General features: G+C 40.1%; 55 protein-coding genes (2 of these 55 running past the window's edge). 30 read left to right on the forward strand and 25 right to left on the reverse strand.

Annotated features, from left to right (window positions below):
• The 8 genes from B3E92_RS16430 to B3E92_RS16465 all read left to right on the forward strand — a co-directional run.
• On the forward strand, positions 1 to 361 hold the end of the coding sequence (locus B3E92_RS16430) for a RagB/SusD family nutrient uptake outer membrane protein (protein ID WP_145329866.1). It extends 1,127 nt beyond the left edge of the window; the window shows 361 of its 1,488 coding nt (coding positions 1,128–1,488); the start codon falls outside the window, past its left edge; its stop codon occupies positions 359 to 361.
• Positions 362 to 366: 5 nt separating this feature from the next.
• Positions 367 to 1,758, forward strand: coding sequence for a substrate import-associated zinc metallohydrolase lipoprotein (locus B3E92_RS16435; protein WP_145329868.1), 1,392 nt, complete (start codon positions 367 to 369; stop codon positions 1,756 to 1,758).
• A gap of 3 nt (positions 1,759 to 1,761) precedes the next feature.
• Positions 1,762 to 3,081: a DUF4302 domain-containing protein gene (locus tag B3E92_RS16440; protein ID WP_145329870.1), complete on the forward strand. Its 1,320-nt coding sequence runs from the start codon at positions 1,762 to 1,764 to the stop codon at positions 3,079 to 3,081.
• 93 nt (positions 3,082 to 3,174) lie between these two features.
• The gene (locus B3E92_RS16445) at positions 3,175 to 3,615 is read left to right on the forward strand and encodes a hypothetical protein (RefSeq protein ID WP_145329872.1); all 441 of its coding nucleotides are present in this window, start codon (positions 3,175 to 3,177) and stop codon (positions 3,613 to 3,615) included.
• A 306-nt stretch (positions 3,616 to 3,921) separates the two neighbouring features.
• On the forward strand, positions 3,922 to 4,431 hold the full coding sequence (locus B3E92_RS16450; RefSeq protein ID WP_286774696.1) for a hypothetical protein: 510 nt from the start codon (positions 3,922 to 3,924) through the stop codon (positions 4,429 to 4,431).
• A 126-nt stretch (positions 4,432 to 4,557) separates the two neighbouring features.
• Positions 4,558 to 4,812, forward strand: coding sequence for a type II toxin-antitoxin system Phd/YefM family antitoxin (locus tag B3E92_RS16455; RefSeq protein WP_145329876.1), 255 nt, complete (start codon positions 4,558 to 4,560; stop codon positions 4,810 to 4,812).
• A gap of 1 nt (position 4,813) precedes the next feature.
• Positions 4,814 to 5,071 (forward strand): Txe/YoeB family addiction module toxin, encoded by a 258-nt coding sequence (locus B3E92_RS16460; RefSeq protein ID WP_145329878.1) that lies wholly within the window; start codon positions 4,814 to 4,816, stop codon positions 5,069 to 5,071.
• A 441-nt stretch (positions 5,072 to 5,512) separates the two neighbouring features.
• On the forward strand, positions 5,513 to 5,743 hold the full coding sequence (locus B3E92_RS16465) for a hypothetical protein (RefSeq protein WP_286897550.1): 231 nt from the start codon (positions 5,513 to 5,515) through the stop codon (positions 5,741 to 5,743).
• A gap of 111 nt (positions 5,744 to 5,854) precedes the next feature.
• On the opposite strand, the gene B3E92_RS16470 is transcribed toward B3E92_RS16465, so the two are convergent.
• Positions 5,855 to 6,100 (reverse strand): helix-turn-helix domain-containing protein, encoded by a 246-nt coding sequence (locus B3E92_RS16470; RefSeq protein ID WP_286897552.1) that lies wholly within the window; start codon positions 6,098 to 6,100, stop codon positions 5,855 to 5,857.
• A gap of 623 nt (positions 6,101 to 6,723) precedes the next feature.
• Between B3E92_RS16470 and B3E92_RS16475 the strand changes: the two genes are divergently transcribed.
• The 4 genes from B3E92_RS16475 to B3E92_RS16490 are packed head-to-tail and all read left to right on the forward strand — an operon-like array spanning position 6,724 to position 12,382.
• The gene (locus B3E92_RS16475) at positions 6,724 to 7,110 is read left to right on the forward strand and encodes a hypothetical protein (RefSeq protein WP_286897554.1); all 387 of its coding nucleotides are present in this window, start codon (positions 6,724 to 6,726) and stop codon (positions 7,108 to 7,110) included.
• Positions 7,070 to 7,825: a TlpA family protein disulfide reductase gene (locus B3E92_RS16480; RefSeq protein WP_286897556.1), complete on the forward strand. Its 756-nt coding sequence runs from the start codon at positions 7,070 to 7,072 to the stop codon at positions 7,823 to 7,825. The genes B3E92_RS16475 and B3E92_RS16480 overlap by 41 nt, the downstream gene beginning before the upstream one ends.
• A gap of 1 nt (position 7,826) precedes the next feature.
• The gene (locus B3E92_RS16485) at positions 7,827 to 11,000 is read left to right on the forward strand and encodes a SusC/RagA family TonB-linked outer membrane protein (RefSeq protein WP_286897558.1); all 3,174 of its coding nucleotides are present in this window, start codon (positions 7,827 to 7,829) and stop codon (positions 10,998 to 11,000) included.
• An 11-nt stretch (positions 11,001 to 11,011) separates the two neighbouring features.
• Complete coding sequence (locus B3E92_RS16490) at positions 11,012 to 12,382, forward strand: RagB/SusD family nutrient uptake outer membrane protein (RefSeq protein ID WP_145329888.1); 1,371 nt, start codon at positions 11,012 to 11,014, stop codon at positions 12,380 to 12,382.
• Between the two features lie 71 nt (positions 12,383 to 12,453).
• Here the strand turns inward: B3E92_RS16490 and B3E92_RS16495 are convergent, their stop codons facing one another.
• From B3E92_RS16495 to B3E92_RS16505, 3 genes are all read right to left on the reverse strand, one after another.
• Entirely contained in the window at positions 12,454 to 12,795 is a 342-nt protein-coding gene (locus tag B3E92_RS16495; RefSeq protein ID WP_145329890.1) for a hypothetical protein, read from the reverse strand.
• 81 nt (positions 12,796 to 12,876) lie between these two features.
• Positions 12,877 to 13,152: a hypothetical protein gene (locus B3E92_RS16500; protein WP_145329892.1), complete on the reverse strand. Its 276-nt coding sequence runs from the start codon at positions 13,150 to 13,152 to the stop codon at positions 12,877 to 12,879.
• A 15-nt stretch (positions 13,153 to 13,167) separates the two neighbouring features.
• Positions 13,168 to 13,389: a hypothetical protein gene (locus tag B3E92_RS16505; protein ID WP_145329894.1), complete on the reverse strand. Its 222-nt coding sequence runs from the start codon at positions 13,387 to 13,389 to the stop codon at positions 13,168 to 13,170.
• Between the two features lie 248 nt (positions 13,390 to 13,637).
• Here B3E92_RS16505 and B3E92_RS16510 point away from each other — a divergent pair, with 248 nt between their 5' ends.
• The 4 genes from B3E92_RS16510 (at position 13,638) to B3E92_RS16525 (ending at position 17,389) form a co-directional block, all read left to right on the forward strand.
• On the forward strand, positions 13,638 to 14,555 hold the full coding sequence (locus B3E92_RS16510; protein WP_286897563.1) for a hypothetical protein: 918 nt from the start codon (positions 13,638 to 13,640) through the stop codon (positions 14,553 to 14,555).
• Between the two features lie 619 nt (positions 14,556 to 15,174).
• On the forward strand, positions 15,175 to 15,606 hold the full coding sequence (locus B3E92_RS16515) for a nuclear transport factor 2 family protein (RefSeq protein ID WP_145329900.1): 432 nt from the start codon (positions 15,175 to 15,177) through the stop codon (positions 15,604 to 15,606).
• A gap of 220 nt (positions 15,607 to 15,826) precedes the next feature.
• A complete protein-coding gene (locus B3E92_RS16520) occupies positions 15,827 to 16,132 on the forward strand; it encodes a hypothetical protein (RefSeq protein WP_208734343.1) in 306 nt (101 codons plus the stop codon).
• A 258-nt stretch (positions 16,133 to 16,390) separates the two neighbouring features.
• Positions 16,391 to 17,389, forward strand: coding sequence for an energy transducer TonB (locus B3E92_RS16525; RefSeq protein ID WP_145329917.1), 999 nt, complete (start codon positions 16,391 to 16,393; stop codon positions 17,387 to 17,389).
• Positions 17,390 to 17,437: 48 nt separating this feature from the next.
• Here the strand turns inward: B3E92_RS16525 and acs are convergent, their stop codons facing one another.
• Positions 17,438 to 19,354 (reverse strand): acetate--CoA ligase, encoded by a 1,917-nt coding sequence (acs, locus tag B3E92_RS16530; protein WP_145329919.1) that lies wholly within the window; start codon positions 19,352 to 19,354, stop codon positions 17,438 to 17,440.
• 184 nt (positions 19,355 to 19,538) lie between these two features.
• Between acs and B3E92_RS16535 the strand changes: the two genes are divergently transcribed.
• Positions 19,539 to 20,417, forward strand: a complete 879-nt coding sequence (locus tag B3E92_RS16535) for a hypothetical protein (protein ID WP_145329921.1) — start codon at positions 19,539 to 19,541, stop codon at positions 20,415 to 20,417.
• 182 nt (positions 20,418 to 20,599) lie between these two features.
• Here B3E92_RS16535 and B3E92_RS16540 read toward each other — a convergent pair whose 3' ends face one another.
• Genes B3E92_RS16540 through rsmA form a run of 3 tightly spaced genes read right to left on the reverse strand, consistent with a single transcriptional unit; the run spans position 20,600 to position 23,557 of the window.
• A complete protein-coding gene (locus tag B3E92_RS16540; protein ID WP_286897568.1) occupies positions 20,600 to 21,532 on the reverse strand; it encodes an NAD(P)-dependent oxidoreductase in 933 nt (310 codons plus the stop codon).
• A gap of 59 nt (positions 21,533 to 21,591) precedes the next feature.
• On the reverse strand, positions 21,592 to 22,776 hold the full coding sequence (locus B3E92_RS16545; RefSeq protein WP_248932570.1) for an FAD-dependent monooxygenase: 1,185 nt from the start codon (positions 22,774 to 22,776) through the stop codon (positions 21,592 to 21,594).
• A 1-nt stretch (position 22,777) separates the two neighbouring features.
• Positions 22,778 to 23,557 (reverse strand): 16S rRNA (adenine(1518)-N(6)/adenine(1519)-N(6))-dimethyltransferase RsmA, encoded by a 780-nt coding sequence (gene rsmA / locus B3E92_RS16550; protein WP_070560762.1) that lies wholly within the window; start codon positions 23,555 to 23,557, stop codon positions 22,778 to 22,780.
• 81 nt (positions 23,558 to 23,638) lie between these two features.
• Between rsmA and pdxA the strand changes: the two genes are divergently transcribed.
• From pdxA to miaA, 4 genes are read left to right on the forward strand one after another with little or no spacing between them, the layout of a single operon-like run.
• The gene (gene pdxA, locus B3E92_RS16555; RefSeq protein WP_070560760.1) at positions 23,639 to 24,694 is read left to right on the forward strand and encodes a 4-hydroxythreonine-4-phosphate dehydrogenase PdxA; all 1,056 of its coding nucleotides are present in this window, start codon (positions 23,639 to 23,641) and stop codon (positions 24,692 to 24,694) included.
• Between the two features lie 55 nt (positions 24,695 to 24,749).
• Complete coding sequence (locus tag B3E92_RS16560) at positions 24,750 to 26,183, forward strand: CCA tRNA nucleotidyltransferase (RefSeq protein WP_145329923.1); 1,434 nt, start codon at positions 24,750 to 24,752, stop codon at positions 26,181 to 26,183.
• A 45-nt stretch (positions 26,184 to 26,228) separates the two neighbouring features.
• Positions 26,229 to 26,822: an IS1096 element passenger TnpR family protein gene (locus tag B3E92_RS16565; RefSeq protein ID WP_070560757.1), complete on the forward strand. Its 594-nt coding sequence runs from the start codon at positions 26,229 to 26,231 to the stop codon at positions 26,820 to 26,822.
• A 46-nt stretch (positions 26,823 to 26,868) separates the two neighbouring features.
• Positions 26,869 to 27,789: a tRNA (adenosine(37)-N6)-dimethylallyltransferase MiaA gene (miaA, locus tag B3E92_RS16570; RefSeq protein WP_088163026.1), complete on the forward strand. Its 921-nt coding sequence runs from the start codon at positions 26,869 to 26,871 to the stop codon at positions 27,787 to 27,789.
• Positions 27,790 to 27,934: 145 nt separating this feature from the next.
• Here the strand turns inward: miaA and B3E92_RS16575 are convergent, their stop codons facing one another.
• Positions 27,935 to 29,005, reverse strand: coding sequence for a branched-chain amino acid aminotransferase (locus B3E92_RS16575; protein WP_046672808.1), 1,071 nt, complete (start codon positions 29,003 to 29,005; stop codon positions 27,935 to 27,937).
• A 324-nt stretch (positions 29,006 to 29,329) separates the two neighbouring features.
• Between B3E92_RS16575 and B3E92_RS16580 the strand changes: the two genes are divergently transcribed.
• Positions 29,330 to 29,488: a hypothetical protein gene (locus tag B3E92_RS16580; RefSeq protein WP_157698580.1), complete on the forward strand. Its 159-nt coding sequence runs from the start codon at positions 29,330 to 29,332 to the stop codon at positions 29,486 to 29,488.
• 192 nt (positions 29,489 to 29,680) lie between these two features.
• Here B3E92_RS16580 and B3E92_RS16585 read toward each other — a convergent pair whose 3' ends face one another.
• From B3E92_RS16585 to recJ, 3 genes are all read right to left on the reverse strand, one after another.
• On the reverse strand, positions 29,681 to 31,195 hold the full coding sequence (locus B3E92_RS16585) for a GH3 auxin-responsive promoter family protein (RefSeq protein WP_070560751.1): 1,515 nt from the start codon (positions 31,193 to 31,195) through the stop codon (positions 29,681 to 29,683).
• Positions 31,196 to 31,217: 22 nt separating this feature from the next.
• Positions 31,218 to 31,952: an LPS export ABC transporter ATP-binding protein gene (gene lptB / locus B3E92_RS16590; RefSeq protein WP_028072074.1), complete on the reverse strand. Its 735-nt coding sequence runs from the start codon at positions 31,950 to 31,952 to the stop codon at positions 31,218 to 31,220.
• A gap of 155 nt (positions 31,953 to 32,107) precedes the next feature.
• Positions 32,108 to 33,808: a single-stranded-DNA-specific exonuclease RecJ gene (recJ, locus tag B3E92_RS16595; RefSeq protein ID WP_286897572.1), complete on the reverse strand. Its 1,701-nt coding sequence runs from the start codon at positions 33,806 to 33,808 to the stop codon at positions 32,108 to 32,110.
• A gap of 114 nt (positions 33,809 to 33,922) precedes the next feature.
• Between recJ and B3E92_RS16600 the strand changes: the two genes are divergently transcribed.
• Positions 33,923 to 34,705, forward strand: a complete 783-nt coding sequence (locus B3E92_RS16600; protein ID WP_286897616.1) for an MBL fold metallo-hydrolase — start codon at positions 33,923 to 33,925, stop codon at positions 34,703 to 34,705.
• Positions 34,706 to 34,754: 49 nt separating this feature from the next.
• Here B3E92_RS16600 and B3E92_RS16605 read toward each other — a convergent pair whose 3' ends face one another.
• Genes B3E92_RS16605 through B3E92_RS16620 form a run of 4 tightly spaced genes read right to left on the reverse strand, consistent with a single transcriptional unit; the run spans position 34,755 to position 39,420 of the window.
• Positions 34,755 to 36,377, reverse strand: a complete 1,623-nt coding sequence (locus tag B3E92_RS16605; protein WP_286897574.1) for a RagB/SusD family nutrient uptake outer membrane protein — start codon at positions 36,375 to 36,377, stop codon at positions 34,755 to 34,757.
• A gap of 13 nt (positions 36,378 to 36,390) precedes the next feature.
• On the reverse strand, positions 36,391 to 37,077 hold the full coding sequence (locus tag B3E92_RS16610) for a hypothetical protein (RefSeq protein ID WP_286897575.1): 687 nt from the start codon (positions 37,075 to 37,077) through the stop codon (positions 36,391 to 36,393).
• Positions 37,074 to 38,846, reverse strand: coding sequence for a SusC/RagA family TonB-linked outer membrane protein (locus B3E92_RS16615; protein WP_286897577.1), 1,773 nt, complete (start codon positions 38,844 to 38,846; stop codon positions 37,074 to 37,076). The genes B3E92_RS16610 and B3E92_RS16615 overlap by 4 nt, the downstream gene beginning before the upstream one ends.
• The gene (locus B3E92_RS16620) at positions 38,809 to 39,420 is read right to left on the reverse strand and encodes a carboxypeptidase-like regulatory domain-containing protein (protein ID WP_236586158.1); all 612 of its coding nucleotides are present in this window, start codon (positions 39,418 to 39,420) and stop codon (positions 38,809 to 38,811) included. The genes B3E92_RS16615 and B3E92_RS16620 overlap by 38 nt, the downstream gene beginning before the upstream one ends.
• A 525-nt stretch (positions 39,421 to 39,945) precedes the next feature.
• Between B3E92_RS16620 and B3E92_RS16625 the strand changes: the two genes are divergently transcribed.
• A complete protein-coding gene (locus tag B3E92_RS16625) occupies positions 39,946 to 40,425 on the forward strand; it encodes a cation:proton antiporter regulatory subunit (protein ID WP_046672804.1) in 480 nt (159 codons plus the stop codon).
• 3 nt (positions 40,426 to 40,428) lie between these two features.
• Positions 40,429 to 41,670, forward strand: coding sequence for a cation:proton antiporter (locus B3E92_RS16630; protein WP_046672803.1), 1,242 nt, complete (start codon positions 40,429 to 40,431; stop codon positions 41,668 to 41,670).
• 119 nt (positions 41,671 to 41,789) lie between these two features.
• Here the strand turns inward: B3E92_RS16630 and B3E92_RS16635 are convergent, their stop codons facing one another.
• On the reverse strand, positions 41,790 to 42,119 hold the full coding sequence (locus B3E92_RS16635) for a metal-sulfur cluster assembly factor (protein ID WP_070560743.1): 330 nt from the start codon (positions 42,117 to 42,119) through the stop codon (positions 41,790 to 41,792).
• Complete coding sequence (locus B3E92_RS16640) at positions 42,116 to 43,285, reverse strand: glycosyltransferase family 4 protein (RefSeq protein WP_070560742.1); 1,170 nt, start codon at positions 43,283 to 43,285, stop codon at positions 42,116 to 42,118. The genes B3E92_RS16635 and B3E92_RS16640 overlap by 4 nt, the downstream gene beginning before the upstream one ends.
• Positions 43,286 to 43,396: 111 nt before the next feature.
• Here B3E92_RS16640 and B3E92_RS16645 point away from each other — a divergent pair, with 111 nt between their 5' ends.
• From B3E92_RS16645 to B3E92_RS16655, 3 genes are all read left to right on the forward strand, one after another.
• Entirely contained in the window at positions 43,397 to 44,365 is a 969-nt protein-coding gene (locus B3E92_RS16645) for a polyprenyl synthetase family protein (protein ID WP_070560740.1), read from the forward strand.
• Between the two features lie 84 nt (positions 44,366 to 44,449).
• The gene (locus tag B3E92_RS16650; protein ID WP_070560737.1) at positions 44,450 to 45,226 is read left to right on the forward strand and encodes an amidohydrolase; all 777 of its coding nucleotides are present in this window, start codon (positions 44,450 to 44,452) and stop codon (positions 45,224 to 45,226) included.
• A 352-nt stretch (positions 45,227 to 45,578) separates the two neighbouring features.
• The gene (locus B3E92_RS16655) at positions 45,579 to 46,022 is read left to right on the forward strand and encodes a MarR family winged helix-turn-helix transcriptional regulator (protein ID WP_070560735.1); all 444 of its coding nucleotides are present in this window, start codon (positions 45,579 to 45,581) and stop codon (positions 46,020 to 46,022) included.
• A gap of 103 nt (positions 46,023 to 46,125) precedes the next feature.
• On the opposite strand, the gene B3E92_RS16660 is transcribed toward B3E92_RS16655, so the two are convergent.
• The 4 genes from B3E92_RS16660 to B3E92_RS16675 all read right to left on the reverse strand — a co-directional run bounded on the left by B3E92_RS16660 (position 46,126) and on the right by B3E92_RS16675 (position 51,516).
• Positions 46,126 to 47,682, reverse strand: a complete 1,557-nt coding sequence (locus B3E92_RS16660) for an FMN-binding glutamate synthase family protein (protein WP_070560733.1) — start codon at positions 47,680 to 47,682, stop codon at positions 46,126 to 46,128.
• 186 nt (positions 47,683 to 47,868) lie between these two features.
• Entirely contained in the window at positions 47,869 to 48,630 is a 762-nt protein-coding gene (locus B3E92_RS16665) for a Rossmann-like and DUF2520 domain-containing protein (protein ID WP_286897582.1), read from the reverse strand.
• On the reverse strand, positions 48,630 to 51,089 hold the full coding sequence (locus B3E92_RS16670; protein WP_115046579.1) for a heme lyase CcmF/NrfE family subunit: 2,460 nt from the start codon (positions 51,087 to 51,089) through the stop codon (positions 48,630 to 48,632). The genes B3E92_RS16665 and B3E92_RS16670 overlap by 1 nt, the downstream gene beginning before the upstream one ends.
• A gap of 19 nt (positions 51,090 to 51,108) precedes the next feature.
• On the reverse strand, positions 51,109 to 51,516 hold the full coding sequence (locus B3E92_RS16675) for a cytochrome c maturation protein CcmE (RefSeq protein ID WP_070560728.1): 408 nt from the start codon (positions 51,514 to 51,516) through the stop codon (positions 51,109 to 51,111).
• A gap of 385 nt (positions 51,517 to 51,901) precedes the next feature.
• On the opposite strand from B3E92_RS16675, the gene B3E92_RS16680 reads away from it, so the two are divergent.
• Positions 51,902 to 52,861, forward strand: coding sequence for a lipid A deacylase LpxR family protein (locus tag B3E92_RS16680; protein WP_070560726.1), 960 nt, complete (start codon positions 51,902 to 51,904; stop codon positions 52,859 to 52,861).
• Positions 52,862 to 52,949: 88 nt separating this feature from the next.
• On the opposite strand, the gene B3E92_RS16685 is transcribed toward B3E92_RS16680, so the two are convergent.
• Entirely contained in the window at positions 52,950 to 54,200 is a 1,251-nt protein-coding gene (locus B3E92_RS16685; RefSeq protein WP_070560724.1) for a dicarboxylate/amino acid:cation symporter, read from the reverse strand.
• A 574-nt stretch (positions 54,201 to 54,774) separates the two neighbouring features.
• Here B3E92_RS16685 and mnmD point away from each other — a divergent pair.
• A complete protein-coding gene (gene mnmD, locus B3E92_RS16690; protein ID WP_070560722.1) occupies positions 54,775 to 55,440 on the forward strand; it encodes a tRNA (5-methylaminomethyl-2-thiouridine)(34)-methyltransferase MnmD in 666 nt (221 codons plus the stop codon).
• A 309-nt stretch (positions 55,441 to 55,749) separates the two neighbouring features.
• On the opposite strand, the gene B3E92_RS16695 is transcribed toward mnmD, so the two are convergent.
• Positions 55,750 to 56,484 carry a hypothetical protein gene (locus tag B3E92_RS16695; protein ID WP_070560720.1) on the reverse strand — a complete coding sequence of 245 codons (735 nt, stop codon included), beginning with the start codon at positions 56,482 to 56,484 and terminating at the stop codon, positions 55,750 to 55,752.
• A 527-nt stretch (positions 56,485 to 57,011) separates the two neighbouring features.
• A protein-coding gene (locus tag B3E92_RS16700) for an SMUG2 DNA glycosylase family protein (RefSeq protein ID WP_070560718.1) crosses the window boundary here: on the reverse strand, positions 57,012 to 57,671 show its 3' portion. Its footprint extends 30 nt past the window's final position; 660 of the gene's 690 nt are visible here — the last part of the coding sequence; the start codon falls outside the window, past its right edge; the stop codon is at positions 57,012 to 57,014.

Below are 57,671 nucleotides of genomic sequence, written 5' to 3' on the forward strand. Positions count from 1 at the left end.
TATCCAAAAAGGTGACTATACTAATGCGATCAATGATTTAAACGTGATCGGTCGTTCCCGGATTGTTAATTTCAATGTTACAAGTAATGGATTGACGTTAGATAAAGCAAAAACCTTCACAGGTCTGGAGGATGATAAAAGTGCGATGCTTGCATCTTTACTTGATATCAAAAAGAAAATGTTTTTATTGGAAGGTATTCGCTGGATGGATATCCTTCGCCATAAAATTACTGTGAAGCACAATTTAATTGCGGCAGATGGTACGGAAACTTATGTTGAATTAAAGCCGGAAGACAACCACCGTCTGTTTCAGATTCCACAGCAAGCTACTTTGGCTGGTATTGAGTTAAATCCTAGATAATAGTTATGAAAAAGAAAAGTATCTTAATAAAAACAGTTTGTGCGATTTTATGTATCCCAGCTTTTCAATCTTGTCGGAAGGACGAGACGTTGCATGTGGATTTGGCACAATATAATATTGATTCACCGGTCAAATCTGAGTTGGATAATTGGATAACATCGAGTTTGACCAATCCTTATAATATCGAACTGGTCTATCGTTTTGACAGGAACGAAACTGATCCTGCCAGAAATATATCGCCGATTGAACTTGACCGAGTAAAGCCCACTGCTGAGGCTATTTTAAATACCTATATAAAGGTTTACGAAAAGGTGGCAGGCCCGACATTCATTAAAACGTATACACCGAAGCAGTTTGTACTTTATGGCTCTCCATCTTACAATACAAATGGCAGTATTACTTTGGGAACTGCGGAAGGTGGACGAAAGGTTGTCCTGTATGAATTGAACGAGTTGGATTTTAACAATTCGTCTGATATCAGAAGAAAAATGCGAACCATTCATCATGAATTTACGCATATTATCAACCAGATGATTGCTATACCACCGTCTTTTGAGCAGGTTACCAAAGCAGACTATGAGGCCGATTGGACTAATACGACGACTAACCCGGAGTCGATATCAAGATCGCTTGGTTTTATTTCCCGATATGCCAGAAGTGCCTATACGGAGGATTTTGCTGAAGTAGTTGCGCATCTTATTGTGGAAGGGCAAATGTATTATGACGATTATGCAAAAGCTTCCGGTGCCGATGCGTACGCAAAATTAAAGCGTAAAGAGGCACTTGTCGTCGATTACTTTAAGGAGTTTTACAATATCGATTTTAGAGCGTTGCAACAGGAGTTTGCCCGGGTGGTGATAGATCAGTATAACGAGAAGGACGCATTCTCGTTGGGATACTGGATGCGTAAAGGTACCTTGGTCTCAGGTATAAAAGTAGATCCTCTAGCTATATACAATTCAAAATACCAGACATCTACAGCCTTTAACAGTATTTATGAAGCCGTTAAATCAGGTATTGCAGCTGTAGGAGGAGCGAATAGAAGACTAGATAATATCGAATTCAAATTTTCTTCTGGAAATCAGATGGAGCTTGTTGTACAATACACCAATACTGCCAATACCACTTATTATGCTAATTATTCATATACCTATGCAATCAACGCTGCTAACGAGATGACGCTTACTAAAGTTGCTCAGCGTGGAACTGATGGTGTTTATGGGAATGCAGGGGTGATAGGCGCGGGGGTGACCGTACTACAGAATTATCTGACCTCGAATACCTTTGTGGTAGACTGGATCCATCACGATGTGGAGGCTGCTGATTTTATGACTTTTGGTGGTTTTTATGTAAAAGGAGCCCCGGATAATTATGTTTTTGGTGTTATTAATAAGTAATAGATGATGAAAAGGTTTTTAATATTATTTATAGCCGTATGGGCACTGACTTCCTGTAGAAAAACTGAAGTGCAGGAATTGTTTGATGCTTCTCCCGAAGCAAGAGCAGGAGAACGATTGGCTGAATTGCAGGATAAGCTGGTCTCAGGTGTAAACGGATGGAAAGGTGTACTGACTACCTCTTTGGGAGGAGGATATTCTTTCTATGTAAAGTTTAATGAAGATAATACAATACAAATGCTTTCTGATATTAACAGTACAACCTCAGGAACAATGAAAGCATCAACGTATAGAACAAAATGGGTGATGGATGCCTCATTGATTTTCGATACGTATAATTATATCTCACTGTTAAGTGATCCTGGTGCTAAAGTGCTCGGAGCAACTGCTGCCAATGGTTTACAGAGTGATGTAGAATTTGAGTATGTGCGTTCGAGCCAGGACTCCGTTTTTTTGAAAGGAAAGCGATATAAAAATAATTTTGTATTGACTAGGTTGTCAGAAGATGAAGAACAGACTTTTATCAACTCATATACTTCAGTAATATCAGATAATACGTCATTGATTTCTGCAATTAAATTTCCATATATCCAACTCGATGGTATTCAAAACAAGATTAGTTTTGTCGTTGATAACAATTCTAAGAAAGTTAGTGCAGAATTTATGGGTAGTGATGGAGAAGTAAATTCACTTGTAGGAAAATTTGGTTTTGACATATATGGATTCACTTTTCCAATTGCCATGCAGGTGGGAACTTCTAATTTTATCAATGGAGTTATAAAAGATAATAAGTTATTATTAATTGATGTAGAAGGCAAACAAACAGAAGTTAAGAGTAACGATGTCCCTATCCTACCGATCCTAACGACTTTCGGCTACAACAAAGCAAATAAAAGAATTACTTCAGACGCAATTCCCGGCGTTACTGCGAATGTTCATATTTTTAATAAAGTAAGAGAGCTATTTACAGCTTCTGGGCGTAATATTACTTCAATGTATTTTGCATTTACAAATAGTACGACAGCAATTTTCTATATAGGATATAATTCGGGAGCATCAGCATTTGTAGCTTCTGCTAGTTATCAATATACGCAAGATGGAAATAAACTTAAATTAAAGAGAATTGGTATTGACGGTGGAAATAATTGGAATACTAGAGCGGTTCAGGTTGCACCTGTTGATAATTTGTTTGGCACGGGCGATGAAAGAGAATTTCTTATTGACTGGGTTTCAAGTCAGAATGCGACTATAGTCTATCCTATTGCAGGAATAATATCAGCTTCTAATCCATTGAATATGTTATATGGTAAACTAGGAAATTAGTTTATATAATAATCTTTAGAAACGGTCATCAGAATAGAAGTTGACGATGACCGTTTTTAACGTCATTTTTTAACCATTTAATAAAATTTTTTTATGAAAAAAGTAATCTTAATTTTAATGTTGGCAATAGGAACCTTTTTCGGTGTGAAGGGCCAGACAACACCTGGTTCAGGTTCTATTAACGATATTTTGATCGCGTTTGATAGTGAGGGGAAAACAGGGGAATTGTATTTCGATAAAGATACTCAATTGTTTCAAGGAGGATGGATATCCTATTCTATACCTAATGGGGGAGGATTATATTATATGCTTCCCGTCAATTCAGTTTCGGGGCAGTTAGTTGGAAGTATATCAGGCCCAATACAGGAAAATTTAGAGTTCCCTTTACCTGGGCAGCCTCTGCCGACAGAACTGGCCCTTGAAACATCTACTTTTTCACATTTTGAAGGAACAATCTACTACGGACAAGGTTCCGAATGGGGAAACTTAGTTTTAAATAATTGGAATAATGGCGTCTTAACAGCTGTGAATTAAATGTCTTTATTAATTGGAGTATATTGGGGTACTCTGTTGGATAGAAATGACGAGTTGTATTTAGACAATCTCAAAGCGTATTAGTTGGAGGTCACTTACTTAGATTATGAAGAGGAAGTGACCCCAATTATGTCTATTATTAGATGATTGTTGTTAGATCGTATTAGTTTGAAGGGAACTGAAATTAGTGAAGTTTGAATGTTCTTTTGTTGGTTCAAATTAACTGTATCCGCCAATTAAATTATTTGTATTTACCATAAGCATTTATTGGTAAATTAGAAAACAATGTATTTAACCAAACAAACAATGAAAAGATTATTGTTTATTGTTCCCCTGATTGTTTTCTTTCTAGGATGTAAGAAAGAAAAAGCCGAGTTAAATCCACTTTTGGGCGATTGGAAAATTAAAAGTATTTATATGAAATACACCGATCCTGTTAATGGCTTAGTAGAGGAAACTGTAGATGTGAATAAATTTCTGTCTGAACGAGGGTTCTATCCTACGTTAGTTAAGGAAATACATTTCTTCGATAAAGATAGTGTGATATTTATAGCTCCTGAACGTGGTAGTGTTTTCTCAATTGGTGAAAAATATCATATTCAAGACCCGGGCCAGTCACTTGAAGAATCAAGAGGTACCTTCGAATTGGAAGGTAATTTTATCAATGTTCAGTTCAAATATGATGGTGGACAATCAAATTCCAAATACCGTTATGCTCTTGACAAGGGAGGACTTCAATTGATAACAAGGGATATTGATCAAAAAGTAGAGGGACGACAGGTAACCCATAAAGAAATTTGGTTTTTGGAGAAATGAGATAACAAAATATTGCAGAGCCATTCTTTCGGGAATAGTTTTTTTCTTTCTAATTCCAAGATGGCGTAACGAAATTTAATTTGTCAATAATTTGTACGTATCTTTGTACAGATAAAAGTACTTGTTATGTTGATTGCTAGTGTATCTGATTTCCGGAAAGACATAAAACGCTATCTGGATAAGGTTTCCAAAAACTTTGAAACCTTAATTATTAATCGAGGTAAAGATTCGGGTATTGTTGTTATGTCGCTTGAAGAATATAATTCCTTGATGGCAACAAACCATGAATTATCTTCCCGAACAAATGAACTGCGTCTTGATGCAGCGATTGAAAAGTTGAAAGCTGGAAAATCGTTTGAGAAGCAGTTGTCGGAGGAGTAATATGAAGTATGTTTTCGTGGATGAATCTTGGGAAGATTATCTGTACTGGCAACAGACAGATAAGAAGAAACTGAAAAAGATCAACGAACTGTTGAAAGATATCGCAAGGACCCCATTCGAAGGGTTGGGTAAGCCCGAACCCTTAAAACATAAGTATTCCGGATTCTGGTCACGCCGCATTGATGAAGAACACCGACTGATCTACAAATACGAGGAAAACCAGATTTTAATTGCTAAATGCAGGTTCCATTATGATTGATCGCATTGGAGCGTCTAAATCAAGTCGAGCAGTACTTTTTTCCCTACATATCTTCCAACGACAAACATTGTGTTTCGATCTGGTATTTAGGAAGCAATTTGTCTATTGTAAAATTTCATATTGATAACTACGCAGATCGGAAAAATTATGTTTGAAATGTAAGATCTACATTGTCAAGCTTGTTTAACAAATTAGAAGGGCTTATCAACGATATATTTAATCTGAAAAATTTGTGTAACAGCTATTTTTTACTGGATTTAGTAGTCAGTTTTTGCAGACTAGGACATGTAGATGCAGCAACTAATCTAGCTGTTTTTTAACTTTGATCAATCAATGTTCTTTCATAGACAATTGGATGAGACATCTTTCAATTTCTTTTGTATTGATATTTAGTTTAGTTTTGCTATAGGAGAACTGGCAAATTTAACGCCGGAAGAGAAGATGGCATACATATCAAGCTTGGAACAAAAACGTGTCTATAATGCCACGATTGCATATGCTGAAAAGGAAGGTATGGAAAGAGGTTTAGAGCAAGGTCGATTGGAAGAGCGGGCCAAAGCTGAAGCTGAAAAGCTTAAATCAGCGTTAGAATTAAAAAAAAATGGTGTAGCTGTAGAAGATATTGCTAAAGCTTTAGGACTGACTGTCGAACAGGTAGAGGAGCTGAAATAGGATTTTTTTGCTTACAAAATATTATAGGGCCATTCTTTCAGGGATGGCTTTTTGTTATTATATCGGAAGACATCATTTATCAACAGTATCTATCTTGTTTCAGCTTCAAATTTATTCCGAAAATTCTTTGCCAAAATCATAGTCCAGCAATTTAGATGGATGTTCATCAAGTCCTTTTGCTAATTCAATAATTGTCGAAAGCTGAACATTATATCTCCCATTTTCAATTTTTGAAATATTACTATCGTCAAGATCGCATTTTGATGCAACTTTTCTTAAGGAATATTTTTTACAGTCTCTCAGTTTTCTAACATGATTTCCAAAGTCAACCTTTAATTTGCTATAGTCCTTTGCCATTCTATTTCTAATTTTTAAGAAATAAAAGGATTTATATAATTTTAAATGCGGTAATATATTACCGCATTTAAAATTATTTTTGTACCTTAGTAGTGTAAAATCTGCAAACAAGAAATTGTTTAAGGTTTAATTTTTTTTGACGGCATTTGACTAGAATACTTGTGTAAGGAAATGTAGGAAATTTCAGAGCACGCAAGTTGCAAGAGTCTGGTGCCCATTTCGTATTTTTGTGAAATTCAGAAAACGATGGGCCCCTCTTGTGCATGCGCTCGCCCTCCTACAGGCTCCTTGTGTGTTACAAGAGGATTGCCCATCACCAAATATATTGGGTAATTCTTTTTAAAGACGATAATTTAAAAAGAATATGAAACAATCAACAAAAAATCTTATTAAGTCGCCCGAGTAGCTCGGTCGAACCGATCAAATGATATTTGATCCCTCTTAGTCATGAACCGCATCGCGCCAATATATATACCTTGTAATTACCCTTCAAATGCGGTTTGGCCCATCAATTAATCAATTTATTATTTAAGTGGCTGAGGCTAGCTTAAATTCCCTAATAGTCTGATTTTAATCGGATAGGGAAAGCTATGTGCTTATGTCACCTGTTAAAAACTAAACACATGAAACCTGTTTATGCAAATCTCGTGCAATTGGATCTAGCATTTTACGAGATATACCAAGAAGGGTACAATCCCCTAAAAAACATCAAAGACTTTTGGTCAACTTATGCTATCGATACATGTAAAAACTATATCGCAGCTTTAATGGAAAATAGTTTGACGCATGCAAAGGTTTCTGATACGATCAAACAAGACGGAGAGAAGGATTTCTTTGGAGCGTTGATCCGCCTGCTTATCGCATATTTTATGATCCATTTCCAAAATCTTGATATGAACTGGGCCGAGATTTCTTTTTCCGAATCGAGGGAGCGTATCCAGGAAGACCTCGATACCAAGAAAAGAATTTATGATTTCTTCAGTAGCATATCCAAAGAATCTAATCAATAAGAAGATGCTACAAAAGACCTTTGCGTTTACTGCTTTATTGGATAAAACAGCAAATAATACAGTTATACAGATGACCAAACTTATTAGGGTATCTATTATCGTTTTTCAATTTCTGATTTGTTTTTTAAAGGCATTAAAGACTACAACAATACTTTTAACATGTATTGCTGTAGTTTCTATGTTTAGTTTATCGGCTCAGACGCCCCGCAGGGACAGCGGGGCCAATGGGCTTATAACCGGACAATCCGACATTGTACCGTTACAAGTGGGGCATAAAGTTCCAGAAGAGTTCTGGACCGAGGAACATCTCTTTTATATCAATGGAGATACCGTGCGTAGAAATCTCCAGGAATATAAGGGAAAGCTATTGGTGCTCGATTTTTGGATGATTGGCTGTTATACATGTTTTCTACATCAGAAAGAGATCAACTATTACAAACAGCTTTATAAGGATGAACTGACAGTGGTTATGGTGAATGGTATAAAAACAAAAAATAATTATTCAAGTATCCATCGCTTTCTAAAAAATGAGTGGATTCAGGGATTGGGACTGGAATCATTTTCATCCATAATTGAAAGTAGCTATTTGGATCAATTGCTTCAACCGGGTGGGTATCCGATGTACTATTGGATCAATAAATATGGTATACTGCAGACGGTATCCTATCGTAATCTATTGGACAGTAATTATGTAGCACCATTTTTAGATAAATAAGATGGTAAGAACTATTATGCTAATTTGCAGTTTATTGGTTCTAGGAACGCAACTGCAAGGACAAGTCCTGATAAAGGGAACAGTGCTGGATAGTGTAGGAGAAGTAATAAGTGCTGTATCCGTTAGCGAGAATCGTGGTAATAGTCGGGTAATGACAGATAAGAACGGTAAGTTTGAACTTCATACTACAACAAATCAAGGAAAGCTGTCTTTTCAACACCTTGGTTATGTCCGGCACACGGTAGCCTTCGGCGCATCAACCACCTTACTCATTGTTAAACTAAAAGCACGTACGACACAACTTGATGAGGTTATCGTATCGACAGGATATCAGTCCATACCGAAAGAACGGGCTACAGGTTCTTTTTCAACCGTTGGAAAGGAACTGTTTAATCAGCAGGTTGGTACGGATATTCTTTCAAGATTACCAGTAGTGGCAAATAGTCTTGTTATGGATGCTGGCCGAAGTCAGTCTAGTCCCCAGATCATGGTCCGTGGGTTAAGTACCATCAATAGCCCTAAAGATCCGTTGATAGTAGTGGACAATTTTCCTTATGATGGAGATATCACCAATATAAACCCGAATAGTGTTGAAAATATAACGATTCTGAAGGATGCTGCTGCATCCAGTATTTGGGGAGCTAGGGCAGCAAATGGTGTAATTGTGATCACAATGAAAAAGGGAAAGCTAGATAGGCCAACTTCCTTTGAATTCAATGCCAACAGCACAGTGGATGCAAAGCCTGACCTCTACTACATCCCTCAGATGTCATCATCAGATTTTATAGATGTAGAACGGGAATTATACAGTCGTGGATTTTATAAAAGTAAAATCGGCTCGACCAGTAGACCGTTATTAAGTCCTGTAATCGATATGCTTGATCTGGCAGATAATGGAAAAATATCCGAGGGGGAAGCTCTGTCTAAAATCAATGAATTGAGCGGTGTTGATGTACGTGATCAGTTGGATCGCTATGTGTATAAACCAGCTTATAAACAACAGTATTTTTTATCGGGGTCGGGAGGAGCTGCAAAGTTTTCTTGGCTTTCGTCGGTAGGCTATGATCGAAATATTGGAACACTGGGTGATCGTTACGAACGTATCAATTTGCGGTTTCAACAAGCTTATGAGGTTAGTAAGCAATTTTCTGTTGCCACAAATCTGTATTATACACAGACAGATACAAAGTCTGGACGGAATGGATATAATGATATCTCCAATCTTTTTCCATATACGCGTATTGCTGATCAAAATGGTCAGGCTCTAACGGTTCCACGAAACTATCGGCAGAGTTTTATTGAGTCATTTGGGGATGGTAGGCTACTGGATTGGAGTTATTACCCATTGGTGGACTCGGAGCATCAGATACGCAGAAGTCCGGCGACAGATTTATTGGGGACCATCGAGCTAAACTATGAAATTATCAAGGGGTTGAAAATAGCAGGAAATTATCAATATGAACAAGCGCACGGCTTGGGAACAAGCTTTGCCGATCAATATAGTTATATGGCACGTGATTACGTAAACCGTTTTACACAACTTCAGAACAACAAGGTCGAATATATAATCCCTCTTGGTGGAATACTTGATAAAAGCACGTCCTTAATGCATGCGAACAATCTACGGGGGACGATCAGTTTTGACCGTAGTTTTGGTAAGCATATGATTACCGCCATTGCTGGTGCTGAAATGCGGGATGCTCGGCAAGAGTCGAACAACAACAGGTTCTATGGATACAATCCGGATAATTTAACATTTGGAAATATAGATTATAAAACCTCTTATCCGACTGTTATTACAGGTGCTAAGGACTATGTTCCGAATAGTCAGACACTGAGCGAGACGGTTACAAGGTTTGTTTCTCAGTTTGCCAATGCGGCGTATAGTTTTGACAACAGATATACGCTTTCTGGTAGTCTACGCCGCGATGCATCTAATCTATTTGGCCTAAAAACAAATGATCAATGGAATCCTTTTTGGTCAGCAGGTGCTGCATGGAAAATCTCCAATGAGAAATTCTTCAATACAGGTTTAGTATCTTATCTTAATCTCAGGACTTCCTATGGTTTCAGCGGTAATATAGATCCGGCGATGGTGGCTGTAAATACCATTGCTTTCTCTTCTCCTTCTGTATTTACAGGTGATCCCTCAGCTGCATTTGTGAATTTCTATAATCCCCTGTTGAGGTGGGAAACGAGTAAAATGCTCAATATCGCACTTGATTTTAGAACAAAGAATAATCGCGTAGTGGGTGCATTGGAATTTTATCATAAATGGGGGCGCAACTTGTTTGGCCAAGCTCCGATCGACTTGACTACAGGTGTAAATACTTCGATGCAACGAAATGTGGCCAACATGCATGGACAGGGATGGGATTTAGAGCTGACCACAAAAAATATAGACCACACCCATTTAAAATGGAATAGTACCTTGAACATGAGCCAATATAAGGATGTAATCGACGATTACCTGATATCACGCACGTTGGCTCAGCAATACGTAAATGTTGCGACCCCTCCAATTTCGGGGATAAAGGGGAAACCGGTATACGCGATCTATAGTTATAAATGGGCGGGGCTAGATCCGAATACTGGCGAAGCACAAGGGTATCTGAACGGTGAGGTCAGTAAGGATTATACCGCGATTACGGGGACTGGTACTAAGGAGGAAGATCTGAACTATCATGGGTCGGCTATACCGACCCTGTTTGGTAATTTGCAAAATTCGGTTTCGTATAAAGATTTTAGTTTTCAAATTGGCGTTACTTACAAATTGGGCTATTGGTTCCGACGTTCCTCCATTAATTACACCAATCTATTTAATAGTGGAAAAGGTCATAGTGATTATGCGTATCGATGGCAAAACCCAGGAGACGAATTAATTACAGATATTCCCGTTAATCCGTACACCACAAATAGTAACAGAGACCGATTTTATGAAGGAGCCAGTGTTCTCGTCGAAAAAGGTGATCACATTCGATTGCAATATATCAATTTTGGGTATGATCTCCCCACTATCAAAGGATTTAAAAGATTGCATATTTATATTAACATACAAAATATTGGTATACTATGGAAGGCTAATAAAGCTGGTATTGATCCGGATTTTAACTTGGGAAGCGGTCGGACAATCGTACCGAGGAGCTATTCAGTGGGGATAAAAACAAACATTTAAAGAAAAAGTTTATGAAAAAAATATGGAATAAAGTCTTATTTCTCCCTCTGTTTGTCTTTTGCCTTGGGAGCTGTAACAAATTTTTAGAGGAAAAATCAGATAAGAGTTTAGGTATACCTGTAACGGTAGCAGATTATAGGGCACTATTGAATGATTGGGCAACTGTAAACTCGAATTATCTCTCAATGGGCGAATCTAGCAGTTGTGATTTTAGTCTGACAGATGCTGACTATAACGGGCTGTATTACGATAGTGATAAACGTCTGTACAGTTGGCAGCCCGATTATGTGACGCGTGCAGTATCTGGTGGAGGCCATGAATGGTATTATTGCTATAAAGGTATTTATGTGTCCAATTCGATACTTAAGGGATTGGATGACAACGGTCTGTCTAGCGGCGAGGCAAATGAAGTCCGGGGGCAGGCACTAGTTTTTAGGGCAGCCCGTTATTTGGATGGAGTACAGGTATGGGCACCCGCATATGATGCTAAAACTGCCGATAAGGATTTGGGTATGGTATTGCGGCTTGATCCTGATATGAATTTACCTTCAAAAAGAGCAACTGTACAGCAGACTTATGATTTAATTTTATCCGATTTACAGGCGGCGCTACCTTTGTTACCTATCGCTGAATCTTCTCCTGCGCTTCCGACAAAGGCTGCCGCATATGGCTTGTTGGCTCGGGCTTATTTAATAATGGGGGAGTATGAGAAAGCTCTAGCTAATGGGCAACAGGCACTGAAGCTCCATAGAGATTTGATTGATTTTAATGATCTGTCCGCCGCTGCAAGTTTCCCGATACCGGCTACGAATCAGACAAGTGCGGAAGTGGTCTTTTTTACAAGGATGTATGCCTCCAATATCGTTAACCTAAATATAGCTCGGATAGAAAAAGATCTTTATCTGCTTTACGCAGCGGATGATCTTCGAAAAAATATCTATTTTAGGCTAGATGATAAAGGCGATGTATTTTTTAAAGGTACACATATGGGACATCAGGGGCTTATTACAGGGATCACGTCCAGCGAACTGTTGCTGATTGTCGCTGAATGTCAGGCTCGTTTAGGAGAACCTGAAAAAGCAGCTGAAACACTAAATCAGTTGATGATAAAGCGCTGGGATAAAAATACCTTTAAACCCTTTGTATTCACTGATGCGAACATAGCTCTTGGTACGATCTTGAATGAAAGGCGAAAAGAGTTAGTGTTTCGTGGGCTGCGTTGGTCGGATATCAAGCGGTTGAATAGAGATGGTGCCGGAATAACACTTTCTCGTAAAATCAGTGGTCAAGACTTTGTACTACTTCCAAATGATAAGCGTTATGCAATTGCTTTGCCTGAAGACGTGTTGGAAATGACGGGGATGGAACAGAACCCCAGATAGACCCTTTAATATGAGAATAGTACTGGGGCGATATACCCCCAATACTATTCTTAATTAAAGATTAGATTTTGCTAATCTCTCTTGCTAAAAGTTGGATCATCCAATATATTTTGATTGGATTTTCCAGAAAGCATAGACTCAAGATCATTCTCATCTACAGCTGTTTTTTGACAAGGTTTTGTCGTACCTGTACCACATGCCGATGGAGAAATCCCTGGTTCCCAGTTGTCAGGATTAGCAAATGCTCCCTCGCTGGTATCTTCACTAGCGTAATGAAATACAACCAGTTCTTTTTGAGAGGTTGCTTCAACTTCTTTCTTCTCCATCGCCTTTACTACCCAAAAGGCTCCAATCAATAAAAAGAAAGATAATACAAGACCGGTACGTAACCAGTTAATTTTTAAAGTGCGCATATGCATCTTTTTAAGTTTATATAATTTTATTAGTTATTGTTGCATTTCGGTTTTGCCTCACAGCCATGCGATCGAGGGATCCTAGGTTGAGGTCAGCCAACTTCCTTGAAACCGGGAGACCAATATAATCGGGAATAGTGCAAACTTGCGCGGATACCACATCTTGTCCACGACTCTCTTTAGGGCTAAGGATAGACAGATAGGGGCATAGCATAGCTCCCTGAACACAGGAACGACACTATACCTAAACGGAAGGACAAACCGCCCAAACAGCCTGATCCATAAGGACTGGAACACTGGCCCTAAGCGTAGGCCAAGTCGTTTGATTGTTTCTTTCGCTGTTTGTAGACTTTTCATCTCCGTTTATTTTACCTATCCATAACCTATTGCGCAGCGGCACAACCTTGGCGCGGCCTGCCCTCTGTTTTGCTTTGCACTTTGTCGCTGTACCCGCGTCCCTATTTTATATTGCTCCAGCGATCCCGCCAAACCCTTCACAAGCGTACTGAAGATCGCTGGAGCGCCCCGTCGGGAAATACGGTGTGGATGTAACAGCAGTACGCTCGCCATTTCGTTATTATTTATTATCGTCATCTTTTGATAGCGATGTCTTTACCTTGAAAATTTATGCAAGACATCGGCTGTTTATCTCAGTGTCTGAAAGCAAAAGAAATATAAGCTTGATCTTTTTCCATATTTATTGGTTGATATTCATAATTAGCGTGTAAGAAATGATGAATCAAATTGAATAAAAATCTAAATAGTTGATTTTTTAGCATTTTTTTGATATTATAGTATATCGTGTTAATTAGCTGTTAACCATTAGCCAAACTGTATAAATTATGGAATCTGTAAAAAGTACCGAAAGCACAGATGGAGATTGGGACCTCTCGATCAATCATTGGAGATCCAGAACGATATGGATCCTTATTTTTTCTTTTTATAATGCTTCTGCCGGATATCGTATCGGTGCGGGATGGAAGATCTACAAATACTGCTTGTCCAACACAAATTTCTATGTCGATTTCCTTTGGAGTATCTTTTTTCTTTCTGTCATGGTGGAGTGGACCATGCAGACGACAGCATATTTTGATCAAAAGCAACCTTGGCGCAACGAATTTCTAAAACGTTTCTTTATTCAGATCATATTTATCTATCTGCCGACCATTTTCTATCTCGAATGTATGGACCGATTATATCTTCAAATAACGGATCGCGCTCTTTTTCGGATTCCCCAAAATATTCTTCAATTGCCATTCTCCATGGGTATATCACTGATTTATACATTGTTCTATAGTTTGGCTTCATTGTATAGAGAATATATGGCTGGAATTGGGGAAGTTGAGATTTTAATAAATGACGAAAAGCAGGGAAAGATAGCAGCTATCAAACAGAATAATTTACAGGATAATCCGGTCATAACCATACGTGATGGCAAAGATATCCGACTGATGGATTTGGACATTGTTTTAATCTGCAATAATAATGGGATGAATACGATCTATGAACGTAATCCGGCAAATCCACCTATTCAGGATAGCCATGCGTTAAAATACCTCGTCGAGAGGTTAGATACGAAGGAATATTATCAGATCACTCGCTGGGAACTGGTACACCGAAGTGTTATAAAAGGATATGAAGTAAATGGCGATAAAAACTTTAGACTGCAATTAGATTTTCCACTTGAACAGCAGCTTGTGATTAATAAAGATAAAATTGATGATTTTGCGAAATGGTTGTTGGACGGAAATGATGGGTAGTTTTAAGTTTTCCACACGATGTTAATAACGATGTGGAAAACGTTTTACTCTCTCCATAATATCACAATTTGTAGTCAAACCTCATTGAGCTAGAAAATTAAAGTGGAGTGACTTCCAGGGTTTATATAATTTTTGTATTTTTAACTATACTGTATTAACGCCTTAAAAATGAAAATCAGATTTGTGCTAGTTTTAATATTGGCCTTTGTCGTATGTTTTTTAATTGCAGCGTCGGTTTACTATTTTTTGGATGACAAATCTTCCGTTCGAGATTCCATATTTGTAGGTTTTATATCAAGCAGCGTCGTGATTACTTTATCCGCAAACTTCAATAAAGGTGCAGGACGTATATAGCTATACTTTTTCGATACAAACGTCATATCAATTTATGACAAATTCCTGCCTATAACTTTGCTTCTCTTATCGGAGTGGCCATCATTCACCGCTCCTTTACCTACATTTACCGACTTTTTTATTCCGTTGATCTAAATGTAATAAAATGGGATGCTGCGTTGTCTTACTTTTGAATCAGAATCTTAAAGGAAATGATGCAACAAAATCAACTTCCTTGCGACAATAAGAAAAGAGATAAAAAAACTAACAATATAAATAAAGTATTATGAAAACTTTAGTAAAGACATTCGCAGCTGCAGCATTGATTACACTATCAACTTTTGCAATGGCAGCAACTGACCCTGGTAAAGCATTGAACCTTTCCACAGCCGATTTGGCCATCGATAGCTATGTGTCGGTAATGACAGAAGGTGCATCTCAGGGCGTAGAAAAATTGTTCGCATCCGAATTCAATCAAAAAGTTCAGGGAAAAGCTGCACGCACCAATAGCCGTTCGGAAGTCATTTCGTTCCTAAAAAGGCAAAAAGGTGAAAAATTGAACTGCAGTACAAGTACCGAAGTACTCGAGGAGTCTGAAAACTATATGGTGGCACGTATCACCATGAAGTTTGAGGATTTCACGAAAACAGATTTGGTGACATTGATCAATGAATCGGGAACCTGGAAGGTTGCAAGCTCCGTAAACTCGTATAAATAGAAACTGTTTAATTAAATTCATATGTTTATTTTAGCCACGTCGGGATGATGTGGCTTTTTTTGTTTCACAATCTCTTAGCGAATCTGAAATTGCTTTATTGAGGGCCGGACTTAATCGTACTTATAAGGAGCGATTTGAAATGACTACCCTTCTCTATAAAATTCAACAAACGCTTAAAAAGGCGAAAATTATTCATAAACCCTTTTATCAGAAATAGTGTATGGATATTTTTGATCAGGAAATTTTAGAGTTTTGGCAGAATTTAGAGCAATCAAATGTAGCGTACATTATGATTGGGGGGTATGCAACTAATTTGCACGGTTTTCAAAGGTTTACTGGTGATTTAGATATTTGGATAAAAGACTCATTGGATAATAGAAAACGGTTAAGGGAAGTATTCAGGCTATCTGACCTTGGTGATATTCCACAGCTGGAAACTATTCCTTTCGTAGTTGGCTGGACAGATTTTCACTTGAATAATGGGCTTCGCTTGGACATTCTGACGGATATGAAAGGTTATATATAAACCAGCTCATCGCTAATAAAAAGGCAATCAATAGACCAAAGGATCAGATCGATGTTCAGGCATTGGAAGAAATTGTCAGACTTCGAGAGGATGAAGGTGAGTAGGTTTTCTAAGTTATCAACAGTGTTATTAACACCCTGTGGAAAACTTAATGGTATGCAGCCGTGCCGGCCATAACAGAAATAAACATTATTTAACCGATTAATTTTTTAACTATCCTAGATATTTGTTATTATTACCCCTGTATTAACAATTATTATGAAGTATTATTTAGACTTTTCGACGAAACTTATTTGTTTTTTTCTATTGAACCTGTGCGGATTGAGCCTTTCTGCTCAAGTTACTTTTACCACTTACCATAGGAAAGATGGGGAGGAGACTAAGAAGCAAGACTCGGCTTATTTTTTAAGAGAAATTCATATTGATGCGTTGGGAAAGGATAAAGTTTATCAAATCGAGGAGTATTATCTGCGGAATGACTCGCTAAAGCTTAATGCGATCAGCGAGAGTGGACACCCGCCATTCAGATTTTTGGGTAAAAAATATGAATTTTATGAAAATGGTACGTTGAAGAGTCTTGAGAAGTTCAGTGATGAGAGTAAATTGATAGATTCTGCTTTTTATCTCTATCCGAATAGTAAGTTGAAGATGATTGTATTCTATCCGAGTGAAGTGAAGAAAAAGAAACTACTGATAAAGAAGCCAATCTATGTGGTGTATTATGACTCTTTGAACAATAAAAAGTTAGAAAATGGAAATGGTTTTATTCGTTTTAGTATAGATGAACAGGACGAAACTGAAGAAGGTCAGCTGGTCAATAATTTGCGCGAGGGGGAGTGGCGAGGAAAGAGGGGACCTGATTCTTTTGTCGAGCATTATAAGGAGGATAAATTGCTGTCAGGTACTAAAACAAAAGAAAACGGCACTGTCATTTCATATGACTCTACTACCTATAGAACACAGCCAGAATACCCTGGAGGTACCAAAGAAATGATGTATTTTGTGGCAAGAAATTACGAATATCCAAAACAAGCCATGATGAATGGTATAAGCGGTACTGTAGAAATAGCGTTCATTATAAATCAACAAGGGCGATTAGAAGATTTGAAAATAAAGAACGATTTGGGTTTCGGTACAGGGGCTGCTGGTATACAAGTCGTCAAAAAACTTAGAAAATGGAAACCTGGTATGCTCCGTGGTGAACCTGTAAGGGTTGGCTATACGTTGCCGATAAGGTTAAATTTGAGGGGAATATAAAAACAGTCTTCCATTTGGAAGGCTGTTTTTTTAAAGATACTTTATATACTATTTTTTCAAAGCTGCAGCGCCTTTAACGATACCCTCCACAACAGCAGGATCTTGAAGTGTCGAAGTATCACCTACATTGGCGATATCGTCTTCGGCAATCTTGCGTAAGATACGGCGCATGATTTTTCCTGAGCGTGTCTTTGGTAGGTCATCCACAAACTGGATAATGTCTGGTTTCGCAATCGGACCGATAATGCGTGAAACAGTTTCCATGATATCTTTTTTGGTTGCTTCGGCATCCGTATGGTGGTTGGCAATCACATAGGCATAGATGCCCTGGCCTTTTACTGGGTGCGGATATCCGACAATGGCCGATTCAACAACGTCAGCGTGCATATTGATGGCATTTTCCACTTCTGCTGTGCCAATGCGGTGACCTGAAACGTTCAATACATCATCTACACGGCCTGTGATTTTATAATAGCCTTCTGGACTACGGAAACACCCGTCGCCTGTAAAATACATATCCTTATACGTCGAGAAATAGGTTTGACGACATCTGTCATGATCCCCCCATGTCGTGCGTAGCATACCTGGCCAAGGGAACTTGATACATAGGTTTCCTGTGACATCATTGCCTTCGATTTCTTTCCCATTCTCATCCATCAAAGCGGGTTGAATGCCCGGCATCGGGAACATCGCATAACTTGCTTTTTCCGGTGTTACTCCCGCCAAAGAAGTGATCAAGTGGCCTCCATTCTCTGTCTGCCAATAGGTATCAACAACAGGACAATTCTTTTTACCAACTTTTTCGTTAAACCAGTTCCAGGCTTCTTCGTTGATTGGCTCTCCTACAGATCCCAAAACGCGCAAAGAGGAAAGGTCGTTCTTGTCGACAAATTCGTCACCAAAAGCCATCAATGAACGTAAGGCAGTAGGGGATGTATAGATAATATTGACCTTGAACTTATCAACAATGTCCCAATAACGGCTCGCGTCCGGGAAGGTTGGAATACCTTCAAACATTAAAGAAGTAGCTCCTTGTGATAACGGCCCATAGACGATGTAACTGTGTCCTGTAATCCAGCCAATATCTGCTGTACAGAAAAATACATCGTTTGGCTTATACTGGAACGTATTCATAAAGGTATAGCCTGTATACACCATATAACCGCCACAGGTGTGTACTACACCTTTAGGCTTACCTGTGGATCCCGATGTATAAAGGATGAATAAGTTGTCTTCCGCATCCATCTCTTCTGCTGGACATGCCGGATTTCCCTGTGTTTCTACTTTTTTGATCTCATCTTCCCACCATACGTCACGTCCTTTGATCATCGATACCGGTGTACGTGTACGTGTTAAGACAATTACTTTTTCAACAGTGTCACATTGCATTAAAGCATCGTCCACAATATTTTTTAAACCAATGGTTTTGTTGCCACGGTAACTACCATCTGAAGTAACGATCAGTTTGCATTCCGCATCGACGATACGATCCGCGATAGAACGTGCTGAAAAACCTCCAAATACCACCGAGTGGATGGCACCGATACGTGCACAGGCCAATACTGCAATAACCAATTCAGGAACCATCGGTAAGTAAATACATACCCGGTCTCCTTTTTTGATGTTATTATTTTTAAGTACGTTGGCAAATTGCTCTACCTTTTGTAGTAATTGTTTATAGGAAAGAATGCGGTGCGCTTCATTTGGATCGTTAGGTTCCCAGATGATGGCTGGTTTATCACCATTCGCATAAATATGGCGATCAAGACAGTTTTCTGTAATATTTAATTTTGCACCCTCAAACCATTTGACATTGGGTTCCTCAAAGTTCCAGCTCAGCACTTTATTCCATTTTCTCTTCCAGAAAAAATGATCTGCAATGCTCGCCCAAAACTCCTCAGGTTGTTCTACACTTCGCTTATATTCACTTTGATATTCTTCAAATGATTTTATTTGTAGGCTCATCGTTATTAGGATTATTATGAATTATTTTAATTTATATTGTTATCGTTGCGAAATCGTTTTTGATATTTCGATTTCGGTGTACAATTTAGCGGTTTTTGCCCATTTTATCAAAAAATTGATGTTTAATATAATGTTAAACTACTTTTATCTATAAGATTGTTATCTTGCATCAAGATTTACCAAGATGTCTTTTCTAAGAAAGCTATTCTATATTACAATCTATACAAATCTGCTGATCGCCATGGCGGCCATGGCACAATGCGCGCTGACTTATATCATATTTGAACGACCTATCAATTGGTATATTGTTTTAGTGGAAGGAACAGCGACTTTGTTGCTTTATAATTTTAGCCTGTGGTGGTCCAAACCGAAGAACCCAAAAGAATCAAAATTCCCGCGGACACGCTGGATCTTTAATCATGAATGGGTCATGTGGTTAAATAATGGTATCGCTTTGCTTGTGCTCGGTTATTGCTTGTGGTATATTCATGTGTACTCTTTTTTGTTTTTGGGTTTTATTGGAATCCTGAGTCTATTATACGGAATGCCCCTGTTTACCTTCCGTGACCGCAAAGTGGGCCTTAGACAGATACCCGGGGCCAAGATTTTTCATATTGCCCTGGTCTGGGTCTGCAGCAGTGTGGTGCTTCCCTATGTGGAACTGGCCAACGTCGGTGTCAAAATAGATCAGTGGGTTTTTATTGCGCTCTGCGGATTGAAGTTCATATTTTTGATTATCTGTACCCTGCCTTTTGATATTCGGGATATCCAACAGGATTCCTATTATCACCTGCGGACTTTGCCCAATATGCTGGGCGAACAAAAAGCTAAAAATCTAACTTATGGGCTGTTGGGCCTCCATTGTGTTTTGATCTTGACGGTACCTTATACGATACCTATTAAAATTGGATTGATTCTGACCAACGTGCTCATATTTGCATTGCTAAAATTGGCCGTTTTCAAAACAAAAGATCATTATCACTATGCTTATCTACTTGACGGTAGCTTGGTGCTTCAGTTTCTGATTGTTGTTGTTATCGGTATCTTTAGTGCCGGAACCTGATTTTTTATACGTTTCAAGAGCAATAGGTTACTTTAACCTCCTAAGCGTGTATGGATAGGAGGAGATTGCTAGATTGATTGCTAGATTGCTAGATTGCTAGATTGATTGATTGATTGATTGATTGATTGATTGATTGATTGATTGATTGATTGGAGATTTTGGCAAATAGCTCTTTGTAAAAATTAAGATGTCAGAAAGGCGATGATCTTATCGGCAGCCACTTCCGATAATTTATAATAACTTTCGAATGTCCATCCGGCAACATGTGGAGATAAGATCACATTGTCTCTACGGATAAGATCTGCATACCAGTTCTGTTCAGCGAGTTTTGGGAACTTTTCTACGGGCAACACATCGAATGCTGCTCCGATAATGGAACCTGAATCAAGGCCGCTAAGCACTGCGGGTACTTGTACAATACCGCCTCGTGCCCCCAGTAAAAAGAAAATAGGTTTTTCAAATTTAGCCAGATAATCCACATCAATCATCCCCTTTGTTTCATCCGTTAAGGGGATATGGAAACTGATCACATCGGCTTCTTTGCAGATCTTTTCCATGTCTGCTGCCGATGCATATTGATCCGTATAGTCGATTCGATATTTATCATAGGCAAGTACCTGTACATCAAAGCCGGATAATTTTTTTGCCATGGCCACACCATTGTGTCCATAGCCGATCAAACCTACAGTACGCCCCTTAAGTTCATATCCACGATTGGCCTCACGCAGCCACTGCCCAGATCGTATTTGTTGGTCACCACGATTCAAATTGTTCATTAGACTAAGCAACATACCGATCATATGTTCACCTACAGCATCCCGATTGCCTTCATTGGCCGGAATTAACAGCACATCTCTTTGCGCAGCAACTGTATCGTCGATATTGTCCATACCTGCACCAGCACGGGCGATAAAGCGGAGGTTTGGTGCCAGGTCAAAAAAAGCCTTATCTACCTGAAATTTGGAACGGATAACCATACCCGAGTAATTAGCGATGATTTTTTCAGTTTCTTCTCGGCTGATATCAGGTTGATAATGGAACGCGATTCCTGCCTGTTCAAATTTCTCAAGCATGATTTCATGAATGTCGTCAACGATCAAAATGGTAGTTTTCATTCAGTTATTTTTTTATGTGGGACTGATCAGTGAATACTGTTGTGGTGTAGTACGATGATTTAGATCCCAGCGTCATGATTATGGTTGATCTGCATAAAATCTACAGATAATAATTTGTTTAATTGTTGTTGTTTCATGCGGTTAGGCATTATTTTCATGCCAAAATTTCGCATTCTTATCAGGAATGGATTCTCCCATTGTGCGATTTTTCCTATCCTCCAGGAAGTATTACAGATGTAATTTACCCGATCCAATCTTCTTTTTTCGAATCCTTGAAAAGCCAAACTAACGGAAGCTGCGGTCTGGAGTTCATCCACGAGAACAGCAACATCTTCAATAGCCTGACAGGCTCCCTGGCCCAAGTTGGGAGTCGTTGCATGTCCAGCGTCACCCAATAATAGGATATTGTCAAAAGCGAGTTGCTGAAGTGGTTCGATGTCAATGATGTCATTTGCAATTAGCTCGCTATCCTTTGTTTCCGAAAGAATCGTTGGAATAGGGGCATGATAATCTTTAAAATTTTCGAGGAGCTCCTTTGTTTTCCAGTTTTTTAAGACCGGATTTTGTGCCTCAGTATTGATGCATGCGTACCAATAGATGCGGTTATTGACAAGTGGGGTCATCCCAAAGCGGCCTTTGCTGCCCCAGGTTTCTGTCCCCTTACTGAGCTGTATACTGCTATTATCGATGGTGGCCCGCCAACAGGTATAGCCTGAATAACGAGGTGCCGAGCCTGGTATGAGTTGTTGTCGTAATGCTGAGTGTACGCCATCGGCAATCAAAAGGGCTTGGCCGTGTACATGGCTTCCGTCTGCGAAATAAACTTGAATATCTTCTCCCTCTCGTTTAAAGGAAACGGCACGTTTGCCGAGATGAACTTGTCCATTGGGGATTTTGGATAAGAGAAACTGATGCAGATCTGCCCGATGGATAGCGAAATTGTCCTGTTGATATTTTTGACTGATTGACTTGGTGTCTGGTTCAACAAGAATATTTCCCTTTTGATCCAAGACATTATACGATGCAAGGTAATGCCCAATCGGAACGATTTCATCCTTCAATCCGAGATGTTCCAAAGCTTGCATGGCGTTGGCTGCGAGCCCGAATCCAGCACCTATGCCTTTGAGTTCATTGGCGCTTTCATAGACATGTGCTTCAATACCTACTTTTGCAAGCCCTATTGCAGCACATAATCCAGCGATACCTCCGCCTACGATAATAAATGTGCTGTCCGTCGAATGCATATTAAAGACTGTTTGCTATCTCGTTTGTTAAACCGACAAAATCATCTACCGTCAATCGTTCTGCGCGTAGCTCGTACAGTGGATTGTCGGACATTTTATCTTTGGGAACAACGCCCGAAAGTGAGTTACGGAGGGTTTTACGACGTTGATTGAAGCCCGCTTTAACAACACGCCAAAATAGTTTTTCATCACAATTCAATTGTTCACGGTCATTGCGCGTCATGCGGATAACGCCCGACAATACTTTTGGCGGTGGATTAAAAGCTCCTGCTTTTACAGTAAAAAGGTATTCTACTTTATAATAGGCCTGTAAAAAGACACTCAAGATACCATATTCCTTGCTGCCAGCCTTAGCTGTACAACGTTCGGCTACTTCTTTCTGGAACATACCCGTCATTTGAACGACACGTTGGCGTTCATCCAAAATTTTAAAGAGAATCTGGGAGGAGATGTTGTAAGGGAAATTGCCAATGACAGCCATTTTCTCACCAAAATACTGTGAAAAGTCAAGGTTTAGGAAATCACCGTGGATCAATCGCTTACCCAATTGGGGATATTTATCGTCCAAATAAGCAATGGATTCGTCATCCACATCGATCAAATAGGTTTCATATTCCTCTTTTTGCAAGAGAAAATCAGAAAGTACACCCATTCCTGGACCTACTTCAAGCACTTGGCTAAAACCCAATTTAGGATCCAATGCTTCCACAATCTTTTGTGCAGCATTTTTATCGTTCAAGAAATGCTGTCCTAAATGTTTTTTTGCTCTTACTGTGCTCATGTTGCAAAAGTAAAAAATAAATAAGTGAAAAGTCATTCTAAGAAAAAAATCCCTATTTTTGAATCAAAGCATTTAAATAGAATGAGCGATAAATTAAAAATCGGAATTACCGTAGGCGATATTAACGGCATTGGACTTGAAGTCATCATTAAATCTTTGGTAGATCAGCGTATGTGCGATTTCTTTACGCCAGTGGTTTACGGAAATACAAAGGTTGCTTCTTTTCACCGTAAAGCGATCGGTGTAAATGATTTTAGTTTTAACGTGATCAATGATGCTGAGCAGGCGCATTCCAAAAGAGCAAATATGATCAATTGCTGGCAGGAAGACGTCAAGATTTCGTTGGGTGAAGAAAACGAAATTGGCGGTAAATATGCCTTCCTTTCGTTGGAGAAAGCTGTTGAGGACCTGAAAGCCGGCAAAATTGATGCTTTAGTGACTGCCCCAATTAATAAGCATAATATTCAACAGGAGGGATTTCAATTTCCGGGCCATACCGAATACCTGCAGGCCAAAGTAGAGGCTGATGATGTATTGATGTTTATGGTTTGTGATGAATTGCGTATTGGTGTGGTAACAGGTCATATTCCACTGCATGAGGTTGCGGCTAATATTACCGAAGAAGCTATTCTTAAAAAGCTAGCCCTGATGAATGACTCGTTGAAGAAAGATTTTTGGATTGAAAAGCCTAAGATCGCAGTTTTGGGACTAAATCCACATGCTGGCGATCATGGGATTATTGGCACCGAAGATGATCAGATCATTAGACCTACCGTAGAAAAAGCAAACGAACAGGGGATCTTCTGCTTTGGTCCATATCCTGCCGATGGATTCTTCGCAAAAGGTGCTTATGAGAAATTCGATGCGGTACTCGCGATGTACCATGACCAGGGGTTAATCCCTTTTAAGCATATTGCCAAAGGTGCCGGTGTAAACTTTACAGCCGGTTTACCTATCGTACGTACTTCGCCAGATCATGGTACAGGCTATGATATTGCTGGAAAAAACTTAGCTTCTGAAAGCTCTTTTGTAGAGGCAATTTTCTCGGCTTTACATATTGTAAAACGCCGTCGTGAACAAGCCGAATTACTTAAAAATCCACTTGCTTTCCGTAAGTTGTCCAAAGATAGGGATTAGGGAAAAAAATTGTTACTTTTGCAAACTGTTTGGTTTTTTACCTGCTGTTTTGACTATGTACGATAATTTACAACATCCAATCTTTTCAATCATTAAGGAACTCGCCGAGATAACAAATACAGAATGTTATGTCATTGGGGGGTATGTTCGCGACTATATTATGAAGCGGCCTTTTAAGAATGATGTGGATATTGTTGTCGTCGGCAGCGGCATTGAATTTGCGACTTTATTGGGTGATAGGCTACATACTAAAGTTGCTGTCTACAAGAATTTTGGTACAGCAATGTTGGTTTATGAAGGACTCAATGTGGAGTTTGTCGGTGCCCGAAGGGAATCTTATCGTGCCAATTCACGTAAGCCTATTGTGGAAGACGGTACCTTATCCGATGATCAAAATCGACGTGATTTTACGATCAACGCGATGGCGTTTTCTTTGAATAAAGCGGATTATGGTACTTTAGTGGATCCATTTGACGGCGTGCAGGATCTTGAACAGCGCGTTATTCGAACACCGTTGGATCCGATAGAAACGTTTTCCGATGATCCACTGCGTATGATGCGGGCTATCCGTTTTGCGACACAGCTAAATTTTAAAATCACGATTGATGCGATCAAAGCGATTAGCGATACCAAAGAGCGAATAAAGATTATCTCGAAAGAACGTATTATCGATGAAATCAATAAGATTATTCTCTCACCTAAGCCGTCAGTCGGTTTTAAATATCTTTTTGATACCGGTCTCCTGGAATTGATCTTTCCGGCCATGTATAATTTACACGGAGTTGATGTCATTGATGGCAAAGGCCATAAAGATAATTTCTACCATACGTTGGAAGTGTTGGATAATGTATGCGAATTGTCTGAAGACCTTTGGTTACGTTGGGCAGCGATTATGCATGATATTGCCAAACCGGCAACAAAACGTTTCGATAAAAAGCTCGGCTGGACGTTTCATGGCCACGAAGATCGTGGTGCACGTATGGTACCAAAGCTTTTTGCTGAATTGAAGCTGCCGCTCCATGAGAAAATGAAATTTGTTCAGAAGCTGGTACAATTGCATCTTCGGCCTATTGTCTTGGCGCAGGATATCGTAACGGATTCTGCTGTACGTCGTCTCTTGTTTGAGGCGGGGGATGATATTGAAGCCCTTATGATGCTATGCCATGCGGATGTGACCACAAAAAATGAGTTTAAAAAGAAAAAATATCGTCAGAATTTTGAACTTGTCAAACAAAAATTGAAGGATGTCGAAGAGCGGGACAAGGTTCGAAACTGGCAGCCGCCGATCAGTGGAGAGGATATCATGATCCTATTTGGCTTAGCACCAGGGCGTACTGTAGGGCAGCTGAAAAATTTGATTCGTGAGGCTATTCTGGAGGGCGATATTCCAAATTCCAGAGTAGAAGCTTATCAATTCTTGGTGAAAAAAGCAGGGGAAATGAACCTGACGATCAAACAAGAAATCCCATTGGAAATTTCCAATTCTTAAAATATAGTATTAATTTTAGAGGGTTAAAAGAAGAAAATAGCAGAGATGGCAATTTATAGATTTAGAGTTACTTTTGAGGATTATGAAGATGTATATCGTGAGATCGACATGCCTTCTAAAAGTACATTTATAGACCTGCATGAGGAAATCCATAAATCAACAGGTTATGCTGCGGATGCATCTTCCTCGTTCTATGTGAGCAATGATCAGTGGAAAAAGGGAACGGAGATTGCATTCAAGCCTACACAACGTAAAAAAGATGCTGAGGTATTGTTGATGGAGAATATCCGTTTAAGTAAGTTTATTGATGATCCACATCAGAAATTTTACTACGTTTACAATTTTGATCGTCCTTATGATTTCCAGGTTGAATTGATCAAGATCTTGAAGGAAGAGGATGGAAAAGACTATCCGGCGCTGTTTAAGTCTATGGGGCAGGTTCCCAAAACTATGACTGCGGCTAATTTCCCCGTGTCAGATTCGGTTGAAGAGGACGATTATGTGGAGGAAGATGATACGCAATATGGCGTCGATGATGAAGACGAATTGGATGGCTTCGACAGTGATGGTGACGATGAGGAAGAGGGCGAAGAAGGTGAAGAGCGTGAAGAATCCAACGGCTACGAAGACGAATATTAATTAACAAGACTTTACAGGTTTTTTTCAGCCTGTGAAGTGCTATATTATGGCAAATAAAAAAACATTGATAGCCATTGTGGGGCCAACTGCTGTTGGTAAGACTACAATGGCTATTTCATTGGCGCAATATTTTAAAACAGCGATAATTTCTGCTGATTCTCGTCAGTTCTATCGGGAAATGTCTATTGGTACAGCTAAACCAGATCCAGCGGAACTTGCTGCTGCTCCTCATTATTTCATTGATTCACACTCCATCACGCAGGATTATTCTGCAGGCGATTTTGAACGTGAGGCCTTACTGAAACTAGAAGAACTATTTCAATTGCATGATGTCGTAATTATGGTAGGTGGATCGGGCCTGTTTGTACGGGCCCTGTGCGAAGGATTGGATGATCTGCCCAAGGCGGGGGATGAAGTGCGCGAGCGACTTAATCATGAACTTGCAGTATTGGGATTGGAGGTCTTAAAAGATCGATTGAAAAGTATTGACCCTGCATATTTTGAAACGGCAGACATCGATAATCCGCAACGTGTCGTACGGGCGCTTGAAGTTTTTGAGGAGACTGGTAAACCGATGTCATTTTACCATAAGAAAGATGTCGAGAAAAGACCTTTTGATATCCTTACCATTGGCTTGAATATGGATCGGGCGAACTTGTATGAAAGGATCAATTTACGTGTAGATTTGATGATGAAAAATGGCTTACTGGACGAAGTGAAAGCTTTACTTCCTTTCAGAACGAAGCCTGCATTGCTCACTGTTGGCTACGCTGAGTTGTTTGATTATCTCGATGGCAAGCAGTCTTTGACGGAAGCGACCGAGAAAATCAAACAAAATTCGAGACGTTATGCCAAGCGACAGATTACATGGTTTAAAAAATATGGCAATACGCATTGGTTTCAGTCCCAGGAGACAGCTGCTATAATTGATTTTATTCAAAAGGAGCTGACAGGAGAGCATTCCTAAGGATCTAGCAGCAGTGAACTAGATGTTATCCTCGAAGGTTCAGACGAGGTATATAGACCGCGTTTCAAGGTATGCATAACGTATATAGGCCATAAAAAAAGCCTTTGTTATTAATAACAAAGGCTTTTCTATTTCATTTTGGAAATTACTTTACTAAATAGTTCCATCCGAATGGATCTTCTACTTTGCCATAGCGCAAGTCGTTGAGGTAATTCAAAACACGATTTGAAAACTCGCGGCCCTCTACTGGTGGCAAGTGGTAATCTTGTCCTTCAAAACCGATACGGCTGATATCCGTAATTGTGGCTGCAGTACCAGCTGCGAAAGCTTCAGTTACTGTACCGGCTTTAATACCGTCAATTAATTCTTGAATAGATACCTTTCTCTGCTCGGCTTTATAACCCCATTTCTCCGCCAATTCCATAATTGTACGTCGTGTTACACCGTGTAAGATCGTATCACCATGTGGTGTAATAATCGTATCTCCAATGCGGAAAATAAGGTTTGCCGTACCTGCTTCTTCAATATATTTATGTTCAGAAGCATCTGTCCACATAATTTGGTCATAACCTTCATCATTGGCCAATTGTGTAGGGTAAAGCGATAATGCATAGTTACCTGCATTTTTAGAAAAGCCAACACCACCTTCTGCTGCACGCGTATAATAGGTCTCAACTTTTAAGCTGATTGCTTTGCTGTAATATGCGCCTACAGGGCCAGTGATAATGATAAATTTGTATGACTTTGAAGGGTGTACACCTAATGCTGCTTCTGTTGCGAACATAAAAGGACGGATGTACAATGATGAACCTTCTTTTGCCGGGATCCAGTTACGGTCGATGTCCAATAGCTTGCTTAGGCCATCCATAAAAATCTCCTCAGGTACCTCCGGCATTTGAAGACGTGCGGCAGATTTGTTGAATCTTTCCCAGTTTCTGTCCGGACGGAAGATACTCACTGTTCCATCTGCAAATTTATAAGCCTTGATTCCTTCAAAGATCGCTTGACCATAATGTAAAGCGGACATCGAAGGACTAATACTGATATCTCCATAAGGGACGATGCTGACATCTTTCCATTCACCGTCATCATAGTTTGCGACCAGCATGTGGTCGGATAAAATCTTTCCGAATTTTAGATTGTCGAAATCTACTTGCGAGAGTCTTGAATTTTGAGTTGGCTCTACGCGAATTGAATAGTTCTCTGTCGCGTTCATCTTATTTTTTAATTACTTAGGCTAAGTTAGGAAAAAAATGAAATATAAGTTGCACCTGTACCCGGATAATTTACCCGCTTCGATATGCCTTTTATTTCGGACAGTTGTTCCCTATTTTACTACACTTTTTTTGAAATGGAAGAATTTTACTTCATATTTCTCGGCTAGACTGTATTAATAATTAAATGTGTTAAGTATTTATTAATTAACGCCGTTATTTCATATTATGGCATAAAGTTTGGCTATAAAGAATGCGGTCCTATAGATGGGCTTTTTGGTCCGCAGTAACGCTATAAAATCACTTATCATAAAAATAAACTTAGTATGGAATTGACTCACAGTCTTAACAAAAGTAGTGAAGTAACATCAGGCGACAATCGCTCAGTGTTACAGGGTGAAGTTGAAGTTCAGAAGAAAGGTATTTCTATGAATTTTATCCTTGGTTTTTTTGTGTTTTTATATAAAACGGCAATTAAACCTTAACAAACCTCCATTATAGTCTAAGCTTTCTTGAGCTTACCAATTAGACGAACGCACAGCGGTTCTTTAAAACAACAAAATTCAGCAATACGAGATTAGCCAAAATAAGGGAATCCAAAAAATTTTGGCTAATCTCCAGCCGGAGACCCCCTATTATTCGGTCAATGTGCGGAATATTTTAGTCTGTATGCCGTATTATTCGGCTAGTATTTTCAACAGCGGGTCGAGATATTCGCGACTATTGCTCAATCTTGGAACCTTATTTTGTCCACCTAGCTTACCTCTTGATTTCATCCATTTATAGAACGTATCTTCGGGCGCATTGTGTACAATAGGTGGTCGTAGGGCCATATTCTTAAAACGTTTGGCGTCATAATCCGAATTGATTTCACGGAGTTTAGCATCCAATATTTCACAAAAACGCCTAAAATCATTGGGTTGTTGTTCAAATTCTATCACCCATTCATGTGCTCCGGCTTCGGCATCTTTAAAATAGACAGGTCCAGCGGTATAATCTTTTATACGTGCCTGTGTCAACTTGCTCGCTTCGGCCAGGGCCTGTTCGGCGTTGTCAACAATAACCTCTTCGCCAAAGGTGTTAATGTATTGTTTGGTACGTCCGGAGATCTGAAAACGATAAGGGGATAATGATGTAAACTTGATGGTATCTCCGATTTTATAACGCCACAAACCAGCATTCGTTGAAATGATCAATGCATAGTTTTTGCCAAGCTCCACCTGATCCAAACGTAAGGTTGACGGATTTTCTTCGTGCATTCGCTCAGTAGGTAAGAATTCGTAATAAATACCATAATCTAGCATAAGCAGAAGATCTTCCGAATCCGATTGATCTTGTAGACCAAAATATCCTTCTGAGGCATTATAATTCTCTAGATAATACATATTGTCAGAAGGGATCAATTTTTGGAATTGCTCGCGATAAGGTTTGAAGCTCACTCCGCCATGCCCATAAAACTCTAGATTTGGCCATACCTCCAATAGGTTGTCTTTGCCTGTAATCTCAAGAATACGTTTGGCCATAACAATATTCCATGTCGGTACGCCAGCTAGACTCGTTACGTTTTCTTTGAGTGTAATTTGAGCAATCTGTTCAATTTTCTCTTCAAAGTTTGGATTTAAAGTAACCTCCATATTGGGCGTTCGCTTAAATTCTGCCCAGAAAGGAAGGTTACGGATGAGGATTGATGAAAGATCGCCGTAGTAGGAATCCGGACTGAAATTGTTGATTTGTGAAGAACCACCAATAACAACAGATTTTCCCGTAAATACGCGGTTTTCGGGTCTATTATGACAATAGATTGTAAGCATATCTTTACCGCCCTGGAAGTGACACTCTTCGAGTGCTTCCTCACTAACGGGAATAAATTTGCTACGGTCAGATGTAGTGCCTGAGGACTTGGCAAACCATTTGATATCAGAAGGCCACAAGATATTCTGTTCGCCTTTTATCATGCGATCAACGTAGCCCTTAATATCATCATAGTCCTGTATAGGGACACGTTCTTTGAAGATTTCGGGCGTTAATATACTTGTATAATCGTATTTTTTTCCCCATTCCGTAGCTTCAGCAGTGGCAATTAAACTCTGAAACCATTCTTCTTGTACATCGTGTGGGTATTTCATGAAAAGTTCAATCTGGTGAATTCTTTTTTTCATGAACCAAGTAAAAATGGAGTTTAATAAGGCCATAGGGGGAGAGATTCTTTAATCTTTAAAATTTTTTCCTTCTTAATTCAAAATGTCTACCGAGATAAAATTTACGGGCAAGCTCATTATCTGCAATTTCCTCAGGTGTACCCGTCAGCATAATCTTTCCTTCGGTCAGGAGGTAGGCCCTGTCCGTAATAGATAGGGTTTCCTGTACGTTGTGGTCGGTAATTAAGATGCCGATATTACGGGTTTTGAGCTTGGCTACGATCGTCTGAATTTCTTCTACGGCGATTGGGTCAACCCCTGCAAAAGGTTCATCCAAAAGTATAAAAGATGGATTTGCAGCTAATGCTCGCGCAATTTCGGTACGTCGACGCTCACCACCGGATAACAAATCACCCCTGTTTTTGCGGACACGGTGTAGGCTGAATTCTGTGAGTAGTTCTTCCAGTTTTGCCAAACGTTCTTCTTTATTTGGATAGTGGATTTCTAATACAGCCAGGATGTTGTTTTCTACGGAGAGCTTCCGAAAGACGGATGCTTCCTGAGCGAGGTAACCTATCCCACGTTGGGCACGTTGGTACATCGCATCCTGCGTAATCTCCTGATCGTCGAGGAATACTTTGCCTTCATTGGGCTTGATCAGACCAACAATCATATAGAATGAGGTCGTTTTTCCTGCCCCATTGGGGCCCAATAACCCGACAATCTCTCCTTGTTCCACATGGAAGGAAACATTGTTGACAACGGTTCGCTGCTTATATTTTTTTATGAGATGTTCTGCCTTTAAAATCATCTTCGTGGAGTGTCTTGTGTTATATGTATCTGTTCAATAGGACTACTTAAGAACCCTCACCGTTCTTTCATGCCTGGTATCTAATCCAGTATGAGGGTTTTATGCCTGACCAAATCTTGTGTAAATATATTTAATATCTTCTTACTATTGCAATACTAATACTTAATCCCTTTGATGTTTAGCTGTAAGTTTCTTTTGTTGCGCCACACATTCTCTTCAATGCTGTAGCAGATGTCGAAACTTTGCCCAGAATTGATGTGTGTGATATGTTCTGCCAGTCCAAAACCGATACAGTCAAATGAAGGAGAGTCTTCTTGAATAACCGTCATCTTGAGGTGATTGGTGCCCACAATAAAAGCCTGTCCTACTGCATTTACCTTTTTACTGAGGAAAATAGGGGATTCATTTTGGGGCCCGAAAGGTTCAAACTGCTGGAGAATACGGAAGAACTTAGCATCGATATCTTTCAATGCCAACTTTGCATCGATCAAAATTTCTTGGGTCAGCATTTCAGGACTGATACGTCGCGATACCACTTCCTCAAAACGATCCTGGAATAGCGTGACATTATCTAAGGACATCGTTAGTCCGGCAGCATATTTATGACCACCAAATTGCTCCAACAAGTCAGCGCATTCGCTTAAGGCTTCATACAAGTCAAAACCCAGTACCGAACGGCAGGAACCTGCAATATGACCATTTGTTTCGGTCAATATAATCGTCGGACGGTAATATTTTTCGGTCAGTCGGGAAGCGACAATACCAATGACACCTTTGTGCCAGTCGGCTTTATACAATACCGTGGATTTTCGGCTTTTAAGAAGAACATTATCCTCAATCAGTGCAAGCGCTTCTTCTGTTATTTTGAGATCAAAGTCTTTCCGTACATTGTTTTGATCGTCTATGCTAGAGCTGAAGTCTTTGGCTTCTTGCAGCGATTTGGAGATCAAAAGTTTGACGGCGTCCTTAGCATGGTCTATTCTGCCCGCTGCATTGATGCGGGGCCCGATCTGGAACACGATGTCGTTCACTGTAAAGATCTTCGTTCGATTATTGGATAAATCAATCAGTGCCTTTAGTCCGACGCAGGGATTCGAATTGAGTTTAATGAGACCAAAGTGGCTAAGTATTCTATTTTCGCCGGTAATAGGAACAATGTCCGAAGCAATACTTACGGCCACAAGATCCAAAAACTGATAACAGGCATTGATATCCATGCCATTGGTGAGTATAAAAGCCTGAATAATCTTAAAGCCTATTCCACAACCTGAAAGTTCTTTGTAAGGGTATTCACAGTCTGCACGCTTGGGATCTAACACGGCGTAGGCTTTGGGAAGTTCCTCACCGGGAAGGTGGTGATCGCCAATGATAAAATCAATTCCTTTGCTATTTGCGTAATCTATTTTATCGATTGCCTTGATACCGCAGTCCAATGCAATAATTAAGCTGAAACCATTTGCTGCGGCATAGTCAATACCCTGTGTGGAGATTCCATAGCCTTCGGCATAGCGGTCTGGAATATAAAACTCCAGCTGGCTATGAAATTCCCTGAAAAAACTATAAACAACGGCAACAGCTGTTGTACCGTCTACGTCATAGTCTCCATAGATGAGTATTTTTTCTTTGTTGCCAATGGCTTGGATAATACGGGTGATGGCTTTTTCCATGTCCCGCATCAAAAATGGATCGTGCAAATCCGATAATTGAGGTCTAAAAAACTGCTTTGATTCGTCAAAAGTCTCCACTCCTCTGCTCACGAGCAACTCTGCCAAGACAGTGTTGATGTTTAATTCCTCGCGCAGTTTGTTGGTTATTTTGACATCAGTTTTAGATTTTAGTACCCACCTTTTTTGCATATCTTTGCACAATATTTTAAGTGTAAATATACGTTTTAAGGCTGGACTTACCTAATTCCTAAACCCGGTATTGATCCGCTGTTGCTTAACGTGCATATTCCCAATGTTTTAAATATGGTGCAGGCTTATTCTTTATATGAAGGTTCTTTTTCAGTCGACAAAAGCAGAAAATTTATACCCTTTGATCCGTTAATAGACAAGCCCCAGGACCGGCCAGGCTCCCTATTTATTCAAGTTCACCCCTTTTTGATCGAAACTGATGCGGGACTTGTGCTCTGTGATACCGGTCTTGGCTATACCGATGACAGTGGCGTGCTACAACTGCATCATAATATCCGTAAGGCTGGCTTTGAACCGGAAGATGTAAAATATGTACTGATGTCTCATCTTCATAAGGATCATGCTGGGGGGATGGTCACATTTGAAAACGGAACCGGACGCATCGCATTTCCTGAAGCCGAATATATTGTTCAACGTGGCGAGTGGGAAGATGCTTATTCAGGCATCTCCAGTTCATATAGAACCGAGATTTTTGATGTGGTTCAGCGCAGTGGAAATTTGGTTCTGGTGGAAGGTGAAGGTAGAATAAATACAGAAATCAGCTATGCGCTCAATGGTGGACATACAGCACATCATCAGTCGTTTCGTATTCAAACGGGCGACCAGCACTATTTCTTTGGCGGAGATGTATTACCTGAGCCTGAAGAAATTTTCCATAACTATGTTGCCAAATATGATTTTGATGGTCGGCGCTCCAAAGCGTTGCGTCAGGAGTACTGGGCAGAAGGTGCACCAGCGGGCTGGATTTTTTTGTTTTACCATTCAAAAAATATCACCATTGGTCGTAGTCAGATCCGGGAAGATGGCACCTATAAACTGATTGAAGCAAAGTCGTAAAAGAAAAAACCTCCATGGCCTTTGGGCTCATGAAGGTTTTTTGGAAGGTTTAGTATCCCGGATTTTGTGGGAAGGCTGCACCAGTGTTACTGTCGATAACTTCTTGTGGAATAGGCCAAAGAATAAATTCTTTTTTCACCACATTTTTCGATTGTGTGTTTAACGTTTGCACGCGGCGTAAAAAGACATCCTCACCGAAACGGGCAAGGGTCATGCGACGCATTTCCTCACCAATAAGCGCGCGGGCGCGTTCGTCGAGAATCAGATCCGCATTGATCGCTGCGGCATCGATTAATGACGCTTTTGCACGGGCACGGACAGCATTGATGGCATCCTTAGCTTGTGCCGGTTTATTGGCACGCCAGTATGCTTCTGCCAATAGTAGGTAAGTTTCGGCCAAACGTACTTTCACACGGTCCTTCATATTTCCTTCAAATGCAGGGTCAACAGCTGTCTTTCCGTAGAAAAATTTGGTTGTTGTCGGGAACACGTTGCCTGATTCTTTGATGGCGTCGGTAAGTACGATCTTCTTACCATAAAGTTCAGGTACGGAAGGATCGTTATAATACCAATCGCGTTTGATATTGAAAGAAGAATTTCTGACATCCTGTTTTTCATAACTATCCAGCCACCATTGGTAAGGGCGTACGTGCCCAAGACCTCTTCCTCCAAGTGAGTCGGCCAAGGCAAATCCTTTTTGTTGTGAATAGAAAGGAACCCACGCGCGTTTGCTCCAATCGGTGTAGCGGTCGCCACCTCCTTGTGTATTGTATTCCAATTGGATGGCCCAGATGGTTTCTTGATTGCCGGAACCGCGATTTTGATTGTTTTCAATAAACATATCGTGGAAATAATCCCCGGGTTTATCTTTTTCGGCGCCAAAACGTTGATCGTTCAATTTAAAGTAGCCACTTTGAACCACTTTGTTGGCAGCCTCTACAGCTAAATCTGGCTGTCCAGCTTCGATATATGCTTCTGTCAGGTAGTGTAAAGCGGCCCATTTCGTCAATTTACCTTCCTGAATTGTACCTGGATTGTCGGGTAGGTTTTCACTTGCATACTTCAGGTCTTCAATCATGTGTGTCAAGATTTCAGCTTTCGGTGTACGGGTGAAATCACGACGGGGTGTTTCGGAGACCTTGTCCACCCAAGGCACATCGGCGTATAAGTTGACTAAGTAGCGATAGCTATAGGCGCGGAAGAAACGGGCCGTTGCTTCTACACGTTTTGGATCGTTATCCTTGTCCGTCCAGCTGATGCCATCCTTTTTTAAAGCCTCGAGGATGGTATTGGTATTACCGATAAATCCGTAGGCATATTTCCAATAATTGCGTACATAAGACGAAGCCGGATTTAGCGTATAATTGCTGAATGGAGCCAATGTAGCGTCTGTACCTGTAGTTTTGATGGCAACGATATCCGTTCCGACCTGTAGCGCCTCCTGCGGGGTTGCTCCTTGGGAAAAGATACTACCGTTCCAGGTCAGGAATTCCATGCGGGCATAAGAGTATAAACCATTTAGTCCAGTTTCGAAGCCTTTCGTGTTAATATAGGTATTATCAGGTGACTGAAAGCTACTGGTGTCTTCATTTAAGAAGTTCTTGCTGCAGCCTGTGAAAAGTAAGCTTAGGCCAGCTAGCATTGTATATAAAGTTGTATTTCTTTTCTTCATGATTTTGATGTGTTTAGAATTGGACATTTACTCCCAATGAGAATGTTCTTGCAACAGGATAAGGACTGGCAATATTTGTCGCTGTTGGATTACCTGTGGTCGAACTCACGCTCAATGCCTCTACGTTGTAACCTTTGATTTTGGAGAATGTATAGAGGTTACGGGCGTTGATAAATGCTTTAATGGAAGAGAGATTCAATCTTTTTAGAAAATCGCCGTCAAAAGTATAGCCCAAGCTAAAGTCTCTAATTCGCCAATAGGATGAATTGATATAATAAGTATGGTTATTTACTGGCGTATATCCAGGCGATGGAATATCTGTATTGGTGCGCTCTGGCGTCCAGTAAGGCATGTCGGCAAGGTAATTGGCACCGTTGTTAGGTAAGAAACGTTCGATGTTTTTGAAATCATCTATTTTCGTTCCGCCAAAGGCTCCATTCATAAAGATTGACAGGGAGAAATTTTTGTACGTGAAATCATTACCAATACCAAGTGTATAAGGCGATATCTTGTTCCCCATCATCGTACGGTCACTGGCGTCGATTTTACCGTCGTTGTTGAGATCTGCTAACTTGGCATCGCCAGGTTTCGCTTTAGGTTGGTATGAATTTGCGATGTCTTCGCCCTCTTGCCAAACACCAATAACTTTATAGTCGTAGAAAATACGGATAGGCTTTCCGATTAACCAGGCATTGGTCAAATCATCTTTTCCATCAGCGCGCAGTTTGGTGATTTTATTGTTGTTATAGGCAAAGGTCGTATTGACGTTCCATTGGAAATTGTCATTTTGACCGGTGTGGCATTCAAGGTAACTTCGATCCCTTTGTTTGAGGTTTCACCGATATTGGTCAAAATAGTGTTATAACCGTTCATGACAGGAACCTGTTCACTTAATAAAAGATCCGATGTCTTAGAGGAGTAATAGTCGACCGTTCCTGAAATTCTATTTTTGAGAATACCAAAATCCAAACCAAGGTTTAATGAAGCTGTCGTTTCCCACGTTAGATTACTTCCACGGCCATTGAAATTCATCACAAGCCCTTTGACGGGGTCAAGACCATAGATGTAATCGACGTTGGTCAGACGGTCGTAAGTTTGATATGGCGATACGGCCTGATTTCCGTTTTTACCATAAGAAACACGAAGTTTTAATAAATCGAAATAATCCTGCACATTTCCTTCTTTAGAAACCACCCAAGCTCCCGCAACCGATGGGAAAAATGCATATCTGTTGTTGATCGAGAATGCACTATAACCGTCCGAACGGCCTGTTAAGGTTAATAGATAGCGATCCTTAAAAGCATAGTTGATTCTTCCCATGTAGGAAATCATTGCGGTATTTTGAAGGTTGGATTCGATCTTAAGATTTTTAGAGGCAGAGGCCATGTTGTTATATCCGGCATCTGATACAAAATCGTCTCCATTCATTCTTGAAGTTTTCAAATTTGTTTTCTGCGAGGAATAGAGACCCACGACATTAATCTTGTGGTCACCAAAGGTACGGTCATAGGTCAAGAGATTTTCCCAGGTCCAGTCCCAGAAATGCTCATTGTAAATTGATCCGGTACCATTCACGCCACGTCCTGTAACTGTATTGGAACCGTAATAGGAGTTTTCATTAATATTTCGGTAGTTGGTTCCGAATGTGGTTTTGAAACTTAATCCTTCAATAGGGAGTTTCACATCAAGCCAAGTATTCGCATAGACTGTTCTTCTGGTCTGATCCCATTGGCCTTTTTCGTCTGCAAAAGGATGTGCCCATAGTGTTTGTGCATACATTCGGTACGTTATAGCAGTACCATCGGCATCGCGGTTTTTACTGTAAGGGGAAAGTTTTACAACACTCTCGAGGTTGGGCTGTACGCCGTCGCGGTTCCCTTGAGAAGCCTGCATGGTCATTCCTAGCTTTAACCAAGAGCTTAAACTTTGATTGAGGTTCAGATTGACATTGTATCTTTCGTATGGCGTATTTTTTACAACGCCATCTTGATTTAGGTAGCTCACAGATGCATAATAATCGGATTTATCCGTTCCGCCCGAAAAACTGAGTTGATGTTCCTGAACAGGAGCGCCGCTATTGAATACTTCATCCTGCCAATTGACTTCTTCCCCTTTTTTGTATTGTTCCAATACGTTGGCAAAAAGATAATTCTCTGGGTTAAGCTGATCGCCGGTTTTTCCTTTCGAAGCCTGGTAATCACGCATAAATTGGATGTATTGTTGGCCGTTCATCAATTTAAGACGACGTTCTACACTTTGTACCCCAAAATAACCGTTATAATTGATGCGTGCTTTTCCTGCCGCACCCTTTTTTGAGGTGATGAGGATAACGCCATTTGCAGCTCTTGAACCATAGATTGCAGTGGATGAGGCATCTTTCAATACCGAGATACTGGCAATTGTATTGGAAGAGATATCACCCAGGGAACCACTAAAAGGGATTCCATCCAAGATAATGAGGGGGAGCATTGGACGCGGATATCGAGTTCTCACCGCGGATATTGATAGAAGCTGTTTCACCAGGTTTGGCTGAACCGGAATTGATCGCTAGACCAGAAATCTTACCTTGAAGTTTATCGACAACATTCGGTGAATTTATTCGTTCTAGGGATTTTGCTTCCACTGTAGCGATACTTCCTGTCAAACCGCTCTTTTTCTGTTTACCATAACCTACGACCACAACTTCATCCAAAACATCCTCGGATTTTGTCAAGGTTATTTGTGCTGCTTGTGCCGCGGAGACTTCTTTCGCGGTAAATCCGATCGAGTTAAATGTTAGGATGGCACTTTTTGAACTGACGTTCAGTGAGAAGATTCCGTCTTGATTGGTTGTCGTTGCTGCCGCTTTACCTTTTTCAGAAACGTTAACCCCGCTTATTGGTTTCCCGGTTTCATCAATGACCTTTCCGGAGACGACCTGCTGAAAGGGTGAAAGACTGGTTATTGCAACTAAATTACGTGGGTTCGCTACCCCGTAAATAGGTGCCGCTAATGACAAGATTGATAATGGTGTCAGAAGGATGAGATGACTCTTTTTGACCATAGGTGTGTAATTTAGATTCAGTAAGTGTTTAATGCGGCAATTATAAAGAAATAAACCTTTGGCAATTCTATTGCTTCTTGGAACAAACGATTGCATGAACTACGAAAACGTTATAGAAATGGGTATTTGTAATGAAAATTGGAGCTAATAAAAGCTGATTTGTTCTGTTAGGAACTCGGATCGTTAATAGCCTATGTACACCGAGTGCTTTTGGTGTTGTTCAATTATGTCATCACGATGCCATACGTCGAAAAAAGGGATGAAATCGGTTAAAAGAGTCGTTTTTCTGCTCTTTTTTTAGTATTTTGGGGTAATTTGCTCTTTGTAGCCCATCCCGTTAGCTACCTGCGGATTCGTTTAAGATTGATTTTTTGGGTAAATTTGTGTTTTAGTAGCTAAGGGCTGATGCTGTTTTTCCTCAAAGTCTTTGTTTTTTTGCGAGAAAGAACCTTCAGCTTGCTTTTGTAATTGTGGTATACCACGTTATGAAGCTTATATTATTAGTATTTATTTAAATAGAAAATTATGTCTATTGTAAGAGAGTCCGATCTGATTGGAATTGGAAAAAAATTTCAAATTGAAACCGATGCGGGAGACAATATGGTTGTTGTTATCCATGACGATGGTAGACGGGAACTTTATCGCTATGATGACGAGGAGCATGAGTCACGTTGCGTCATGACACTCAATGACGATGAATCTCGGCAGATTGCGGGTATTATCGGTGGCTTGTCCTATAAGCCTAAAGCATTGGAGACAATTGAAGTTGCTTTGGACGATTTACGCATTGAATGGTACAAAGTGGAAGGCAAAAATGAGGGTGCTGGTAAGACAATTGGAGAGCTGGAAGTTCGTCAACGTACAGGCGCATCGATTATTGCTGGGATACGGGATGATGATACGGTTATAAATCCAGGACCGTCTTATTTGATTAGCCCAGGCACCACACTTGTCATCGCTGGAAAGAAGAATAATATTAAACTTTTGAAGGAAATTTTACTGTAATTTATGCTATCACATACCTTAATTCTGGAAATTGGAATCGCTGTAGGACTTGTTGCCATTGTTGGCCTAATAGCTAATAAGCTTAAGTTTTCTGTTATTCCATTTTTCATTATTATAGGAATGGTTTTGGGGCAGCACGCTCCGCAGGTTGGTCTGGTGGATTTAACATTTACAGAAAGTAAACCCTTTATTGATTTCATGGGACGGTTGGGCGTATTGTTCCTGCTGTTCTACCTTGGCCTTGAGTTTTCGGTCAATCGGCTGATTAAGTCCGGTAAAGCAATTGTCACCGGTGGGACAATTTACGTCTTATTGAACTTTACTTCAGGTTTGTTGATCGGATGGCTAATGGATATGCCATTTAAGGAGATGATGGTGTTATGCGGTATCATGACGAGTTCATCCACGGCCATTGTTGCAAAGGTGCTGACAGATCTCAAACGTACAGCCAACCCGGAGACGGAGGTGATCATGGGAATGATTATGTTCGATGACCTGTTTATAGCGATGCATATTTCTTTCCTTTCGGGCCTGATACTGACAGGAAGCAGTTCGTTTTGGACGGTAGCTGGAACTTCCTTACTGGCTTTGGGATTTATATTGGCCTTTTTGATTTTGGGCAGAAAACTGGTGCCTGCGATCGATCGCTTATTGAAGGAAAAAACTTCTGAATTATTTATATTGATCATCTTTGCCTTACTTTTTATTGTGGCAGGTTTCTCCGAAACCATCCATGTTGCGGAGGCTATCGGGGCATTGATGGCCGGCTTAGTGTTGGCGGATTCGCAATACATCAAAAAGATTGAATCGATGGTGCTGCCCTATAAGGACTTTTTTGGGGCCATGTTTTTCTTTAGTTTCGGATTGTCTATTGACATTATGTCCCTTGGAGGAGCTGTCTTTTGGGCTTCGATTGCAGCGCTGGTGACGGTGATGGGGAATCTTGCTTCGGGCTATTTTGCAGCTAAATTTTCGGGTATGAAACCTAAAACGTCCTTTGATATTGGTTTTACCTTGTCTGCACGGGGGGAGTTTTCCATTATCATGGCAAATATTGGTAAAGCAGGGGCTTTATTACCCGTTATTCAATCCTTTGTGGTCGTATATGTGCTCATTCTTTCCATTGTATCCCCACTATTGACCAAAGAGTCACGTAAGCTTTGGAAATTACTTTTCGGTGCGGATGCCAATAGTGCCAAGCCTTTGAAAAAGTTGAGCGATTTGGAAAACAATCAGGGCAGATAGACCTGCGGATAGGGTACAGCTCAAACGATGTTTTAGGAGAGGCATATAGCATATACAAACAAAACGGGGCTTTCCAATATTCTTGGATAGCCCTGTTTTGTTTGATTAGTCGGTGAATTTTACAAAAAACCCAGCTCCAGTTTTGCTTCTTCAGACATCATGTCTTTTGTCCAGGGTGGATCAAATGTCAATTCGACCAATGCTTCTTTGACACCTGCTACAGCAGCAACTTTTTCCTGAACTTCATTCATGATTTCGCCTGCCACGGGGCAGCCAGGAGCAGTCAGCGTCATTACAATCTTTGCAATACCCTCTTCCTTCGTAATGATTTCATATACAAGCCCCAAATCCACAATATTTGCGGGTTTCAGTTCAGGATCATAAATTGTTTCCAGTACAGCTTGGATTTGTGGCGCTAGACCCAGTTTATCTAATATAATGATACTCATTTATTCCGTTTTTTATCGTGAATAGCGTCCTGATAGATCGCTAATAATTTCGCTTCATTTATTTCAGGAGTAAAATTACTAAAATAGTAAGCAATACAGGTCTTTCTTATCTCATCTTTTTCATTTGTTGTTTTTGTGCTCCACTCCGTTAAGCATTGGATAATATCGTTTTTGTTGTGGGGATCGAACGTTTGTCCTGTTTTGCCGGGGATAATCAGTTCGGGGAGCGGGCCTAAATTGGAGCAAAGCACAGCTGTTCCGACTGAATAAGCCTCAAGAATCGTAATCGGCATCCCTTCAAAACAAATCGATGGTACAAGTAAAGCCTGTGCTTTGGCTATCAAGGGAAGTATTTCTGATCTCTTTTTAAAACCGAGGTAGGAAATATTCGCCTGGTGTTTAATGCTTCTCAAAACCTCATTTTCGAGCGGACCGCCGCCGATAATTGCTAGTTGAAAATCTGTGCCGATGAAAGCATCGATCAGCTGTAATATCCCCTTTTCATCTGAAAGACGACCGACATATACAAAGTGGGCCTGCGGACCCTCTGGTGCTATTGTCGTAGGAAAGACAAAATTCGGTTTGATCGCGAATTTAGTAGGCGGAAGATGCAAGGTCGATTCAACGAATATGTTCTTTGCAAAGGAGCTTAAATTGATGTAGCGATTTACTTTTGCCCAAGTTCCAATTTTGCGGTGAAACCAGTAATTCAGTGCGAGAAGAAATGTTTTTACTATCGAGTTGTTAAATGCTTTTTGTCGGACGGCTGTCCACGGAAACTCCTCTTGGAGTGAGTCCAGAAAGAGACGGTTGTGATGGTACAGTGTCGCCGAAGGGCATAGTAAACGAAAATTGTGCAGGGTCATGACCTGGGGGACGCCGAGTTTGGCAATGGTACGCACGATAATCGGGCCTGCTGCATAATGCGTGTTGTGAACGTGAACGATGTCTGGTTTAAACGCCCGAATTATTTTTTTGACACGTTGAGCAGCGCAAATATTCCAAAAAGATCCTATTGTCTGTAGTGCACCCTGCAACCCCTTTTTATTTTGAAAGGTTAGCGTTTGGACCTCATGTCCTTGCGCGAGGAGGGAAGATTCCTGCTGAAATACAGTGTCTTCACCACCAGGATCTTGATAAAATGTATGGATAATCAGTATGCGCATAATAAAAGACTTATACAAATGTACAATTTTGAGGTGACTTCCTTTAAAGGGACAAAATTGCCATTTCTATATGATTATTGCTATATTCGCAAGATTCGATCGTAAAGATATATGCAACATTTACAACAACTCGTGATAGAGGCGATAGAGACAAGTCAATTTCCTGAAACACCATCAAATTTATATGATCCGATACGGTATATATTGACTTTGGGCGGAAAGAGGGTTCGACCTGTGCTGACATTGATGGCCGCCGAATTATTCGGCATGCAAGAGATGGAGGAAATTATCCCTGCTGCCAAAGCAGTGGAGTTTTTTCATAACTTTTCACTGATCCACGATGATCTGATGGATAAGGCTCCTTTAAGAAGAGGTAAAACGACAGTTCACGAAAAGTGGGATGCTAATATTGCCATATTGTCTGGAGACGGCTTGTTGGTCAAAGCGTATGAGGAAATTTCAAAGTGTAATCCTATTTACTTGCCTGCAACTTTGAAAATTTTGAGTAAAGTGGCTATGGAGGTATGTGAAGGCCAGCAATTAGATATGGATTATGAGAGCCGGGATTCGCTGACAATGTCTGAGTATCTTGAGATGATCCGTCTTAAAACTTCGGTGTTATTGGGCGGAGCATTACAGTTGGGGGCTATTCTGTCGGGAGCAGATGAACAGCAACAGCAGCTGATCTACGATTTTGGAGAGAACGTAGGCTTAGCATTTCAATTACAGGACGATATCTTGGATGCATATGGAGATCCAGATACCTTTGGAAAGATTGTTGGTGGTGATATCATGATCAATAAAAAAACTTTTTTATTGGTGAAGTTGATGGCAGTAATTTCGGATGATGATAAGACGGTTTTACAAGCCCTATTAAATGCCACTATAGAGACTGCTCCATCAAAAGTAGCGGATATGCTTGCCTTATACGAGAAGTATGCGATTAAAACTGCGGCCGACGAGTTGAAAGATAGCTATACGCAACGGGCATTTGAAAAAATGGAAGCATTGAATGTACCAAATGATCGCAAAGAAGCGTTATTAGTGTTAGCAAATAACCTTTTGGTAAGACAGCAATAAGTATAAATTCTATTAAAATTCGTATCTTGCCATTAAATGTTTTTTTTGTAAGAAAATAATTAAATAAATTTTTAGATTACGTTCATGGAGCCTTTAAAAATCACCGTATTTCAAGCATATTTATTCTGGGAAAATATTGAGAAGAATCTAAATAATCTAGCCTTGAGACTTTCCTCATTGCGTGAGAAAACGGATGTTATTATTCTCCCCGAAATGTTTAATACAGGCTTCACGAATAATGTCGAGAAATGTGCAGAACCTGCAAATGGACCTACGACAAGATGGCTATTTGAAATGGCAAGCTCACTTAACTGTGTTGTTGCCGGTTCTTTGATTATCGAAGAAGGTGGGAAATACTATAATCGCTTTGTATGGATGTTTCCAGACGGTAAATATGTAAAATATGATAAACGTCATCTTTTCGGATTATCCAAAGAAAGCGAGTACTTTGAGCCAGGAAATGAACGTATCCTGGTTGATATCAAAGGATGGAAAATCTGCCCGATGATCTGTTATGACCTGAGATTCCCAGTCTGGTCTAAAAATCAAAACGGAGCATATGATATTTTAGTGTATACCGCCAGCTGGCCAGACAAGCGCTCAGCACATTGGAGAGCTCTTATTCCGGCACGTGCAATAGAAAACCAAGCTTATGTTGTTGGGGTAAACCGTGTTGGGCACGACGGTAATGATATTTACTATTCTGGTGGCTCTATGTGTATATCCCCTCTTGGTGACGTGGTGTATTATAAACCGGAAGATGAGGACTTGTATACCTTTACCTTAAATCCGAACGACCTGTTGGAAGCACGCGAGAAATTTCCTTTCTTAAAAGATTCCGATTCTTTTTCAATCGGATAACATCCTCTAAATTAGGTACAATTGCAAGCATTTATTTTTTCTGAGAGTGCCTGATCTTATTGGTCAGAAAGAACCTTCAGTTTGATTTAATTGCTGTTGGTGTTTGCAAAGTTGTGAAGGTTTTGTTTGTATCCTTTTTATTTATTAAATTCAGTCTAGTATAAATCAAATTGTTATGATTTATCAACATCTACTTATGACATGTTGATAAAATTTTGTTTGAGACAGCTATATTAAAGCGTAATTTAGGCTAACTATTAGCCAAAATACGTTTAGCTTTTTCTCATATTGGATTAAAGACGACGTTTTATTATTAAAATAAGTTGCGTAAACAACCATAACCATTATTCATATGTTAGACCAAGATTTAGTATCACAAGAGTATTTTTATAATTTCTTAACAGGGAAATACTCAATTGCAGTTATGCGGAGATTACAGCGTAATCTCAAGGAGGCCGGGTTAAACATTACTTCTGAACAATGGAGTATCATGTATAACCTGTGGGTAGAAGAGGGGCTCACCCAGCAGGAGCTTGCTGTTCGCACATTTCGAGATAAACCAAGTGTCACTCGATTAATTAATAACCTGGAAAGGGTAAATTTGGTTATCCGCGTTAATGATAAAAACGACAGACGGTCCAATCTGATCTATTTAACAAAAATAGGACGAAAGATGAAGGATGAAGGAATGAAGCAGGCAAAAAATACTATTGAACAGGCCTTAGGGGGCTTGGCCGACGATCAAATTGCCTTATCAAATACCATTCTGCATCGCGTACTGTTTAATCTGAAATAAAGATACTTAGTGAGGGGGTATTTTATTAGGGAACTATCAGCGTATAAAAAAGGTCCCCTATGTATTCAACATAGGGGACCTTTTTTATATGAATTTCTAGCAGTTAATCTTCGAAAAGTTTGCTTTCGAAATCTGTGTGGCTATTGACCAATTTACCTTCAGTTCCGAAATAGATTTCCTGAAAACTTAATGTCCGGATAGCATCTACCTTACGATAGAATTTATCTGCCGATACATCCGCAAGTGTTTTGAAGCCACAAGCTTCCATAATTTCGACTGTAGCACGTAATGTATTACGATGGAACTGAGCTACGCGTACATATTTATCATTTACGTCTAGACCTTTGTATAAATGCGGCTGTTGCGTGGCAACTCCAACCGGACAAACGTCTTCATTACATTTAAGTGCTTGAATACAACCTAAAGCGAACATCATACCACGAGCACTATAACATGCATCTGCGCCTAAGGCAATGACTTTCAAGATATCGAAACCCGTTACAATACGGCTTGATACAATAACTTTAACATGTTTTTTTAAACCAAAAGCAATCAAAGTTTTCGTTACAAATGCCAATGCATCGTATAATGGCATCCCTAGGTTATCTGTAAACTCCAGTGGAGCAGCTCCCGTACCACCTTCTGATCCATCTACGGAGATAAAATCCGGGAAGATCTGCGTGTTTTGCATGGCGTGACAGATGTCGATAAACTCATGTTTATCGCCGATACAAATTTTGAAGCCGATAGGCTTTCCACCCGATAACTCGCGCAGCTGTTGTATGAAGTGCATCATTTCAGTCGGTGAGGAGAAAGCGCTATGTGCTGGAGGCGACATCACATCTGTTCCTGGAATGACGTGACGAATAGCCGCGACCTCAGGGGTGTTTTTTGCCGCTGGAAGGATACCCCCATGACCGGGTTTAGCACCTTGCGAAAGTTTCAATTCGACCATCTTCACGTTTTCACGATTGGATTTTTCTCGGAAAAGTTCCGGATCAAATTTTCCCTCCTTATTACGGCACCCAAAATAACCTGTACCCACCTGCCAGATTAAATCACCCCCATTGTTGTGGTAATCGCTGATTCCCCCTTCGCCGGTATTGTGTGCAAAGTTTTGAAGTGCAGCACCCTTATTTAATGCCGTTATCGCTGTTTTACTCAACGCACCGTAACTCATTGCCGAGATGTTGAACACACTTAAGCTATAAGGTTTTTTACAGGCTGCATTTCCAACAGTGGTGCGCAGGTCGTGATTTTCGATATGGCAAGGGAAAACAGAGTGCGCAGCCCATTCATTCCCGACAGCCTGTGGATCAGTCTGCATACCAAATGCGACAGTTTCACGTTGATTTTTTGCACGTTGGTATACGATCGAACGCTGTCTTCTGTTGAAAGGACGTCCATCCATATCCGATTCCCAAAAATATTGTCTCAATTCAGGACGAATAGATTCGAAGATATAACGGAAATATCCAACTAAGGGATAATTGCGTAGGATGGCATGTTTGGTCTGGAAACTATGGTATAACGCGATCAATAGCAATGGAAATGGGATGATAAGCAGCCAAAACCAGCTTGATGTAAATATAAATCCAAATGATACAATGATTAAATTAATCACAATCATTATTGAAAGAATGAGTTTTCTAACTTCCATAGAAAATACGATTGTTTAGTTTTAATTCGCTATTTTAATGTTTAGCCCAACTGATTATTTTATTACTCAATTAGCATTCCAAAATGCGCTTTTGGACGAAGCAAATGTACTAAAGTTCCTGAAGTAAATGGATATATTTACCCCTTGGAGGTAAGTTTTGATAAGTTTATAACCGTTTCTAACAAACTATTTTCTTTTAGTAATCTCCTGCGACAAAAGTTGATAGATTTGCTGTAAATCTGGTTTATTGCTAATAAATTGCAAATGTTTTTGCATTGTTGTGCTGTCCTGTCGGATCGCCGGTCCTGTCTGAACTGTTATTGGAATATGATTTTGCACTTTTTCTGCCGTCTCCAGGATGACTGGTTTAATTAGATCAAAGGACAGGTCGTTTTCTGCTAAGAGCTCGTAGGCCATCTGATAAAGGATGTTGGTAAAATTGTTGACCATAACCGAGGCAAGGTGGATGGCTAAACGCTGCTGGGAATTACAATAGATGCTCCGCGGTGCAAATGTCTGTGCTACCTGAAGTAGCTCGGCACTATTTTCATCCGTGTTACCTTCAACACAAAGTGGGACGGTCGAAAAATCGACTGCTTTATTTTTGGATAATGATTGTGGGGGATAGATGACTCCCGCATTTTTAAATACAGCCAGGACAGAAAGATCGGTTGCTCCCGAACAATGGATAACAACACCTTTTATATCTTTTGGTAGCGCTTCTACCAGCGACACAATGGCCCGATCGGTAACGGCAATGAGGTAAAGATCAGCATGTAGGTCTAGTTCAGATAGTTGGTCAATTGCTGCGCAATGAAGAGCAAAGGCCAATGCATTTGCATTGGCCTTTGTTTTACTGTAGATCTGAACGATATGATGTCCTGTTTTTTGAAACTGTTGTCCAAAATGCGTAGCGGCATTACCGCTTCCTAAGATCACAATGTTCATTATTTAAGTGCTTTTCGTTTCTCCTCATTATTTCTTCTCACAATGGACATGATAAAACCAATGGTCATGACAATCGTTCCACACCAGAAAAAGTTGATGTATGGAAATTTAATGGCTTTAAATACGACCCATTTCTTTTCTGGAAGTGGCTTTTGATAAACCATGATTTCCAGTTTATCCTTGTCAGGTTTAATTCCCGTAAATCTGAATTTAAGCCCTTGCTCGTTGACATCTTTATTGAAGTCATAAACACCACCGTCTTTAATTAAGTAGATTGGTTGTACCTCATACTGTTTGTTGTCGGCCGAAAATACTTTTATTTTCAATCCAACCATGACATCACTGGGTCCCTTTGGAATTTTCTCTAGGTGGGCCTCTTTGTTTAAGCCTTCAATGACGTAATATCCATTGCGGTAGCGTAAGGTATCGCCAATATTTACCTGATATGTTGCCGGCTCCTCGTAGTCCTCAAAACCAGTTTTATCTTCAGCAGGAACTTTGGCGTGTGTTGCTTGACTTTCAGCTGCGGCCGCTGTAATCAGTGTATATACGTCATGCGTAACATAATGTTTGGTGGCTGGAGTACCAATCAACCCCCCCATTTTCGCGTTGTTTTGTGCAAAAGGTTGCAGCACAAAATGCTCCTTCACTTTGCCTGTTTCTTCGTCGATCCGCTCGTATTTGATTTTATAAAACGTATTTGGAGCAACAATGCTATCGCCGATATAGGTAATTTTGTATTCACCCATTTGTACAGGTTCACCCTCAGTCAGGAATAAGTTGTCGCCAGGCTTTTCTACTTTGTCGAATCCCGATACAGCGATGTAACCCGTGTTGTTGACAGAGATGACTTCGTTGGTTGCCGCGGCCACCATGGCACCGATAAGTAATAAACCAAAACCGATATGGGCTACCGAAGAACCAGCCAGTTTCCATTTACCTTTGACAGCGTCACCCAATACGCGGATATTTGCCAGAATACAGAAAATACTTGCGAAGGTGATCAAAATGTAGATCAAGTTGGTATACGTCTTCGTAAAATAGACTACAGCAGCCGTTAGGATTAAAGACACAACCAACGATGCTACAGTGGAAGCCAAAAATTTGCGGCTATCGGTACGTTTGTATTTTAAAAATTGCGTAAATCCGGTTAAGATCATCACGATGACGGCAAAACCCGATTGCCATTTGTTATAATGTTGGATTGGATCCAAAGGTGGAGCTACCTTGGTGCCAAAGATCTTGTTGAACACTGGAATTGATGTTGAAGCAATGATCTGTGCACAGGCAACAGTCAATACCAAGGCGCCAATAAACATCCAGAATTCTCTTGAATAGATATCCTCATCCTTTTCTGTGATGGGCATCTCTTTCTTTTTGACGGTAAGAAAGACCACCATGATAACCAAAAAGACAACATTGAATAAGATTAATTGTCCGCTCATGCCCAGGTCGGTAAAGGAGTGGACCGAAGTCTCTCCGAGGACGCCACTACGTGTCAGGTAAGATGCGTAGATCACAAGCACAAAGCTGATCATCGCCAAAAATGTAGCGGTGAAGTAGGAGTGGCCTGAATTCTTATAAGCAATCATGACGTGGACAGCAGCAATCAAGGTAAACCAAGGAATAATTGATGCATTTTCTACCGGATCCCATGCCCAGAATCCACCGAAGTTAAGTGCTTCATAAGCCCAGAATGAACCCATGATAATACCTGCACCTAAAATCATCACGGCAAATAAAGCCCAAGGAAGTGCTGCATTGATCCATTCTTTGTAACGTTTGGTCCAAAGAGCACCTGTTGCATACGCAAAGGGAACAATCATCGACGCAAAGCCAAGGAATAGTGTTGGTGGGTGAATCACCATCCAGTAATTTTGAAGCAAAGGGTTCAAACCATTACCGTCGGTGATAAGTGAAAGATAGTTAGCTTCTCTAAAGATTGGAATATCCATTGCTTCACGCAATAGGATAAACGGAGAGCTACCGATACGCAGACCGAAGATTTCCACACCAATAATCATGGAAGCTAAAAATGCTTGGCATAACATGACGAAAGTCATGACAGACGATTCCCAGCTTTTTGCTTTAAACAGCAAAACAGAACCTAATACTGTTTGCCAGAACATCCAGAGCCAAAAACTACCCTCCTGACCTTCCCAAAAACTGGAAATGATATAGTAGGTAGGGAGTGTCTTGGACGAGTGCGCCCAGGCATAATTATATTCAAAAAGATGATTGTATATAATATAAAATAAAGTTGCACCAATCGCCACTACGGAGACCGCATTAGCCCAAAAGGCCATACGTGCAATTTTTTTCCATGAATGCTCTTCAGGGTATTTTGTTGCAAAAAAGTAACTGATACAAGATAGAAGTGCAGCACCAAAAGAAAGTACAATAAAGAATTGTCCGATCTGCCCTGGCAGCAGGTGTTCACCAACGTAATTAACGTCCATTGAAAATTGATTTTACGAATTAATTATTGAAAGCAGTAGCATTAATCTCGGTGACGACCGATTTATCGTTATATTTTGACGGACATTTCATCAATATCTTACTTGCCCTAAACACATTCCCGTCCATTTTTCCTGTCAATACAATCTGCTCTGAACGTTCAATATCTTGAGGTTTGGCACCTCTAAAAATCACTTCACATTCTGTACCTTCGTTGTCGCGCATGAAAAACGAAAATTTGTTGGCGTCAGTTTTGGGATCATAATGAAGTGCTTTGTCTTTATTCAATTGACCTACCACATATAGTTCGGTTTTCTTTTCTTTAGCTTCGGTAAATGTCGAATAGGTACTTGAATCGGTATAGATAACAAGTATCATGGCAATTGCGACAGCAATGATAGCGATTAGAATAATTGAACTTTTTTTCATTTGTATTTACTTATTTTATAAGTGTTTGATCTCATCGTATAAATGAGCTCGTTTCACCCGGTTTGTTTTTTCTTAACGATGAATAGCTATTCCAATCTGCCAGATATCCTCCTGTTTTTTCAGAAGGATTATTACCCAAATCTGACAACGTTGTGCTCACTAAAATCCCAAATTGATTACATTTGAGACCTAATCGAATGCAAAATTACAAATAGATTCGCTAAGAAAGGAATAATGCAACTTTTCCATATTATTTATATCTATTCTAAATAGTTTGAATTAATTGGAAAAATAAGCTAGATTCGAATGCTTTTGAATAATTTGAAGTGAAATTTGCTGTTTTGGTTCTAATGATATCGTATGAATTTTACAATTTCCTGTTAATATGAGTGTTGCTTTGCGATTTTTAGGCCTCTTTTGGGCTGTTATAGTTCCCTGTTTTTTTGTTTTTGGACAGGTGAAATTCCGTAATCAGGAAATTGCTGTTCAAAATGACAATGACGTCTATCTCCTGACCGGTCAGGACCGCTATTATACAAATGGTATCAATATAAACTATAGGATTGCGTTGCCGGGGAAACTGGATAAACAGTCTTCACATACGGTATTGGATTTTGAAATAGGCCAGCGTATTTATAACGGTATCAGTATCATTGACTATAGACGGCAGGAAAAAAAATACGATAGACCGTTTGCAGGTTACCTTTATTTTAGTGCAGGAGTAACGCGGTTTTTACCGCAGGATCAGGTTGTTGAATTCAAGACCGAATTGGCGCAGATCGGTCCTAAATCCTACGGTGAAGAAGCGCAGAAGTTTATCCATCATCTATTTGGTATGTATGAGGCAACAGGTTGGGATACGCAGCTTGGAAATTCCTTCGGTATTGATTTAAGTGCAACCTATAAAAAAGGACTATATCGCAGTCAAAACCAGCAATTTGATGTGGGAATTATCGGTGAAGGGACCATTGGACTGAATAATACCAATCTGGGAATTGCGGTCCCGCTCCGGTTGGGCAAGCTGAAATCCTATCAGGCATCCACCTTTACACATGGGCATTTGACACAAGGAAGAGCAGACAATGATAAAGAATGGTATTTTATCTATCAACCAAGCATGTCCCGTATTTTTTACAGCGCAACCGTAGAGGGCGGGAGAGATCAAAATGATCCCATGGGTAAGCTATACATTATTGAGCCTTGGATGCTTAGTCATCGCATTGGTTTCAATTGGTCGAACCACAAGATCAATTACGGTATCAATTATATCTTCAATTCGAAAGAGCTCAAATCGGTGTTTCACCGGCATCAATATGGCGAGCTGTTTTTTGCGTACCGCTTTTGATCAGCCAGCCATAAGTAGGACCTACATGGATCCGCTTGATAGGATCTTCGTTGGTCCAGCGTTCAAATGTTTGTCGTTTGGAGATTGTTTAACCTGGGTTTTCGGGAATAGGGTCAGCCAGTTTTTGCCCGATCAATCTGGTGGTGAGCATAGCGGCCACGGTATCTCCAGTAGCATTGAGCATTGTTGCCAGGGGATCGACGAGGGTTGCTATGATCATAATGGAAGGGATCACCTCCGTTGGCATCTGATAAACCGATATGATCAGCATTTCTCCGATGTAGCCACCATTAGGAATACCTCCGGCTACGATGCTCACCAGTAACGTAATGCCAACCGCCATAATCAGATTGGCTGGATCAAAAAATTCCTTTCCGCTTAATAAAAGTGCGATATAGATTTTAAAGATACAGGCGATCGCGGATCCATGCTTGTGCAATGTTGTGCCTAGGGGAATGACGACACTAGCGACGCTGTCCGGGATTCCAATTTGCTTGGCTGCAAGTAAGTTGGCTGGCATGGTGGCGAGACTACTGCAGCTGCTCAATGCGGTCAAGGAAGGCAATATATTGTTTTGCCAGTAACGTTTAATTCCCTTTAGTCCGAATGCAAAAAAAGCGAATAAACTGAATACCGTGAAAAAATAGAAGATTCCAAAAAAGTAATATAGACCGATAGGTTTGGCATAAAAACCAAAAAGCTGAGGGCCTAATGTTCCAACCTGATAGGCAAAATATGCTCCCAAACCAATGGGCGCGAGGTTCATGACCATCACGAGCAGATTTCCCATCACAACATTGCCCGAGTTTATAAATTTACGGAAGGTCTCTGCAGATGCGCCTGATTTGCGCGTAGCAATGCCAACGAGGAACGAAAAGATGACAAAGGCCAGCATATTTTGTCGTGATAATAAACTTGAAAATTCGCTAACGGTTAAAAAGCGGACCATTTTTTCACCCCAAGAATCATGAACAACTGTTTCCATGATCTTGTTTGTTTGTTCAATAGGCAGTGGAGCATCTACTGGAAAGAGGTAAAGGAAGCAGATGCTTGACAGTCCGGCGACGACAATACCCAGTACAAATACGAACGACATCATGCCGATGATCCTTCCCAGTACACTGTCGCCATTGATATTCGCAACAGATGAGGATATGGCAAAAAACACCAATGGTATGACGCTGACAAAGAGGAGGTTTAGGAAAATGTCACCGATCGGTTTAAGATTGTTGACGATATGCGGAAAGAAGATGCCGATCAAACTTCCAATACTGATCCCAAGGAGTAGAAGTAAGATACTGCCGTAATTCTGCACAAAAGTTTTTGTAGCGTATTTCATAGGTGTATGATTAGTTATTTCAAAAGGAGTTCATTCACATGGAAGAACTGCTTAAATTGTCTTTGTATTTGGTCACATGGAGAATATCCAATGCTGTTGTATTGCTTGCGCTTGTTAGGTTTGGATATTTCATTAGGTTTTGTGAATGTTTCTTATTTAGATTGCTAAAATACTGTTTTTCTCGAATAGGTCTATTAAAACGAGCTGAATTTATGCGTGTTTGTTCATTTTTGTTTTACCTTGCTGAAAAAATCCGCTTTTGTCGACTGGACTTTTTTTATTGAAAGCATTTTTTTTATAGCGGTACCCATGCCTACTATACGCTCGGTATTGATATGCTTTTTCATTTGGAAGTCGATGTACTGGTCAATTGGTTGACATCACCTTTAGTCTACGCTGAAAGATGGTCGGGCTTGCTAAAACCGTGAGGATTTTGATACGGGCATTGGCTTTTTTATCTTTGGACAGTAGCAATGATATGCATCATGGGCAGGGAGTAGGCCATTCGTTTTGGCGTCGTTTCTTTGTTTGGACTCCATGTGTAAAAATTAGAACTTAACGTATTTGTATAAAAATGGAATTTGTAACGACAGGAGATGGTTCGAAAACTTTGTTTAATGCTGAAATAGGAGAATGTTATCATTCGAAACACGGTGCGGTACAGGAAAGTAGGCATGTTTTTATAAAAACGGGGCTTGACCACTATGTACAAACGACAGGAGCCGCCGACGTTGGTATCTTGGAGGTTGGCTTTGGTACCGGTTTGAATTTTCTACAAACAGCCGACTTTCTTAGGGATAAATCTTTTCAGGTGGAATACGTCGGAATTGAAGGATTTCCCCTGCCTTTGTCTACTATTGCTGCAACGGGCTATGATGCGACGGTACACCCAACTGTTTGGACAAGTTATTTGAATGCATACGAGCTGGCTTTGACGGGAAACGTGCAGATTAACGAACAATTAAAACTTCATATTGATCATACCTTGTTGATGAATTTTCAATCGGACCGCTTATTTGACGTCGTTTATTTTGATGCCTTTGCTGCTGTGCATCAGCCTGAGATGTGGAATGATGCTGCCTTGGGGCATATTGCACAGTTTCTTAAACCGGGTGGTGTTTTTGTGACTTATGCGATTACCGGGAACCTCAAACGCAGTATGAAAGCATTGGGATTTTCGATAGAAAAGGCTCCCGGAGCACCAGGGAAGCGAGAAATGCTTCGTGCCACAAAGTTGTAGCGGATGATTCTTTTATAATAGCATCGGAAAGAGTTAATCATACGGATCAACATACATGACGAAAGAAATAACTACATGACGATGCCACAGATTCATTGCTAAGCAGAGTGATACAAAGCTTACACAGGTTAAAAAGCTTACATTTAGGGAATTGGAAGAGTACGAATCTAAGGGAAATTTTGTTACCTAGTGGTAAGAAAAGGCCTGTTGCGAAAAAAAACGATCTATTTTCGTCCATGAGTAATGCTGTTAAATCCAATCGATTTTATTAGGCATTGTGATAACATCAGCTTTTGAGAGTTGCACATCTTAATTAATAAACGCACCGACTATTGCAGCTGGATGAAAGCTTTTGTTATTTAATAACAGATGTTTATGGCGATGAAATCCATAATATTCGATGTTCATACCAACAAGTACGGTTTTTGCATCTTTATAGTTTACATCAAATGATAGCTGTTCTAATTCAACCATTTTGGGTCCCGTATGCAGGTTGATGGGGATCTGGGGGCTATGGATATGAATATATTGTTGCTGCTCAAAGTTGAGCATGACAATAAAGAGGTTAAAGATGAGCAGGTCGCAATTTTTTGGCTGCCGTATGTCCTTTTGTTTATCAAATTTTGGAAACTGGATTGTAAGTTGCTTATTGTCCAATAATTGGATCTGTGGATCGAAATGCATAAAGTCCTGCATATGGCATTTTTCATTGAATTGAAAATTGACCAAACGGTTTATCTTATTGCTGCGTATAGATTTTTCTTTGGATATATGTCCGCTAGGGCCGTTCACTCGCTGCAACTGAGTTACTAAGCGATTGTGCATATTGCTATCATAAAAACCCATGTGTACTTCTGCCATCGTCCGTCGTATGTAAGCGCCAATCGCACTGCTCACTCCAAAGCTTACGGAGGCGGCTTTTGTCCCTTTGGTTTGTTTTGGTTTCCGTCCTACTTTCGTCTGGACAATTGTTTTTTCATTCGATTGTCGAAAGACCACGTTCCCAACTAAGCCTTTCAGAGTTCCATTTTCTATCGTTGCCATATTGTAAATATATGTATTTAAATAACTTAAAAACAAATAGTTGTTTGTTTTTAATAGATTTAAAATTGGGCTTTGCCTCTGATTTTAATTATGGCAATCGTTGTCAAAGGCCAATTATTAAACTCATAATGAAAACGTATTTCATTCGCTACGGAATGATATGTTTGATTTGGAATTCATTCCAATCTTCTTTGGAAAACATTCGTCATAGCGTCGGATTGCTAGCATACTGCAAGCACCATGAGTCCGTGGTGAGTCCGAGTGAAACCCGGAAATGAGGAGGTAACAGTATGGTCGGGGCATGCATCTATCTGCTTCCTGGTACGAATAAGGGCGGAAATTGCTTCGAAGTGACTCAAACGGATGGTCAAATCGGTTGGTTAACTCGGACTTCGTTCTGTTAATATATGCATATATATCTTTTAATTTTCAAAATGTATATTATAATATTCAATTTGTTTGGAATATAGATACAAATTATTTTATGCTTTTCTAAATTTTTGTTTAGAGTTTACATGTGCGATAACCTATTCTGTGCTCAGCACGCTGATGTAATTATCGATGTAGTGCAGTTTGTCTTTGGATTTATATTGTTGTATATAGCGTGGGTGGTCTAGGACGGTCATTTTTCCAAACAACTTTTCTTCTTTGTTGATCTTAGCGAGAAAGGTTGCATTTTTCTTTCCGAGCACAAAGACCTCCTCCGTCGCTAAGCCCATAGCGATGTGTTGTTTCAATGAATCAAGCATAAAAGGGCTGACCATGTCGAAAAGTGTTTTATCATCATAGTAGTTTGCATTGATCCAATTGTTGGGTTTCGTTTCTCGGACAATCGCCAGGGGAAAGGGTGAATTGATATAAAATTGTTTATAGAAAATATCGGGGCCACCATAGGCTTCAATCATATCGTACATAAACACTGAAGATATTTCATGCGTATGCGCAGAAAGCATCTCTATGCCACATGCACTGGCTAATCTTTTGGTATCCGTAAAAGGAACTCCCGTTACTCCTGCACCGTGTCTGCTTGGATTGATACCGATAATGAATTTTCTTGTTAGATTATCATTATAATATTTATGGTAGAACTGTTCCATCACGACCAATGTTTCGGGGTTGTCAAGGTAGGGGTTAATTACATTGAATGCTGGGGGAAGACTTCCCTGATAATGAAGATGTTTATTGAA

The organism is Sphingobacterium sp. UBA6317 (genome assembly GCF_002440385.1).
Classification (GTDB): Bacteria; Bacteroidota; Bacteroidia; order Sphingobacteriales; family Sphingobacteriaceae; genus Sphingobacterium; species Sphingobacterium multivorum.

What these genes read in the sequence shown, in the direction of transcription:
- B3E92_RS16435 (WP_145329868.1), top strand. Translation starts at nt 367, where the DNA reads ATGAAAAAGAAAAGTATCTTAATAAAAACAGTTTGTGCGATTTTATGT.
- B3E92_RS16440 (WP_145329870.1), top strand. Translation starts at nt 1,762, where the DNA reads ATGATGAAAAGGTTTTTAATATTATTTATAGCCGTATGGGCACTGACT.
- B3E92_RS16445 (WP_145329872.1), top strand. Translation starts at nt 3,175, where the DNA reads ATGAAAAAAGTAATCTTAATTTTAATGTTGGCAATAGGAACCTTTTTC.
- B3E92_RS16450 (WP_286774696.1), top strand. Translation starts at nt 3,922, where the DNA reads ATGAAAAGATTATTGTTTATTGTTCCCCTGATTGTTTTCTTTCTAGGA.
- B3E92_RS16455 (WP_145329876.1), top strand. Translation starts at nt 4,558, where the DNA reads ATGTTGATTGCTAGTGTATCTGATTTCCGGAAAGACATAAAACGCTAT.
- B3E92_RS16460 (WP_145329878.1), top strand. Translation starts at nt 4,814, where the DNA reads ATGAAGTATGTTTTCGTGGATGAATCTTGGGAAGATTATCTGTACTGG.
- B3E92_RS16465 (WP_286897550.1), top strand. Translation starts at nt 5,513, where the DNA reads ATGGCATACATATCAAGCTTGGAACAAAAACGTGTCTATAATGCCACG.
- B3E92_RS16470 (WP_286897552.1), bottom strand. Translation starts at nt 6,100, where the DNA reads ATGGCAAAGGACTATAGCAAATTAAAGGTTGACTTTGGAAATCATGTT.
- B3E92_RS16475 (WP_286897554.1), top strand. Translation starts at nt 6,724, where the DNA reads ATGAAACCTGTTTATGCAAATCTCGTGCAATTGGATCTAGCATTTTAC.
- B3E92_RS16480 (WP_286897556.1), top strand. Translation starts at nt 7,070, where the DNA reads ATGATTTCTTCAGTAGCATATCCAAAGAATCTAATCAATAAGAAGATG.
- B3E92_RS16485 (WP_286897558.1), top strand. Translation starts at nt 7,827, where the DNA reads ATGGTAAGAACTATTATGCTAATTTGCAGTTTATTGGTTCTAGGAACG.
- B3E92_RS16490 (WP_145329888.1), top strand. Translation starts at nt 11,012, where the DNA reads ATGAAAAAAATATGGAATAAAGTCTTATTTCTCCCTCTGTTTGTCTTT.
- B3E92_RS16495 (WP_145329890.1), bottom strand. Translation starts at nt 12,795, where the DNA reads ATGCGCACTTTAAAAATTAACTGGTTACGTACCGGTCTTGTATTATCT.
- B3E92_RS16500 (WP_145329892.1), bottom strand. Translation starts at nt 13,152, where the DNA reads ATGAAAAGTCTACAAACAGCGAAAGAAACAATCAAACGACTTGGCCTA.
- B3E92_RS16505 (WP_145329894.1), bottom strand. Translation starts at nt 13,389, where the DNA reads ATGACGATAATAAATAATAACGAAATGGCGAGCGTACTGCTGTTACAT.
- B3E92_RS16510 (WP_286897563.1), top strand. Translation starts at nt 13,638, where the DNA reads ATGGAATCTGTAAAAAGTACCGAAAGCACAGATGGAGATTGGGACCTC.
- B3E92_RS16515 (WP_145329900.1), top strand. Translation starts at nt 15,175, where the DNA reads ATGAAAACTTTAGTAAAGACATTCGCAGCTGCAGCATTGATTACACTA.
- B3E92_RS16520 (WP_208734343.1), top strand. Translation starts at nt 15,827, where the DNA reads ATGGATATTTTTGATCAGGAAATTTTAGAGTTTTGGCAGAATTTAGAG.
- B3E92_RS16525 (WP_145329917.1), top strand. Translation starts at nt 16,391, where the DNA reads ATGAAGTATTATTTAGACTTTTCGACGAAACTTATTTGTTTTTTTCTA.
- acs (WP_145329919.1), bottom strand. Translation starts at nt 19,354, where the DNA reads ATGAGCCTACAAATAAAATCATTTGAAGAATATCAAAGTGAATATAAG.
- B3E92_RS16535 (WP_145329921.1), top strand. Translation starts at nt 19,539, where the DNA reads ATGTCTTTTCTAAGAAAGCTATTCTATATTACAATCTATACAAATCTG.
- B3E92_RS16540 (WP_286897568.1), bottom strand. Translation starts at nt 21,532, where the DNA reads ATGAAAACTACCATTTTGATCGTTGACGACATTCATGAAATCATGCTT.
- B3E92_RS16545 (WP_248932570.1), bottom strand. Translation starts at nt 22,776, where the DNA reads ATGCATTCGACGGACAGCACATTTATTATCGTAGGCGGAGGTATCGCT.
- rsmA (WP_070560762.1), bottom strand. Translation starts at nt 23,557, where the DNA reads ATGAGCACAGTAAGAGCAAAAAAACATTTAGGACAGCATTTCTTGAAC.
- pdxA (WP_070560760.1), top strand. Translation starts at nt 23,639, where the DNA reads ATGAGCGATAAATTAAAAATCGGAATTACCGTAGGCGATATTAACGGC.
- B3E92_RS16560 (WP_145329923.1), top strand. Translation starts at nt 24,750, where the DNA reads ATGTACGATAATTTACAACATCCAATCTTTTCAATCATTAAGGAACTC.
- B3E92_RS16565 (WP_070560757.1), top strand. Translation starts at nt 26,229, where the DNA reads ATGGCAATTTATAGATTTAGAGTTACTTTTGAGGATTATGAAGATGTA.
- miaA (WP_088163026.1), top strand. Translation starts at nt 26,869, where the DNA reads ATGGCAAATAAAAAAACATTGATAGCCATTGTGGGGCCAACTGCTGTT.
- B3E92_RS16575 (WP_046672808.1), bottom strand. Translation starts at nt 29,005, where the DNA reads ATGAACGCGACAGAGAACTATTCAATTCGCGTAGAGCCAACTCAAAAT.
- B3E92_RS16580 (WP_157698580.1), top strand. Translation starts at nt 29,330, where the DNA reads ATGGAATTGACTCACAGTCTTAACAAAAGTAGTGAAGTAACATCAGGC.
- B3E92_RS16585 (WP_070560751.1), bottom strand. Translation starts at nt 31,195, where the DNA reads ATGGCCTTATTAAACTCCATTTTTACTTGGTTCATGAAAAAAAGAATT.
- lptB (WP_028072074.1), bottom strand. Translation starts at nt 31,952, where the DNA reads ATGATTTTAAAGGCAGAACATCTCATAAAAAAATATAAGCAGCGAACC.
- recJ (WP_286897572.1), bottom strand. Translation starts at nt 33,808, where the DNA reads ATGCAAAAAAGGTGGGTACTAAAATCTAAAACTGATGTCAAAATAACC.
- B3E92_RS16600 (WP_286897616.1), top strand. Translation starts at nt 33,923, where the DNA reads ATGGTGCAGGCTTATTCTTTATATGAAGGTTCTTTTTCAGTCGACAAA.
- B3E92_RS16605 (WP_286897574.1), bottom strand. Translation starts at nt 36,377, where the DNA reads ATGAAGAAAAGAAATACAACTTTATATACAATGCTAGCTGGCCTAAGC.
- B3E92_RS16615 (WP_286897577.1), bottom strand. Translation starts at nt 38,846, where the DNA reads ATGCTCCCCCTCATTATCTTGGATGGAATCCCTTTTAGTGGTTCCCTG.
- B3E92_RS16620 (WP_236586158.1), bottom strand. Translation starts at nt 39,420, where the DNA reads ATGGTCAAAAAGAGTCATCTCATCCTTCTGACACCATTATCAATCTTG.
- B3E92_RS16625 (WP_046672804.1), top strand. Translation starts at nt 39,946, where the DNA reads ATGTCTATTGTAAGAGAGTCCGATCTGATTGGAATTGGAAAAAAATTT.
- B3E92_RS16630 (WP_046672803.1), top strand. Translation starts at nt 40,429, where the DNA reads ATGCTATCACATACCTTAATTCTGGAAATTGGAATCGCTGTAGGACTT.
- B3E92_RS16635 (WP_070560743.1), bottom strand. Translation starts at nt 42,119, where the DNA reads ATGAGTATCATTATATTAGATAAACTGGGTCTAGCGCCACAAATCCAA.
- B3E92_RS16640 (WP_070560742.1), bottom strand. Translation starts at nt 43,285, where the DNA reads ATGCGCATACTGATTATCCATACATTTTATCAAGATCCTGGTGGTGAA.
- B3E92_RS16645 (WP_070560740.1), top strand. Translation starts at nt 43,397, where the DNA reads ATGCAACATTTACAACAACTCGTGATAGAGGCGATAGAGACAAGTCAA.
- B3E92_RS16650 (WP_070560737.1), top strand. Translation starts at nt 44,450, where the DNA reads ATGGAGCCTTTAAAAATCACCGTATTTCAAGCATATTTATTCTGGGAA.
- B3E92_RS16655 (WP_070560735.1), top strand. Translation starts at nt 45,579, where the DNA reads ATGTTAGACCAAGATTTAGTATCACAAGAGTATTTTTATAATTTCTTA.
- B3E92_RS16660 (WP_070560733.1), bottom strand. Translation starts at nt 47,682, where the DNA reads ATGGAAGTTAGAAAACTCATTCTTTCAATAATGATTGTGATTAATTTA.
- B3E92_RS16665 (WP_286897582.1), bottom strand. Translation starts at nt 48,630, where the DNA reads ATGAACATTGTGATCTTAGGAAGCGGTAATGCCGCTACGCATTTTGGA.
- B3E92_RS16670 (WP_115046579.1), bottom strand. Translation starts at nt 51,089, where the DNA reads ATGGACGTTAATTACGTTGGTGAACACCTGCTGCCAGGGCAGATCGGA.
- B3E92_RS16675 (WP_070560728.1), bottom strand. Translation starts at nt 51,516, where the DNA reads ATGAAAAAAAGTTCAATTATTCTAATCGCTATCATTGCTGTCGCAATT.
- B3E92_RS16680 (WP_070560726.1), top strand. Translation starts at nt 51,902, where the DNA reads ATGAGTGTTGCTTTGCGATTTTTAGGCCTCTTTTGGGCTGTTATAGTT.
- B3E92_RS16685 (WP_070560724.1), bottom strand. Translation starts at nt 54,200, where the DNA reads ATGAAATACGCTACAAAAACTTTTGTGCAGAATTACGGCAGTATCTTA.
- mnmD (WP_070560722.1), top strand. Translation starts at nt 54,775, where the DNA reads ATGGAATTTGTAACGACAGGAGATGGTTCGAAAACTTTGTTTAATGCT.
- B3E92_RS16695 (WP_070560720.1), bottom strand. Translation starts at nt 56,484, where the DNA reads ATGGCAACGATAGAAAATGGAACTCTGAAAGGCTTAGTTGGGAACGTG.